The organism is Chryseobacterium nepalense, from assembly GCF_023195755.1.
Taxonomy (GTDB): Bacteria; Bacteroidota; Bacteroidia; order Flavobacteriales; family Weeksellaceae; genus Chryseobacterium; species Chryseobacterium nepalense.
Genome location: NZ_CP096203.1, coordinates 115,344 through 173,014, shown reverse-complemented (window position 1 = coordinate 173,014; position 57,671 = coordinate 115,344). Strand labels below are relative to the sequence as shown.

Below are 57,671 nucleotides of genomic sequence, written 5' to 3'. Positions count from 1 at the left end.
TCGGAAAATAAAGTTTATAATTCCGGTGTTATTCCTCCGGATAAACTGCCTGATGTTATCAATGATCATCATATAAAAACCATTATCGATTTACGTGACGGTGCAGAACAGACAGAACTTAATCCTGAAACTAAAAAGCAGGTCAATACTGAAGCGGCCGCAGCGGGAAAGATAGCAAATGTACATTATTTTAACCTTCCTACCGACCAGATTCCCCAAGACAGTACCGTGAAGAAGTTTTTAAAGATAATGGATGATCCCAAAAACTACCCTGTTCTGATTCATTGTCATCACGGGGTTGGACGTTCCCGTTTGTTTAGTTCAATTTACAGGATTGAATATGAACATTTCACCAATGAGCAGGCAAGAAAAAATGCCCGTTTCTTCTGGGAATTCAGCAATAATTTTTCAAAGAGTTCTGAAAAGGGTTTATTTCTAACGAATTATAAGAAAAGGAATCATTAATTAATGATTCCTTCTTCAAAAGATTTATTCATAATTAAATAGTTACAAATACTTCTCTCTAATAACATTTGCATTACTTTATTATTTATAATTCCTATTCAGTAATTAATGCTTTAGGATAGGTAATATATCCATTTTCCTCTCCGGTGTAATAAGTATCTCTGTCGCTTTGTGATAACGGTACATTATGCTTAAACCGTTCAACAAGATCCGGATTTGCAATAAAAGGTTCTCCAAAAGATACAAAATCCGCATTTCCTTCGCTTAGAATTTTATTTCCGCTTTCCTTGGAAAATCCCAGATTAGCCATGATTCTGCCTTTGTAATTGTTTCGAAAATGAGCGAAATAATCTTCCTGCAACTGATCTACGGGAGTACCTGATAAATCTTCAGCAGGCCCTACAATATGTACAAAAGCCAAATTATAAGAATCCAGTTTTTTCAAAATATATTTAAATAGCGGAATTGTTTCTTCGTCCGGCTGTACGATTCCCACATGACTTATCATTACCGGAGAAAATTTTATGGACACCCGGCTGCTGTCCCAGACTTCGATAATCGCATCCAGAATCTCAAAGATTATCCGGGCACGGTTTTCAAGACTTCCTCCATACTCGTCGGTACGCCTGTTGGTGGCAATACTAAGAAATTGCGGAATGAGCATACCGGCTATAGCATGCACCTCAACCCCATCAAAACCAGCTTCTTTTGCATTTTGAGCAGCTTTTTTATAATCCTGTATGGTACTGTGGATTTCTGCAGCTGTCATTTCGCGCGGCGTTACGGTATCTTTAAAACCTTCCGGCGTAAAAGACTGCGACTGTATATTCACTGGGGAAGGTCCCACAGGAAGCTCACCTTTCTGCAGATCAGGATGTGCTCCTGCACCAATATGTCCCAGTTGCGAAAAAATTACCCCCCCTTTATCATGCACAGCTTTCGTTACAGTTTTCCATCCTTCAACTTGTTCCTGGGTATAAATTCCCGGGACATTAATAAAGCCGATAGACTGTGGATTCACCCATGTTCCTTCTGATAAAATCAGTCCGGCAGAAGCCCGCTGCGCATAATATTCCGCCATTATCGGTGTAGGAATCAGCTCCGGATTAGTCGCCCTTCCGCGGGTAAGTGATGCCATTACTACTCTGTTTTTTAATTTCAGATCTCCTAATTGATATTCCTCTAAAAGAGGTGATAATGTATTTTCCATTTTTCTATTTAATGTTAATGACTGACAAATTTCGAGTAATGCGAACTAAAGAACAATAATGGATAAATTAAGACCCTGGTGATAAATTTATCCCTATGTACTTATTGGTTGATATGATGTATTTTTGTATAAATTTTTGTTATGTACGAAAGAAAGATTCCTCTTACCATTGACTGCGGGCTGCATCTTACCCGGGAAATACTCAACGGCAAATGGAAGCCTGCGATACTTAATGCAATTTCTATGAATATAAAACGTCCAAGTGAAATTGGAAGAACACTGCCTGACGCAACACGCCGGGTCCTGAGCGCACAGCTGAAAGAACTTGAAGAACACGGGATAATAGAAAAGAAAATCTATCCGCAGTTACCTCCTAAAGTAGAATATTCACTTAGCGAAATTGGCTGGTCTTTAATGCCCATCATTGATGCGATGAACATTTGGGGAGATCAGAACCGGGATTTTTTGGAGAAAGTTATTGCTAAAGATCCTAAAATTACGAAAATGTCAAAATCTCCCTGTGAACTCATTCGACGGGAAACCTCAGATGAAAAGTAATTTCAATATTATTATTTAGCCATGCTATTTATTGATATATTACATTCAAAATACATCCGACACATCTTATATTTGCTAATAATAAAAAGTTCATCATGCTGAAACAACTCGGAAATTTCTCTGATGCTGAAATGCATTTTTTGGATAACCAACTCTATACGAGGTATTTGGATAAGAATGAAATATTAGATGAATCCGGGAGTATTTCAACATCATTGTTTTACATTGTCAAAGGTTCTTTTTATCAGTATTACAGGAATGAGTATGTTGAAGAAGAAATTATTACGGATCTGCACGTTGAAGGCGAATGGGCAATAAATCTTCAGAGTCTGGTGATGCAGCAACCGGCAAAAGCAACTTTAAAGGCTTTTGAAAAGTCCGAAGTTCGTGAACTTAAGCTTCAGGATCTCCATGAGCTTATTGCAGTTTCGCAGAGGTTTTTGCAATTTAACAAACTTCTCAATGCGCCCAATTTAAAAATGGATTTTTATAATGAAAATATGAGTCCTGCTGAGAAATATAATCATCTATTGCAAACAAAGCCACAACTGATACAAACGTTCCCTCTATCCATGATCGCTTCTTTTCTGAAAATAAGACCTGAAACGCTGAGCAGAGTGCGGGCTAATATTACTTTTTGATTTCGATCAAGTGTGAGTTTAATATATTATCATCAATTTTGAAGAAAAAAATATGATGACAGCAGTAATTCCAAAATTGCCGATGCGCAATAAAGAAATAACCAGAACATTCTACGCCAAATTGGGATTTGAAGTCTCTGAAAATGATTTCCAGGGATACCTGATGTTGAAGAAAGATGGTTTGGAAATCCATTTTTTTGAATTTGCAGCGCTGATACCATCTGAAAATTATGGGCAGATCTACATCCGATGTACAGAAATCGATGCGACTTATGAATCCTTTCTTAAAAATAATATTGAAATCCATCCTGCTGGCCATCTGAAAAAAAAGCACTGGGGGCAAAAAGAGTTTTCGATACTGGATCCTGATAACAATCTGATCACCTTTGGACAGCCATTGCAGTAGTCAATCAGTACCTGCTGGCTCTCCAAATTATTTCATCATAACTATATTAAAATAGATTTTAAATACTACACTGGCAGGGTAAACCAAAAAGTTGAGCCTTGTCCAACCTCGCTTTCGACACCGATAGAACCACCGTGATTCTTGATGATATCGGCACAGATAAAAAGTCCCAGGCCAAGTCCTGAAAATTTTTGCCCCTGATAGTCCGTTCGGTAGTATCTTTCAAAGAGTCTGGATAACTTTTCTTTCGGGATTCCGGGACCGTTATCCCTAACACTGATTATCATCTCTTTAGCATCCAGCAGATCCGCCTTAATAAATATATCAGACTCCGGTGCATATTTAATGGCATTATTGATAAGGTTGACCATCACCTGTCCGATCTGCTGGTTGTCCGCAACAATCTTTTCGTGGAGCTCCCCTTCAAAAGTGATTTTTCTTTCTGTCTGCTGGGCAAAATTAGCGCAACATTCCTCGAACAATTCTGACAGTGTAAAAGGTTTCTTGTCGATCTTCAGATGTCCTTGTTCAAGCCTGCTGGTATCCAGTAGATCGTTCATCAGGATAGTGAGCTTGTTGAGGCTTACTACGGATTGATCTATAAGCCTTACTTTAGTTTCTTCGGTCAAATTCATTCCCCTTTTTTGAAGCATCTGTAATGATGCTTTCAGTGCAGTGACCGGTGTTCTGAGTTCGTGACTGGCGATGCTGATAAAATCATCTTTACTTTGTGCGATGAGCCTTCTTTCGGTCACATTCATAAAGGTTCCTATCCCTCCGGTAAGAACACCGTTCTGATCAAACATCGGTGCCGCATTAATGGAAATGTATATTCTATCACCATTCGGAGGCTGTACGGCAATCTCATGATCAGTGAGCGGTTTCTGTGTCTTCATCATGATGGACATGGGATGTTCTTCAGATGGCAGAGGTGTTCCGTCGATACGCAGATTCTGCCATTGCGGATCATCATAAGTACGAGTTTTGATCTCAGTTTCCTTTAAACCAAGAATCTGCTGAGCCATCGGATTGGCATAGACCATCTGCCCTGATGCATCTATGACACCAACACCTTCTGCCATCGTTTCCAATATCGACCTCAATCGTTGTTCACTCTCCCTTAGGCTATTTTCAAGTTCTGCTTTTTCTCTGATATTTTCTTCCAAACGGATTATAGCTTCAGCATGTGAGGTAACATCAATAGCCATATCAATTACCCCGGTAATAACTCCGTTTTCAACATAGGGTGTGTAACTGAAATTAAAAAACCTTTCTTCCAGCTGACCATCCTTTTTGATCATCACAGGGGACGCGTCATCTGAATGCCTTACGCCGTTTTTGTAAGTATCTTCTAACATATCCGCAGCTTTTTGTCCTCTAAGCTCGGGAAATTCGTTAAATAAAGGCTTCCCGATGATGGTTACATCTTTGCCCAAAAGCTCCAGCATAGCGACATTAACCATCGTTACCATGTAGTCTTCACCCTTTAAAAGCATCATGGCAACAGGCGACTGTGTGATAAGGTCACGAAAACTCATTTCACTGGTCGTGAGTTTTTCGTTGAGTAAGGAAATGGTATCATTTAAATGTTTTAGCTGATCATTCTGACTATTAAGCTCTTTATTTTGCAAAGTAAGCTCAGAGATATTGCTCTCATTTTCAGTCTTGCCGGACAACAGATCGGAATTGTCTTTTCTCAACTGATCACTTAAAAAATAAATTTCCTTATTGGCATGATCCAACTTCCTGTTCATTTCTATGTATTCTCTATTGACCGTCGTCAATTCTTCGTTACTTGACCTGAGGTCATGATTTAAGGATGAAAGGTCATGATTGGCAAGGTTGAGCTCAGCCTCCCGGTTTCGAAGGAGTTCCCAGGCCTGCTGTCTTTCCGTCACATTACTTGCCGTATGCAGAATACAATAGATCTTGCCGGCTTTATCAGCAACCGGCTTATATTTAAAATCATAATATAGCGTGATCTTTTTACCATTAACTTCAGTTGTTATCGGTATGTTGCGGACCTCACATGCTTTTCCCGAATGCCAGGTGTCCCGCAGGATATCTGAATAGGACGCTCCATTCAGCTCAGGAAGCACTTCCTCCAACTTTTTGCCGCGTATTGATTCATCTTTGTTCCATATTTTAAGCATCGCATCATTCGCAAACTGGATACGTAAATCCTCACCGGTATAGATTGCGGTGGGATCACTGGATTGCTTCAGTATATCGAAAATTGCATCAGTGCCTAATGCGGAGAAAAAGTGGATCATTTATATCTATATTATCAACGTTTAAAGGTATGAAAAATATAACTCAAAATATTCATATTTCCGCGAACCTAGTCTACATCTTCTTCTGATGGTTTTTAAGCAATCGGCTTTGCTTCTGTTTGATATTTAATGAAAGCTTATTTCAGGTACATAAGGAATCATGGCTAAAATGTTTATTGAAATTGTTTACATAAACTATCATTTTCACAATAACCAAAAGATTTTTAAATTAGTATTTACATCCTATTGCAATGTTATTTCAACATCAACTTTTGCCGCTTCAGTCATTTTATTATATCAATGATTTTAATATTTTCATTTCTTTGTACCAATGAATAAAAATGAGAGAAAAATATATATTTACAGTGCGTTTTTGATCACATTGATGGTAAATTCTGCAAAACTGATGGCACTGAACAGTGATGGGATTATCGCCCGTTACTGGCAGTTCAATATTGAGGAATATAGCTTCCAGTTTTTGTATAATATGTTATTCTGCCTTTTTTTATTATACCTTAATCTTTCCGACGGTAAATTTCTAAGTGTCTTTAGAGAAAACAAACAATACTGGAAATTCTACCTGTGTAATTCCCTGGTTATTGTTGCAGCAATTGTCCTGGGAAGCTTGATCCATTCTTTTATTTTTGGAATCTTCCATCTTCCCGGAGGAAGAATCAGAGGGTATTTTGCCAGGTTTTTGCTAAGCAGCATCATGATTGCCGTAGTAATCCGTCTCATTCTTCTGATGCGCGAAAGCAGAAAAAAAGACATGCTTAACGAGCAGCTTAATTCCGCTTACCTTCAGACTCAGCTTCAATTGCTTCAGGAACAACTTAATCCGCATTTTCTTTTCAATACCCTGAGCAGTCTTTCTGCCATAGTCATGGAAAATCCTGGTCTGGCCCAAAACTATATCCTTCATCTTTCCAAAATTTTCAGATATACATTGGTTCATTCAGGTAATAATCTGGTAACCCTTGAGAAGGAGCTTGAGCATTTAAAGTCTTATAGCCAACTCATAACAATGCGGCTGGAAAACACCTTCCAGATTCATATCAATATCAGCAAAGATTTAATCCAAATGCAAATCCTTCATTTATCACTGCAACCTTTGATCGAAAATGCGGTTAAACATAACAGAGCGACACTTTCAGATCCTTTAATCATAGAGATTTATGAAGGGAACAGATGGCTTATCATCCGAAACAACCTCCAGCCCACCATCAGCAAGACAGAGGGTGCCGGAATTGGTCTTACCAATTTAAATGAAAGATATAAGCTGCAAAATCAGCAAGAGATAGAGATCCATCAAACGACAGAATATTTCATCGTAAAGCTTCCTTTATTATGAGAAGAAATATACATATTATCATTATTGAGGATGAACCTGCTACCGCGAGACATCTGGAATACATCCTGAAAGAAATCAATCCGGAAATACAAATCACAAAATGTTTGCAGAGTATAGCAGAAGCAACGGAGTGGTTTACCTTAAATGATAATAATTATGACCTGATATTTTCAGACATAAGACTTTCTGATGGATTATCGTTTGAAATATTTAGAAAGGTTAACATAAAAAAGCCTGTCATCTTTGTTACTGCATATCATGATTATGCTATTGAGGCCTTCCGTAACAATGGCATTGATTACGTGTTAAAACCCTTCGATAAAGAAGAAATAACGCGTACGATATTTAAATATCACATCTTAATTGCTGCTGATTCTGAAAAAAGACAGAATGAAAAAGCATCTCTGCTTCAGAAGCTGCAAAATGCGACGAAGCACTATCGAAAATCTTTCCTTATACATTATTGCGGCAGGCTTATCCCTGTGGAAGCAGCTAAGATTAATTGGTTCCATACGGCCAATGAGATTGTATATGCACATTTGTCTGACGGCAGGCAATATATAATGGAATTTACACTGGAACAGCTGGAAAATGAACTTGAACCTACTCTTTTTTTCAGGGCTAACCGCCAGTTCATTATTAATAAAAAAGCCGTAGAAGCCGTGGAATACTTTTTTAACGGAAGGCTGTTAATTAAAATTCATCCTTCACCACAGGACCAGATCATCGTCAGCAAGGCAAAAGCCATGACTTTTAGAAAATGGCTGGACCAATAATTTGTTTTACCACCTGATTTAGTCGGTTCACCCATTTTTATTTTACCATACACTATTGCTATTACTACATTTGTTTTATTAAAAACTAAAATTTCCAGGATGATTCTAAAGACAAAAAAACAGAAGATTTTTCTTATAGCAGCTTTTATATGCCTTGCATGTACAGGCTTATCGGCACAGAAAAGTAAATTAAAGGACAGTACCCCTGAACAGCGTGCAAAAATGCAGACGGAGTGGATGACAACTAAATTAAACTTAAATGCTTCACAAACTCAGCAGATTTCCGCGCTAAACCTTCAGTACGCCCGGAAGAATGAGCCTATTATTCAAAGTAACAGCAGCAAACTCTCCAAATTTAGAAAACTGAAAGCCCTACAGAAAGAAAAATCTAACATGCTCAGCCAAATTTTAAGCGAGGAACAATATAAAAAATATGAGGATATTAAAGATCATATGATTCAAAATATTAAAAATAAAAGAAAATGAAAAAACTATTAAATCCATGGATAATAATTTTATTTATTACCACCTCAGCATGCTCTCAGAGCGCAACCGACACTTATGAAACAGCACCTCTCCAGTCAAAGGTTGGCAACAGCCTTCAAGGACCTATTCAAAAGCCTGTAACAGGATACGGTGCAGATGGAAGCTATGAAGTGGCAGAAATTGACTTTGATAATCCGGAGTATCCGGGAACACAGGTTTCAATTTTCCATCCTCAGGGGATTACTTCTCCCAGACCTACCATTTTCTTTTCGCATCCGTTCGGTGGCGAAGACAAAGAATATAATATAGAGTTGTACAAATTCATTGCAAAGAAAGGTTACGTGGTAGTATTTGTGCCTTACCGTACCATTGATGTAAGTGTAGACCATCGTTACCAGACCCTGTGGGAAGGATTCACGAAGGCTGCTGCAGATTATCCTAACATTATTGACACTCAGAAAGTAGGTTTTATGGGCCACTCTTTTGGAGGTGGAGCAAGTATCGATCTGGCCTACAAAGCATTTACAGAGAAAGGATGGGGACAAAATGGACGTTTTCTTTTCACTATGGCTCCATGGTATTCTTTTAACTGGAACAGTCCATTAAGTACCCAACAGCAATTACAAAGTTTTCCTTCCAATACCAAAATGATCACCCAGGTCTATGATGAGGATGATGTCAACGATCACAGGATGGCAATTGATATCTTTAAAAATATCAATATTCCTAATGCTGAAAAGGATTTTATTTATATTAAATCGTCTACTGTTAACGGATATAATTATGTAACAGACCACGCCATGCCAAGTTCAAGAGTAATTTTCGATGCATTGGACTATTATGGAGTGTACCGTCTTTTGGATGCTATGATGGATTATAGTTTCAATGGAAACAGCAGTGCAAAAAATACTGCTTTGGGGAATGGTTCTGCCGCGCAGGTCACCATGCCTTCTTATAACGGACAAACAATGAATCCTCTTGAAGTCACAGATAATCCCACGCCGAAATACCTGCAGTTTAAATACCAGTTTAAATGTGGGAACAGTACCAATCCGCGGGTTTCCTACTGTAATTAATTAAAAAGGCAATGATATACTAAGGCATTACTTGTTTTATAAACAGATAGTATGACCGGTATGTGCTTATCTAATGATGATATTACCTAACTCCGGTAACCTAAGTATATTATTGCCTAATCAAATAAGAACTCAAAATTTTCAGCAAACATCTTAATTGAAAGTATGTATAATGTTGAAATTCAATAAAAAATCAAATGTTCCGGTCTTAGTTCCTTGATTTACAACGGGAGCTGCTGATGACGATTCTTCCGGCATTTAAAATCTTCAATATCAAATTCAACGACTCATTTTGCCGATTTATCGAAAATAATCTCAAAATAAAAGTATTCCGATCGAACTTTACATCAGTAAAACAAACAACTTAAAATCATATTATTATGAAAACAAAAATCGGAATCACAGAAAAAAACACAGAAGCAGTAGCAGAACAATTGGCTAAATTATTAGCAGATGAAACTGTACTTTACATTAAAACCAGAAATGCTCACTGGAACGTTACCGGGGATAACTTTCATGCCAACCATATCTTTTTCGAAGAGCAATACAAACAATTGGATGGGCTGATTGACAGCGTTGCAGAGCGCATGCGAAAAATAGGACATTATGCGCCGGCAACAATGAAAATCTATCTCGAATTAACCCATCTTACAGAATATACCGACAGAACCAACGACGGTTTAGGCTATATGAAAGACCTATTAAGCGACCACGAAAGCATTATTGAATTTCTGAGAGGGAATATCACTCCTTTTGCCGAAGAATTCAAAGATTACGGTACAAGTGATTTCATCACAGGATTGATGGAAACGCACGAAGAAATGGCCTGGATGATCCGCTCGTATTTCAGATAAATTGGGAAAACACAAAGGAATAATTATATTTGTGTAACCATAAATAAATATCCTTATGAAAGCTCTCATCGTAGATGATAACGACATTGCAAGAACCACACTCTCACATTTGGCAAAACAAATTCCCAGTCTCACAATTGTCAGCGAATTTTCCAATGCCATTGAGGCTTACAACCACTTGCAGTCTAATCACGTCGATTTGATTTTTCTCGATATCGAAATGCCGGAAATGACAGGTATTGAACTTACCAAGAATCTTTCGGGAAGAGGTACCATTATCATTTTCACAACATCCAATAAGGAATATGCACTAGAAGCTTTTGAACTGAATATTGCAGATTACATTCTGAAACCAATAACACCGGCAAGGTTTTTACAGGCAGTAAGCAAAGCGCAGACAATTCTGGAAAGCAGAAAAGAAAATGTGGAAGTCACAAAAGATGAATTCCTTTTTGTAAGGGATTCCAATATTACAAGGCGACTGAAGCTCGATGACATTTTTTATGCCGAAGCGATGGGCGATTATGTAAAGTTCTACACCCGGGAAAAAATGTTTACCATCCACGGTAAAATGAAAACGGCGGAAGAACGCCTTCCGAAAGACAATTTCATAAGGGTTCATCGTTCATACATTGTTTCAGTCGGCAAGATAGATACACTTCAGGACGGCGGAATTATGATTAACGGAAAATTTATCCCGGTTGCAGATGCATACAGGAAAGCACTCAACACCAGAATGAATGTTTTTTAATTTTATTCGGGCAGCTTAACCCGTCTGTAGTTTATCCTGAGCTAAGTTCACGCAGCAATCTGTTGAACCGTTCAGCATCGCAATAACAAAAAGAGCTCCGCTCAAGCCAAGATGCAGATTCAGCACAAAAAGTAGCGTCAAAATAAAAACAGTATTTGTCATTCCGTAGGAATCCCGGCATCCACGGTTAGATTCCTACAGAATGATAAACTTAATATTAAATCTTGCTGAGTGAATAGTTTATGCTAAGCTTGACGAAGTACCTTTAGAACTAAATATTTTCAATAATAAGAAAAAAAACGTTGCGAGTACCGAGCGGAGTCGAAGTATGCATTAAAAACAAGGAAAAACATTTATGAAAAAAATATCTTCAGTAATGGACAACAGGAGATTCAGCTATTTTATCATCCTCACATTTATTGCAGGTTCTCTCCTGTTAATCGCGGTTCAAATCAATTCAGCGCAGAATACGAAGGAGCTTATCCTTAATAACAATAAACTTCTTAACGAATTGCGTTCCAGCAATCATTTGCGTGAAATAGACCGTGATATTTTAGGCGTTGAAAGCAGAATCCGGGCTTCCATTGCAACCAATGATACTACTCATCTTGAAGGAATCGACCAAAAGATCAGCCAGATAGAAAACTTTTTAGACTCCCTTTCCAAAGACAACACCGATGCAGAAGAGGAAAGGCTGATTCACAGACTGAGTGTTCTCGCTATGGAAAAGAAAACCACGAAAGACAAATTATTGCTTCGTTATCATACACTCGGAAACATGGATGATCAGACCTCCATTGCCAACCCGAGAGCGAGAAAAATATCAAATGAAATCACAACAATCACCGCAAAAATTTATGAAAGCCGTAAATTTCATATGGTAGACCTCAGCAAAAAGACCGAAACAATGGGTCAAAAGGCAAGGTTATATGATATTTCTTTATTGATTTTACTGATTTTGAGCGGATCCATCGTTGGCTTTCATATTCTTCGCCAGTTTAAACGTCAGAGATTGCTGATCCAGGAATTGGATATCGCAGAAAAAAAAGCTACTGTTGCTGCACAAACCAAAGAAAATTTTTTAGCCAATATGAGCCACGAAATCAGAACGCCCCTCAGCGGAATTTTGGGCTTTACCAATCTTTTACAGAAAAGACCTTTGGATCAGACTTCAAAAGAATTTGTATCATCCATTCAAAGCTCAGGAGAAAACCTGATGGCCATTATCAATGATATTCTGGATTTATCAAAAATCGAAGCCGGAATGATGCGCATTACCAAAGTAATATTCAGCATCAACGGACTGGTAAATTCGGTAGAAACTTTTTTTGTGGAACGGGCAAAAGAAAAAGGATTAACAATTTCCAGCAAAATAGATCCGTCGATTCCGGATACGCTGAATGGTGATGCAACGAGGCTAACCCAGATTTTGGTGAACCTCATCGGAAATGCCGTTAAATTTACACAGCAAGGCAGCATTAGTATTGAGATTTACAATAAAAATCAAACCGAAAACGAAGTTGTTGTCGGTTTTAAAGTCTCAGATACAGGAATCGGAATCGATAAAGAAAAACTCAGCGAGGTTTTTGAAAGATTCAACCAGGGTGAAGATTCTATAACAAGAAATTACGGAGGAACGGGACTTGGTTTATCCATTGTGAAAAGTTTAATTCAATTACAAAATGGAGATATTGAAGTTGCAAGCGAACAGGGAAAAGGCACGACTTTTCATTTTTTCATTCCTTATGCCATTGCGAAAGAACAGATTGCCATAATTCCTTCTCATGATACAACATATTTTAAAGACAGATCCAATACACCATTGAAAGTTTTGGTAGTAGATGATAACGCCATCAATCAAAGTCTGATGAAGCATCTTCTGTCACAATGGAACATTGAGTTTGACACCGCAAACAATGGTCTGGAAGCAGTAGGATATCTTAAAAATCACGACTGTGATCTGGTTTTAATGGACATTCAGATGCCACAAATGGACGGCTATACCGCAACACAAAAAATCCGCGAAGAATTGAATCTGAATCTTCCAGTCATTGCAATGACCGCACATGCAATGGCCGGAGAAAGAGAAAGATGCCTGAGCCGGAGAATGAACGGATATATTTCCAAACCGGTCAATGAAGATGAATTATTTAAATTAATTTCAGGTTTCGGATTGAAAGAAAATAAAAATAATGAATTAAAAATCCAAGAAACCATTCCTGTTTATCAATACATTGACATTAATTATATGAAGTCTGTCAGCAATGGTGACCAAGATTTTGAAAGAACGGTCACAAAGCAGTTTTTAGACAAAGTTCCCGGTCATTTGCAGGAAATGGAATCGGCTTATGAAAATACAGATTTTAAGATCGTAAAACTCAGAGCACATGATTTGAAATCCAGTGTTGCAATAATGGGATTACTTCCTTTATTAGAGGAAAAACTGAATACTTTAGAATTAACCAATAGAGAAAACCCAGCTTCAAAACAGACTTTAAAAGATGTAAAAGAGATTGTTTTAAAAGCAGTTTCCGAGGCAGAATTATTTTTACAAACTATTAATTAAAGAAAACTATCGTTATGGAAAATCAGGGGGCATCTGTAGTGATTTCGCATCACATTCTGGATGGGAAACAGCAACAGTACGAGCAATGGCTCAATGAGATCGTTCCTTTAACCAGACATGCAAAAGGTTTTATTGATTGGCAGATCATCAGACCGATCCAGGGTTTAACTTTTGTTTACACTGTGATTATCAGATTTGATACGATTGAAAATCTCAAAAACTGGATTGATTCCGATAACAGAAAAAAACTGATTGAAAAAGCCAACCCCCTATTTCATAAAAATGACCATTACAAAATAAAATCCGGGCTCGATTTTCTTTTTGAGAACGAAAACGAAACAAAGGTTCCCGTACGATGGAAACAGTTTTTGGTAACCTGGTCAGCCATTTATCCTTTATCATTAGTGGTTCCGCTCTTACTCCTGCCCTTTTTAAGATTATTAAAAATCCCTGCAAATCATTATTCAGACGGGCTTTTGATCTCTGCATCCATTGTTTTCCTGATGGTTTTCGTTGTAATGCCCAATTATATAAAGCTGATCAGAAAATGGCTTTTTAAATAATATCATTTAACATTAATATGACCAATCACTGTTTTTACAGTGATTTTTTCGTTTTTTTCCAAAACATCATCCTTTTTATCTTTTTTAATTTTTCGATCTTATCTAACGACAGTTTCTGCCTGTTCATCGAACACCAGCTGATTTCCCGCTAAGTTGGCAGTAGCTTTACATCAACAATTAATACAATAATTAAAGCCCAAACATTATGGAAATTCTACAAACATCAGAAAATGCATTATCTCACTCAAGTGTAACTGCTGTTATTAATGCACCATTCGAAAAAGTTAACATTGCAGACTGGTTATTAAACTTACCCGATGCCGAATATCAAAGATGCTCAACCCAACATATCGGAGCGGCTATTTCCACCACTTTCGATGGCGAGCCGGTTTCGCTGAATGTGGAAACAATCGGAGACGCTTTGATGGTTCAGCATTATGTAGCCACCGTCTATCGACCAGATTACTGCAGAATGCTGTCAGTATCTGATTCCATTACCAAAAACGGAAGAACGAAGGTACAGGTTTTATGGGAGCTGAAAGCCTCAAAAATCGATGATAACACGACTTTGTACACCAACGAAATTCACGCAACGGCAACGCCGGAAATGTTCGAATATATGAAAGAACACGGCATTGAATTAGCAAGTGCAGCCGCTTCCAGACAAGCTGCTTCCGATGCGCACAATCACGAAGAAACACCCAACTTTGCAAAAAGTATCGAAAACAAAGCATTGACAGGCAAATACAATCAGCCTTTTTAGAATTAGCATACCTTGTTTGTAACCAAATAACTTTTAATTCATCTACAAATTGTGTATTGAATATTTTGATATTTGCTTCGTCAATTCGAGTATTTTTTTGTAACAAAGTGAAGAAAAATGTATCGAGAATGAAATTTATCTTCAAATCATAAACTTCTCAATACAACGGATATTCATCTACAACACTATTTTCTACACCAATATAAAGCCCAACGACTGATTTTGCCTGCTCATCGAATAAGATCTAAAAAATACCCGGTTCGGAAGTAGCTTTACCATAGAAATTAAGAACTGTAAATAATAATCATAAAAGTAATAGGATGCATACTGAAAATTTAAGCTTTAAATATGAGTTAGAAAAAAAGAACTCCATACCCATGATGACGGAATCTTCCGCTATTGTGGACGGGATTTCTATATGGCGCTGCGGTAGCTCCTGTCTTAATTAATATATTGGTAAACTGGCATTTGCTTTTACCTGCCATTTTATTGCTAACTTGTTGTAGATTTTCAATTCAATAACCCAAAAAACTAAATATTATGTTACAAAAAGGAACTGTTGCCCCAGATTTTACATTATTTGCTACACCAGACCAGAAAATAACATTATCTGAATTTAAAGGAAAAAATGTTATTCTCGCCTTTTATCCCGCAGACTGGAGCCCGGTTTGCAGTGATCAGATGGCATTGTACAACGAAATGCTGAAATTCTTCAAAAAATACGACGCAGAAATATTCGGAATCTCTGTGGACAGCAAATGGTGTCATCTGGCTTTTTCAGAATCACGGAACCTGCATTTTCCTTTGCTTGCCGACTTTGAAGCAAAAGGAGAAACCGCAAAAAAGTATGGCGTTTATGATGAGGAGGAAGGAGAATGCAAAAGGGCTTTATTTGTTATCAATAAAGAGGGCATCATCGAATGGAGTTATCTGTCACCAACGGCTATTAATCCTGGTGCAGACGGAATATTGGAAGCTTTAGAAACACTTAATACAAAATAATTATGTCACTAAAACCATCAGTAAATAAAACTGACCATGCGCAAGGTAACGACAATGCCGACCTTACCATTGTAGAATACGGCGATTATCAATGTCCGTATTGTGGAGCCGCTTATCCTGTTCTTAAAGAATTAATGAAAGAATTCAAAGGTCAGGTAAACTTTGTTTTCAGGAATTTTCCGTTGTCGGAAATGCATCCATATGCAAGACCCGCCGCAATTGCAGCAGAAGCCGCCGATCTTCAGGGGAAATTCTGGGAAATGCATGATGTCATTTATGAAAATCAGCAATCTCTGAATGAAAGTTTTCTATTTCAGCTTGCAGAAAAAATAGGTTTAAACCTTTCTCAATTCAAAGAAGATATTCAGAAACCCGAACTGGAAAAGAAAGTAGATTCAGATTTCGAGAGCGGTATTATCAGCGGCGTAAACGGCACGCCTTCATTTTTCATTAATGGAAATAAATTCAATGGCGGTGCGGAAGATTTACTCGAACTGGTAAGGGAAAATGTGAATTAATCCCGAATTGCAGTCCGATCTGAGTATGTCTGTAATGGCAAAAAAGAGAAAACCATTCCACAAGCTCAGGATAATCTACACAAGGAAAAGCTGCCATAGAAATTAACAAACAGCTTTAGATAAATGTCAATAAGCTGCCCCCTAATAAAAATTGTATCAAAATGTACGAAGTTAAACTAGATTAATTTCTACCTGTTTTATCCTCCATACATTTGCTAAACAAATAAGACAAAACAATTAACAACATAAAAAAATTAATATTATGAGTACACTTACATTAAAAGACGGAACAGAAATTTTTTACAAAGACCAGGGTGAAGGACCGGTATTGATGTTTCACCACGGATGGCCATTATCTTCAGACGACTGGGATGCCCAGGTTATTTTCTTTCTGAAAAAAGGGTACCGGGTAATCGCTCACGACAGGAGAGGTCACGGACGTTCCAGCCAAAATATTTATAACCACACCATTGAGCAATATGCTTCTGATGCTGCAGAATTGGTTGAATTTTTAGATTTGAAGGATGTGGTACACATCGGACACTCAACAGGCGGTGGTGAAGTAATCCGTTATGTGAATAAATATGCCAACGGAAGAGCTAAAAAAGCAGTGTTGATCAGTGCAATTCCTCCTGTGATGGTGCAGAGTGAAAGCAATCCGGACGGTGTGCCGATGTCGGTTTTTGATGATATCAGAAATCAGACCATGAACAACAGAAATCAGTTTTATTATGACCTTACTTTTCCTTTTTACGGGTATAACAGAGAAGGCGCTGATGTAAAAGACGGTGTTCAGAGAAACTGGTGGAGACAGGGACTGATGGGCGGAATCGTAGCTCATTATGATGGAATTAAAGCGTTTTCAGAGACCGATTTAAGTGAAGATCTTAAAGCGGTGGATATTCCGGTTTTGGTGATGCATGGTGAGGATGACCAGATCGTTCCTATTGCCAATGCTGCATTAAAATCCATTAAATTATTAAAGAACGGAAAACTGATTACTTATCCCGGTTTCCCTCACGGAATGCCAACTACCGAGCATGAAACCATTAACAAAGATCTTTTAGCATTTATTGAAGAGTAATAAACGATTATATATAAAGGTGAATCATGTTGATTCACCTTTTTTAATTTATATAAGACAATGATGATGAACCGACCGTCAGATTACGAAGACATAAAACAAATGGTTGATAAATACAATTGCTGACGGTCTAATTAAATGATTGCCTGAACTCCAAAGGAGTCTGATTGGTTTTACTCTTGAATAATCTGGTGAAGGACTGCGGATACTCAAATCCCATATGGTAGGCAATTTCAGATACCGACAGATCCGTAGTGGATAATATTTTCTTTGCGGTTTCAATGAATCTGTTATGGATATGCTGCTGTGTATTGAATCCGGTTAAAGAACGTAACATGTCACTCAGGTAATTTGCGGATACGTTTAGCTGATCAGCAAGATCCTGCACCGTTGGCATTCCGTTCTGCAGCTCTTCATCAGTATTAAAATAAACGTCAAGAACTTTTTCAAACTTATCAATGAGGCGGTCATTAACTGCCTTATACGTAATAAACTGACGTTTGTAATACCTACTGCTGTAATTCAGAAGAAGTTCGATCTGAGAGACAACCACATCCTGACTCACATCGTCTGTTCTGTTATTAAGCTCCTCCTCAATAATCTTAAATACTGAAAATAAGGTCTCTTTTTCTTTTTCTGATACATGCAGCGCTTCATCCGTTGCATAGGAAAAGAATCCGTATTGTCTGATTTTTTTTGCTAATGGATAGGAAAGCAGAAAATCAGGATGAAGCAGGATCAGGAAGCCTTTGCTCTTATTATTCTTAGGTTTTTCAAAGAGCTGTCCCGGAGCTGTAAATACCAGACCACCTTCACCAAAATCATAATGATGCTGGCCATATTTGGCACTTCCGATCGTATCCTTATAGGCGATCTTGTAAAAATCCAATATCAGATTTTCCGATAGCTCCTCAACAGGTAGGGTCATATCTTCCAGACGGATGAAACTGACCAGTGGATGCTCAGGTTTAGGAACTCCGAACATCTTATGGAATTCAGTTAACGAGTGAAATTTATGAAAATGATTTGGGTTGCTTTTCATTTGTTTGATTGGTTCTGTAAAAATAGTGAATTAATTACCATGGTGTTTCCCCGGTTTCGGGATTATATTCTTCGCTGATGAATTTTCCGGTAGGCCCGTCCTGCCCGATCATGGCATATTTTGCAATTCTTTTTCCGCCTTCTTTCACAGTTCCTGTACCGCGGTGATTATTAAAATCCGTAGCGACAAATCCCGGACAGACTGCATTGACTTTAAATGGGGTATCACGGAGCTCATAGGCAAGGTTGATGGTATACATATTCATGGCGGCTTTTGAAGCGGTATACACCGCTGCTTTATGACTGTAGTAGATCCAGTCGGGATCAGAATGTAACGTGAGGGAACAGCCGCTTGAAGAAACATTGACGATTCTCGGCTCCTCTGATTTTCTAAGAAGATCCATAAATGTCTGGGTCATTCTTATAACACCGTACAGATTGGTATCCAGTACTTTTTGAAAAGACTCAACCGGCGCTTCCAAAGCTGCCTGCGGCATTCCTCCGTTTATTCCGGCGTTGTTGATCAGCACATCCAATACATCGGTTTTGCTTCTGACTGCTGATTTTGCTTTTTCCACTGAGCCGGCGTCGGTTACATCCAATTGAATGGCTTCCGTATGCGCGAAACCTGCTTTTTTCAGTTGTTCCACTGCAGATTCTCCGTTATCAATATCACGGCTTCCTATAAAAACAAAATATCCGTTTTCTAAAAGTTGTTTAGCGGTCTCAAAGCCTATTCCTTTGTTGGCTCCTGTTATTAATGCTGTTTTCATTTTAATTTATATTTATATTTTATATTTCTGAGCAAATTCTTTTGTAAAATCTTCAAACTTCACTTTTCCGAAGGTGGGTTTATTGGCATAAAAATCCTCATACAGGCTACCGTCTGCCTGTGCTCTTTGCATGGCAACCATTCCTTTGGCAATCCATTCATTAATGCCCGCAGACATCATTTGATGCAATAATTCTTCACTCGAAACTACTTTCCATTCCAAATCCGGATTCCCAATCGATTGTCCTAATGCCGCGGTAATTTCATCAGGAGAAACCTCATCACTGGCGATATAATGTACTGTTCTGCCGCTGAACGGTTTTTCCATCTCGTCTGCAATGGTCGCAGCAATATCATAAGGTGAAACCCAGGGTTCTTTGCGCGATCCTCCATAGCTTTGAATAATTTTACCCTGAGATTGTATTGCCGGAAGCCAGCGGTAGATATTGCTGAAAAATCCCACGGGACGCATAAATTTTATGGAAACATCTTCAGGAAGAGTCTGTAAAATCTGCTCAACATGATAGTGAACCAAAAGACTTCCGGTGCCTTGATCTGAATGTGCCCCGATACTGCTTAAATGAATGATTTTCCTGATTCCTGACTGTTGAACGGCTTTTACATAGTTCCGAGCTGTTTTTTTAAATTCAGCCAGAAAATCGATTTCCTGATCAAAAAGACTTCCCATACCTTCCCATGCTTCCATTAAGTAGACCGCATCAGCATTTTTAAAAGTTTCTGTTAAAAATTCCACATCCTGTATGCTTCCTATGGCTGCTACAGCACCTAAATTTTCTATTTCAGGTATTCTTTCCTTTCTGCGGCTGATCACCGTAACCTGATGTCCTGCCCCAACCAATAATTGGGTAAGCGGATTTCCTATGTTCCCTAGAGAACCTGTTAATACTATTTTCATTGTCCTATTTTATAAGTACAAAATTGCAATGATAAATACGATTAGAATTAACAAAATCCTGGTAACACTTAACCAAATACAACTCTTCAGTCTAAAGCAGCCGTAATATGAAATAATATTTCTGTGGCTGTACCACAGTATGGTATATAAATGTATCAACAAGTTTCATCGATTATCTTCTGTTTTGTAAAAAAATCTATATTTATTTATCATTTGAAAGTGAAATACAATAGTGATAATATCCCGATTCAAAAGAAAATATGCTTAACGCACAGAATTACAATCAGTTAAAAATAACAATAATGGTTTGGTCATGTCAAATAATGTTATTAGATTTGATTTTAATGACATTTGTCAGTATAATTATATTGAATGGCATCATTTTATTAGAGTTCCATTAAATTTATTCTATCATGAAAAAACAATTTGTTATCGCTGCGTTGTCTTGGGGAGCAATCGTTTTAGGAAGCAACCAAGTTCTGGCACAAAATTCTGATCAGGTTAATACCTCCGTCAACATTAATTTAGCCGATGTTATTTCAATGGACGTAGGAAGTGTTGCTTCAGGAGGCACTGTGGATTTTAATTATGTGAATACAACAGATTATAATTCTTCAAAAAATGTGACGGTGCCCAATAGCTTAGTCATTATTTCTTCCAAGAATTTCGATGTAAAAGTAAAATCTGAGGGCGCAAACTTTGTAAGTGGCGCAAATGTAATTCCGGTAGACGTATTACAGGTAAAAGCAATAGCGGGCGGAAGTTTAACGGGAACCCTGAATGAGGTTACCTTATCCACAAACGATCAGGTTCTGGTAAGTAACGCAAGTTTAGGGGCAAAACAATCTTTAAATATTGCCTATTCTATTTCGGCAGAAAAAGCATCAAAGGTACTTCTGGGAAAGCCTAAAGGAACTTACATGCAAAAAATAATTTATACTGCCACTGCATTGTAATTAAAACAAACAATAATTTATATAAGCCCTCAACATTTTGTGTTGAGGGCTTTTCTTTTTAAACAATGAACTAAAATACGTGTGGCGATTTCACTACACGAACTTCCATGTTCCACTACAGAGAAACTTTTTTTGCCGATGTACATTTGTAGTGTTCAAAAGAGAACAATTAAACAAGAATAAAAAATAAAATAATATCATTATGAAAAAGCAAATTGCAATCGCAGCATTAACCATCGGAGCATTCGTATTAGGAACAAACACTATTCAGGCTCAAAACACTACTGCAACTACAACGGTAAACATTACCCTGAACGATGTGATCTCTATTGATGCGGGAAGTACTGCAATCGGGAATACGGTTGACTTTAACTACGCTACTGCAGCAGATTATAATTCTGATCAGACGATTACTAAAGCCAACTCTTTAAAAGTAACTTCAACTAAGAATTTTAATGTAAAAGTAAAAGCAGGAGGTGCTAATTTCATGAATGGAACCAACGTAATCCCTGTAAATGTTCTGACTATTAAAGCTGCTGCAGCTTCCGGAACCATGGGTGGTACAAAAAACGCTGTTGTTTTATCTGTAGCTGATCAAACTTTAGTGGCAAATGCTCCACTTGGAAGCGCCTTGACACTGAATCTGGACTACACTATTCCTGCCGCGAAATCATCTTCTTCTGATATTTTAGGTAAACCGGCCGGAACTTATACGCAAACAGTAACGTATACTGCGACTGCTTTATAAATTGCTAATTCTAAAGAAACTTTTTTTCATATTAATATTTTGTGATTTGGTGTTTCAGAGGCTTCCTACGGGAGGCCTTTGATTTTATATATATTAACCGACAAAGAGCAATGTACTTCAGGAAGAATTATCATTTATAATGATGATTGATATTTTAAAGGTTAGCCAGGCAGAAATACTAATAGGGCAATAAGGTGTACCCAAAAAATACTTGGACTATTAGTACATACTTACATGAGTTACAAGATAATTTTTATAATTTAACAGGGAATAATTCGAATTATAGAATCATAAATACTCTTTTGCAAAGAGTAATTTTTCAATATAAATCTGTCTCAAAAACGATGATAACAAATTACCAACCTATAGATATTTTTTGTGAAACCTGAAGAAAATTAAACGCAAACAGTAACGTATACCGCAACAGCTTTATAATAAAAATAAAAGAAAATTTTATATAAGCCCTCAACATTTTGTGTTGAGGGCTTTTCTTTTTAAATAATAAACTAAAATACGTGTGGCGATTTCACTACACGAACTTCCATGTTCCACTACAGAGAAACTTTTTTTGCCGATGTACATTTGTAATGTTCAAAAGAGAACAATTAAATAAGAATAAAAAATAAAATAATATCATTATGAAAAAGCAAATTGCAATCGCAGCATTAACCATCGGAGCATTCGTATTAGGAACAAACACTATTCAGGCTCAAAACACTACCGCAACCACAACGGTAAACATTACCCTGAACGATGTGATCTCCATTGATGCGGGAAGTACTGCAATTAGTGGCGCAGTGGCCTTTAATTATGCTACTGCAGCGGATTATAACTCAGAAAAAACGGTAGCTCAAGCTAATGCTTTAAAAGTTACTTCAACTAAGAATTTTAATGTAAAAGTAAAAGCAGGAGGTGCTAATTTTATAAATGGAACCAACTTGATCCCCGTAGATGTTCTAACCATCAAAGCTTCTGCAGCTTCCGGAACCATGGGCGGTACAAAAAGCACTGTTGTTTTATCTGCAGCTGATCAAACTTTAGTGGCAAATGCTCCGCTTGGAAGCGCATTGACACTGAATCTGGATTACACTATTCCAGCTGCTAAATCATCTTCTTCTGATATTTTAGGTAAACCGGCAGGAACTTATACGCAAACAGTAACGTATACCGCGACAGCTTTATAATAAAAAACAAAAGGGAATTTTATATAAGCCTTCAACACTTTTAGTGTTGGGGCTTTTTCTTTTTAAAGCAATGAAATAAATACTTGTGGCGATTTCACTACACGAACTTCTATGTTCCACTACAGAGAAACTTTTTTTGCCGCTGTACATTTGTAGTGTTCAAAAGAGAACAATTAAATAAGAATAAAAAATAAAAATAATATCATTATGAAAAAGCAAATCGCAATCGCAGCATTAACTATCGGAGCATTCGTATTAGGAACAAACACTATTCAGGCTCAAAACACTACCGCAACCACAACGGTAAACATTACCCTGAACGATGTGATCTCTATTGATGCGGGAAGTACTGCAATCGGTAATACGGTTGACTTTAACTACGCTACTGCAGCAGATTATAATTCTGATCAGACGATTACTAAAGCCAACTCTTTAAAAGTTACTTCAACTAAGAATTTCAATGTAAAAGTAAAAGCAGGAGGTGCTAATTTCATGAATGGAACCAACGTAATCCCTGTAAATGTTCTGACTATTAAAGCTGCTGCAGCTTCCGGAACCATGGGCGGTACAAAAAACGCTGTTGTTTTATCTGCAGCTGATCAAACTTTAGTGGCAAATGCTCCACTTGGAAGCGCATTAACACTGAATCTGGACTATACTATTCCAGCTGCTAAATCATCTTCTTCTGATATTTTAGGTAAACCGGCCGGAACTTATACGCAAACAGTAACGTATACTGCGACTGCTTTATAAAATTTTTCAGTTTCTAAAGGTTCCTAAGATAAGTTTTCAGTAGTTTTGGGAATCTTTTATTTTTAAACAATTTACACCATGCACAAGTTTATTTACCTTTTCATTTTTATCTTCACAGGGTCTTCTTTACTTCTGGCACAAAGTATTTCTATGTCCCCTACCCGATTATTTTTCACCGGTAATCCAGGAGAAAAAGTGGCACAGACAGTCACGCTTCAAAACAGCTCGGATAAGGATTATGTTTTTAATCTCAACTATAAAGATTGGATTAGAGAAGAAGATGGAAATAAGGTTTATCTTGATGCAGGCAGTTCAAAAACTTCCAATGCCTCTTGGGTATCCACTTTAGAAAATACTGTCACAGTTCCTGCAAGAAGTACAAAAGAGATCGTCGTAACCATGCAGATTCCGGCAAACGCATCAAAGTCTGCCGTTACAAACAGTATGTTATTTTTCACCCAACTTCCTCAACAGGCAGATCAGGCACGTGCTCAAAACGGGATTGGTGTTATCACATTGTTTGAGGTGGGACTTCACATATTTTATACTCCAATGGGAAACAATATAAAAAGTTTGGATATAACCAATATTTCAGAGGTAAGCAAAGAGAATGCAACAAACAGGAAAGTAGCAGTAAGTATTCATAATGATGGAAATACCATTAATGATGCTACTGTAGAGTTTGAACTGACCAATACAGACAATGGTAAGGAAATAAAATTACCTGCAATCTCCATCTCCATGCTTCCCGATACCAATCAGACCGTTCAATTTTCTTTACCAGAAAACATTTCAGGGAATTTCCTTGGCGTGGCTATTATCAAAATGGCAGGATCCAATGATTTACGCGTAGGCGAAAAAAACTTTAAATTTTAAAAATAAGTCTTGAACTCCCAAAATGGAATATCGATGTCAATCATAAAAAGAACAATCTTAGTTTTTGTATTTGTTCTTCTGCACTTTTCGCTGGCCTTTGCACAGGAAAAGAAGGATATTCAAATCCATTTTGAAAACGACAGCATGGCTGTTGAAAAAGGCTCTACTTTTACTAATTTTTTGGTCATTGATAATAAAAGTTCTGAAGAGATTACCATTCAGAATATCATACCTGATGAAAAATATCCGGGATTGCTTTTTTATCCAAAAAATGACTTTACTTTAGGAGCGGGTCAGTCTAAGAATTTTCCTGTGAAACTGATCGCCAATGTGGATTTTATGAAGCTGAGATCCAATAAAATCCAATTCCAGGTTTCGTATACCAGCCCAACAGTTACCAAAACTGAAAGCGCCTCGTTCTTCGTTAAAAAAGACGAGAATAAAAACATTGCAATTTATACGGCAGCATACGAAAACTTCATTAATCCTGCTGCGCCCGACTCTTCAATTCTGCTGACTGTAGAAAACCAAGGCTACAGTAAACAAACCGTTAAGATTGATTTGCAATCCATTCCTGATGGTTTGGAAATGATGCCTAAACAGCAAACCTTATCACTGGAAGGTTTAGAAAAACAAACAATTGAGATCAAAATTGCGGTCAGAAAACAGAATACGCTTTTTCCAGAATTTAGTATTAATGCAATCGTTACAAACCTGCTTACTAATGAAATCGTGGGAAGCAACACGCTCCACTTAGTCATCTTATCAAACAACAGACAAATTGCCCGGGGAAATGAAGCAGTGAACGGAAGTAATTTTGCAGAAATTAGCTATAACGAAAACAGTTCTGGTTTTAATTTTCTTCAACTGAGAGGAAACACAGCGTTTCGGGTGACCGAAAATCTGAAATCGCGGTTCAATATCGGCGCAGATTACTATGTTGAAGACAGCCGTTATAACCTGTATGATACCTGGCTGGAACTGGAGAGAAAAAATACGGCATTACGGGTGGGGAATGTTAATAGTACAGATTACGACTACCCGGTTTTCGGGAGAGGCGGGAAACTTTCTACTAAATTTGGTAAAAATAACCAGATTGAAATTCTTGCGCTGGAAAATAATTATAACCTGTATGGTACTTATTTTCAGCAAACAGAAGGATCTACCATGGCAGGTGCCAAATATAACTTTGGGAATACTAAAACCTTTAATGGAAAAGTATCTTATATATTCGACCATGATCCGCGCTTTAATATCGATACCCAGGTGGCAAACGCGGTAACATCATTTATAATTAATGATAAACACACCATCCGCACGGAAGCTGGACTGAGCCACGAAAAAGGCCTTTTAAATAAAGATGAAAAAGCAGGAGCTTCAGTAGGAGCCAATTACGAGGGAAAAATAGGAAAATGGGACCTACAGTCTGTTAATTCCTTTGCCACCAAAAGTTATGCAGGAATCAAACGGGGATCTTTTTTCTCAAATCAGCGTATTGGCCACCAATTTTCTGCTTCTCAGCGCGCTTTTATACAATATCAGAATTCACAGGTAGACCCCGAGTTCCTTAGTTTCCAGAGTGCACCTATCCAACTTGGGAATACCGCCAACTTGCGTTATTATTTTAATAGTACGGAATCCCTAGGATCAGGATATCAGTTTTCTGTAAAACATTGGAATTTTCTACTGTCTCCAAAGGTGGAGAGACAAAAAACAGCCAATTTTTATACATCACGGGAACTTTTTTCTTACCGGCTGGAGGCCAATATCAGCACTACAGTGGGTGCCCACGGATTAAACTGGACGGCGGAATATTCTTATTCAAAAGAAAACAATAGAGCCGATTGGTTCAACAGTCTGAAAACAACTTTGTCTTACAGATATAAATCCTTCTCCCTCAGCGGAACAGCCCAATGGAATGCAACCAATGTTTTTGATTTAAATTCTTATGACGGTGCAGACCGTAATTTCGCCAACTACAATGTATATGCCTCGTATAATTTCCAGATGCTTAATAATAATCTGATTGGATCTTTTTCAGCCGGAACTTCTTATTCGGAACTTTATAAAAATCTAAACAACAATATAACCGGTAATCTGGAATATAAGATTTCTCCTTCCTGGTCTACCACAGGTTATTTTAATTTTTCCGGTTATAAATCTACGGCTTCTTATGCAAGCAGCGGCAGTTATTACCAGTTCAGAGTAGGAATTAAAAAATATTTTGCTGCAGCTACGGCTCTTGGAAACCATAAAGTGACGTTCCAGTTATTTGAAGATAAAAATTCCAATGGACTTCTGGAGGCAGGTGAACAGATCCTAGCCAATGAAATAGTGAAACTGGACAATTTTGTTGCAATGACCGATAAGAACGGAAAAGTAGTTTTCCAGAATGTGCCTGAAGGTATGTATACCCTGAAGGTGAACGAAAGTGCAGGTGCCCGGTTGATGATGGATCCTATGATTATGGTAAATAGCAATATCAACCGCAAAGTAGGCTTGGTGAAAAACATCAGGGTAAGTGGGAAATTAACAGAAATCAAACAAGCTTATGATAATTTGGAAACCGATGTAACCGGAATTGTGGTGTATGCAAAAAGTGAAAATGGTATGATTTATACCGCCGTAGTTAATCAAAAAAATGAGTTTGAGTTTTTCCTTAAAGACGGGAAATATGACCTCTACATTGAAAATGACAAATACAGCTATACACAACCCACCCAAACCATTCAGGTGACAAAAGAAGGTTATTCAAAAACTGTGGTTTTTGAATATAAGAAGAAAGACACCACCATTAAGGTGAAAAAGTTTTAAATTTAAAGGTATGAAAAAGATGAGGACTTTTTTAATAGGAATTTTTACAGTGTTATGCGGATTAACAGTAGCCAAAGCACAGGATGTGTACCTGTCGATTCCGGAAAATAATATTTTTAACAGAAGTGAATTCACTTCCTTACCTACAAGGGTAATGGTAAACGCCAACAGAACAAACTGGGATTATGTCTTTTTTGGACTTGCACCAATAGCTCCTACTTTTACTTCCGTGTCCGGACCTTCTTTTACTCACTCATCTTCTTCATTTACTTTACCCAGCTCTACGCTTCTGTGGCAGTTGGAAAGCATGGGCGGACAGCTGCCATCTACCGGATTTTCGGGTTCCTTGCCCGGTTTTCAGTCGTTCAGTACAAGCGCCATAAGATGGTTTGAACCGCCCGGATCCATTATTTTTGGAGGAGGGTTCAACAAGGGAAACATCAATTTTACGTTTAAAATCCCTGGCGCACAGTTTGCTGCCAATGCCTACCGGGCTGGGAATTACTCCATGGATATCCTTCAGAATTACAATGATTTCACCCCTCGTAATTTTAAAACGATTTTAGTCATTCCTGCATCCGTCAGGTGGCTGACAACATCTTTAACAAAATATATAGAAATATCTTCTTTGAATGATTACCGGATTACGGGCACGCGGGTGTTCAGTTTGGATAATGCGGAAATCGCGCATACGGTTGATTTTAATTTATGGGCGAAAACTGCTGCCACAAATATTCAGTTCACATCTTCTAAAGGAGTTCCGGGAACAAGAAGTATAGCAAGCATTAAATTGGGCAGTAATGGATCTGCACTCACAACCAAAGCCTTATCTGCCAATTTTCAGAATTTTTCCGCTGCTAATTTCAGTGTTGTAGCAGGAAACAGAAACAGCTTCACGCCAGAGCTTTATGTATCTGCTGAAGATTTTAGGAACTTTTTTTTTGAAGCCGGAACTTATACTTTTGAGTTGAACTTCAATGCTGCAAGTACCGATAATTCGATTAACAGTTTGCAAAATACCGCTGTTCAGTTAAAGGTGCTTCCCCGCTCAGAGATCACCATCCCCACTTCCGGGCGTAATGTAAACTTCAATTTTAATACAGCTGCCCATTACACGAATGGTCAGTCACAGACGATTCCAAGCCAGATTATATTGTCCAATAATGAAAGTTTTGAACTGTATGTAAAATCGGATGAAAATTATTTTAAGAAAGGCGGTCTGCAGACCGACATCAATTCCAACATATTACAAATTGGGATAGATGGCAGTTCTGTAAATGCGGCCTTATCGAAAACTCCCCAAAAAATACTTTTTAACGGAACACCGGTTTTGGACCGGGAACTGAACGTAACATACACCATACTCCCTTCAGGTGCTCAAAGTTTGGTAGGAAAGGAAAATACCACCTACTCCATCAATGTTTATTATAGCTTTACGGCAATTTAACAATACTCCTAAAAATCAGAGAAAGAGTTCGTTACTAATATCGTGATTCAAGCATAAAATAATATTTGAGTAAAGAAAAACAACAGCTGATAATTATGATGCGCTTTTTGAAATATCCGACGATTTGTTAGCCGTTCTGTCTTTAGAAGTAAATTTGTAAAAATAAATCCGACTTTTTGAGTGAATTAAGTTTGAAAATTGTAAAAATTTTATATCCTTAATGCGCAGAAACATGGTATTATTTCATCTGAAAGTAATAGAACTGTTTCCCTTTTTTTATCTAAATTTACGGCATGAAGGATTCAAAATTAAATGTTCGTATTGTTGTAGCAGATGATCATGGTATTGTCCGGATGGGTCTGGTACAAACGGTCAAACGACTCAAGCCCGATGCCCTGATTTCAGAAGTAGAGGATTATAAATCGCTGTATAAGATAATTCTTAAAGAAGAATTTGATTTGGCTATTATGGACGTTAATATGCCTAATGGTACTGTCCAGGAAGCAATACATTACATAAAAATTCATAAACCTGAATTAAAAATTTTAATATTTTCTTCTCAAGATGAAGAGCTGTATGCAATGCGTTACCTAAAGATGGGCGCCGGTGGCTACCTGAGTAAGCAAAGCTCCCCTGAAGTAGTTAAGGATGCTGTGACGGCAATGCTTGATAAGGGCAGATATTTCAGTGATAATGTAAAAGAAGCAATGTTTTTAGAATCACTAACCGGCGCCACAAAAGACTCTCCTTTTGAAGCGTTATCAGACCGCGAACTGCAAATTGCCAATAAGCTTGCTGAAGGTCTTCCTCTCAAAGAAATTTCTAATCAGCTGAATATCCATTCTTCAACGGTCAGCACTTACAAAAACAGGCTGTTTGAGAAGCTGAAAATCCGATCCGTACCCGAACTGGTAGAAATTCTTAGGCTTTATAATAAGTAAACATTAGATTATTCCACGGTTTGTCATTTTCCAGAAAGATTTATTATGATAAACTGACCTATCAACCGAAAGAAAGAGCACCTTTTTACAGATGCCGTTCATAATCACTACGCATCGCTATTTCCTGAAGATAATTAATGCCATCCGATAAAATAAGGACCTTTTTAAGGCCCAAGATTCTTCATTCCGTAATCTCCATATAACCAAATTCAAAAAGGTGATCCGGTATACTGAAATGATTTTGATCTGATTGTTTCACATTAAATTCTAATTTTTTCCCCCGCAAAAGCATCGTTCCACAGACACTCTGAAAACTCAGGAATATTGATTCCCCGATTTTGACTGCTCATAAAGATAGTCTTTAACTGTTCCTATTGGATAATGAGTAGTTACTAAGAGGAAATCCCGGACCATATAATATTTATCCTCAGCCATTAAAGCAATTATTTTAATTGTGATACCTCTGACAAGATTTTTGTCAGATTCGAACATATTGTTAAGTGCTATGAGCAATTAATCAATTTGTATAGTAGTTGATAACTTCATGATAGTGAATAAATACTTACTGGATTGTAAATCAGTATAAATACTACTTTATAAATGAGGTAATACTACTGAAAAATAAAATATCCTGTTCCCGTAATTTTAATCCATAATAATATTTAATCCAAATCATTTTAATCATGAGCACTAATAACCCAACCGTTCAAATTACAAACAATTCAACCATTCCGGTTGATATTTATGATGTTTTCAATCCGGGTACAACCGGACAAACAGTTCCTTATACCTATACGAAATTAGGCACTATTCCCGCAGGAAGCACCAGTACGATCCAGACTATCCGTGCAGCATCACAATTACAGGCAATGTATACGGGAACCATTGATCAGCTGAGCAGTCTTTATTTCTACCAGTTTCCGGTTAAAGTAATGGCAGCCGTTCAGTTTTCATTCGATAATCCGCCGCCTTTGGTTTTTACCATTACGGATGACGATCAGAATGCCATGATCCAATCTTTCCTTTTTCACCGCTATGCGATGGCCAACCCGAATTCGGCGCTGACAAAGAATTTATATGCCGCTTTGAAGGGCGGAAGTACAGCTTCGGTAAACAGCTTTTTTGCTGCCACACAAAACTTTAAAGCATGTACTTTAAGTTCATGGAATGCAGTAATGAGCTGGTTACAGATGTTTACCTCAGGCTGGCAGGGACCTTTCTATATGTATGAACAGGCTCCGAATCCGGCACCGACCGGATATATCCCGGTTTTGGTGGGAACAATCAACATTCTTTCAACAGCCTCTGAAAATTCGGCTACTTTGAAATTGTGCACCCAGGATGCCAGTGGAAATCCTGTGTATGCAGAAAATTCACAACCTACTTCCCTCATTATGAACGGAGACGGTACCATAGGCGACAGTAATCCCGGAAATGATGTTTCAGTAAACCTGACGCCCGTCTGGATGAATGTCATTCAGACCTCCATGCAAAACGGTCAGCCCGTTTCCACTTACCTGGCGGGCCCTACATTAACGGGAACCATCGCCAATAAAACGGTTGTTTCTTCGCAGACAGCCCGGCAGATTCCGGGCAAACCGGCAGATAAAAACAAACAAAGTTCATTTGATTCAACTTTCGGAAAAATCTGTCAGGGTGTCGGGCTTTTGGTAGGACTGTTGATGCTGGGAGAATTTGCTAAAAAAATGTTTGATAGTGCTAAGGAAAAATTAGCATCGGCAAAAGAAAAAGCAACCTCAGAAAATGAATATGAAAATGAAGAAAATGAAATTGAAAATACTCCGGATGAGAACATTGTTAATGAAGTCAGCCAACAAGAAGAAACATTTAATTCTGATGCCTCTTCCGTAGCAGATTCTTATTCTGATATTTCAGAATCTATGCAGAAAGACGTCATGACACAAACCATGGAAGATACAATGTCCGATATCAATAATGAAATAACTGAGCAGGTAGAAAACGGATTTACCCCTACAGAGGAATATGAATCTGCAGTTTCAGATTTACAAAACTCTTTTAAAGATGCCAGCGCCCAGATTGAGGAAGGAAATTTTTCCGATGCCAGCAAGGAACTCTCATCAGCCGCCAGCAATATGGAAGAGACGATTTCTCAAAGTGAAAGCAGCATGCAGGAGTGGGAAACACAATCTTTACAGGATTCGGCTGATGCGGTAAATGATGCTGCAGAAGCTTCAGATGCACTTGACACGGCACAGGAAGATTATGAAAATGATATGAATGATGAAGAAAATGATTCTGGGTATGATGCAGATGAAGATTCGGAATGGCCTGAAGCAGAAGAAATGGCGGAACTATAAAAATCAGGAATCTGTAAGAATATATGACTATATATAACTTCAGACAGTTCCTAATGCAATAATATTAATTTAAAAAATAAAAAAATGATTATATCATGGAATACAGATCCTTCCAAGGGTACCTTTGCACCCGGAAGTACAAAATATTCTTCTTATTACCAATATGATACGGTATCACATAAATTTGTAAGAATTCGTTTGGAATTGGGAAGAGGAGGAAGTGATGGAGGTGATACGGGTAGTTTTTACAGAGAAAACAGATATGTGGGTTTTACTACAGATAATGACCTATCCACTGATATTAAGAGATGGAGCGTCGATGATGGACAGCTTCGTTATGAGCTTGAAAAAGACGAATATTTACATTTGCCAACTGAACCAAAAACAGGAGCAACTACATATGATACCTCTTTTGGTAATGTAAAAAATATTCATCGTGGCAACCCTGTCACCAGTGATCCTCATTTTCCGGAAGGAATTCAAAACAAACATCTGGGAGTGCTTGCTAATGAAGCCATTTTGGGAGAAAAAGGAATTGTCCTGACCTCGTCTGCAGCTTCCGGCGCTGAATTGTCTGCCGTACTCAAAGGTCAGGTTGCAAAAGTAGTGGGAAAAACCTTCAATGAGATTACCAATGAGGATCTTTTGAAAACTTTACAAAGACAAGTCGCTCAGATTAAACAAAATGAAATACTTCCGTCAAAAGAAAATATAAACTCAAGCTTAGAAGAAGCCGACGGACTTATTGATTCGATCAAAGAACAGATTACAGATGAAGGAATGGTGCCCACGGAAGAGTTCAGCAAAAGTTATTCAAATTTTATCGAAAAATATATGAATGCAAATGCTGCTGTAGAAAGCGGTATCGCAGTAAAATCCGCGATGGAAGAATTTCAGGCTGCCAAAAATCAGCTAATGAACGAATCAAAAACCATTGAGGCAGCGTATTACAATAATCTGGAGACTCAGTTAAATAATACCAATACAGCTGTTGATGCTGCAGTTGCAGATGCCACGACATGGGAAAATATTGATCTGGAGTATGAAAATCTGGAAAAAGCAAATTCAATAGAAGAATATGAAGCGGAGATCGGTGTTGAAGAAACAGAAGTATTATAATCCTAAAATATAAATCAATGAGCACTACATATCCATCTGTGACGATCAAAAATGATCTGTCGGCAAGTATTCAGATTTTTGATGCTTTTCAAAATAACGAAGATGATAAAAGTCTAGCCAACTTTTTCGGAACACTTACACCGCTGGTTACCGTACCGGCAGGTGGCAGCCAGGAGTTTACGCCGATTCACGGACCCATCTCAACATTTATTGTTTTTGATGATCAGAATAATCCCCTTACCCGTTTTTTTACATTAGGCACTCAGCCGGCTTCCTTCGAAGTACAGCAAAGCGATGTGGATACGATGAACAGCACGGAGGCATTTATTAAACTAATGCAGGATCAGCCGGATAATCCGGAAGTCGTGCAGTTTCAGGCACTCATAAAAAACGGGAAGGCAACTGCAGCACAGGTAAACCAGTTTTTCCAGTCAACCACGGATTATAAAACAGTTACCTTTGTCACTTATATGTTGGCTGTGGTGGCATTGGCCCGAACCCCGCAGACTCAAAAATCACCACCTCAGGATCAGGTGTACAGCCTCAGTACATTAGTCAATTATTTTGGTTTCAGCTGGCCTTCGTCCATTCCGGATGTTACCATCTCTCACTTTAACTGCAACGAAACAGATACTGCAATATTTATCGGAGGCGAATTAAACATTACGGATGTTACCTTCGATTCCGGTGTATTGGGAATCATTCAGTCTTTTATCGGAAATCCGACTATTGATTTCGGAGTTGAATTTGTTTATAACGACGGATTGGCAACCGGTATGACTTGTTTGAAATTCAGTATGGATGAAGTGAAAATTCCGATTGGAGGAGGAAATACTTTTGATATTGACAACCCTACCATGTTGCTGTCGCTAAATCCGCTTTTCAAGTTTGTAGTTTTTGAAATTAAGGCAACCATTCCGTTTAATCTGTTTGGAAGTCCGGAAATTGATGCAGATATTGCCATGACTATTGATAATATTGAGGCCGAAATCGGGGTAAATCTGAGAGGCAATACCACAAGTTTGCTTACTCCGCCGGGAATTAAAGGATTACATTTCGATTCATTCGGCGTAGGACTCGGTGTAATTTTTGAACCCCCAGGCTTTGCCATCGGACTGGAAGGTACATTCCATATCGGAGACCAGGGGCAGGTACCCTTAACGGATGATAATTTTGCAGTCGTTTGCGAAATGGAAGAAGAAATCCCAAATCCTTTGTATATCGCATTTTATGTACCTAAACTGGATTTTAATGAAATTATAACATTATTCACCAATACATCATACAATATCGATCTTCCGGTTTCCTTCACAGATCTTTCATTCAGATGGGCTGAAAACCCTATGGAACCTGTTGTCCTGCCCGATGGCTCACTTGCGCCGATGGGATATGGATTCAATGCAGTGATGGATCTGTTCGGTTTACAGTTTTACGGATATCTTCAGATTGACCTTAACACAGGGGTTCATGGTACGATCACTATGGCACCGCTGAATTTCGGAAATATCCTGAGCATTACAGGAGACGGAAAGGGAGCATCAATTAAAGTAGATCAAAACGGCAATCCGATTCCGATTAATGCAGTACCTAAAACAAAACTGGACCAGCAGACTATTAAAAATGCAACAGATAAAACAGTTGTATCTGCGGGCGGACCGGAAATGAGTGTCAGCACATCTTCTTCTCCGTATTTTACACTGGACGCAGCAGCAAGCCTTTTCGGATTGGTGAATGATAAAATAGATGCTGTCATCGCTAATGACGGAATAAGTTTTGAGATGGATTACGGCGCGATACTTGAAACTAAAATGGCCTGCAAACTGGCTGATTATCATAATTTTTCAGGAGCCTTTTCTTACGGATTGGATTTTGATGTTTCATTACCGTCCATTGCAGGTTTCTCTTTAGGATCCATTCATTTGGATGCGGGCTGCGCAGTAAGTGTAGTTCTGAATACCTCGGCTTCTGAAATCTCATTTCAGGTATCAGGAGGATTTAATTTTGAAGGTTTAAATCTGAATTTCGGACCGTTTGAGGCAGACCTTAATATTTCAAGTATTTCGGGATTATTAAGCGCTATTGAAACCTATATTGTTCAAAATGCGTCATCAATCTTCCAGGATATCATCAATGATGCCGAAAAATGGGCCGGATATGTTAAAAATGCTATAGTAAATGGCGTTTCAGATGTTGCCCAGGGATTGAAACAGGCTTACAATAAAACAGCGGCAGAAACAGCGAATATCATGAATTCTGTAGGATACAGTGCCTCTACTATTGCAAGTGACATAGGCAATGCATTCTCCTATTCTGCGACAGAGGTCGCTCAGGCGATGGAAGAAGGATATGGTGCTACCAGCCAGGTAGTAGCGGAGGCATTCCAGGAAATTGGCATTGGAGCACAGGACACGGCACAGGCGCTGAATACGGTTTTTGGACTGGCCCCAGATGCGGTGCATGATATTATGCTGGGAGTGGGATATGCAGATGATGCCATAAAATCTGCGTTTGAATCCATTGGAGGAGCTTTTGGTTCTGCAGCATCCAGCATCTGGCATGCCGCTTCACATTGGGATCACTGGTCATAAGATAAACATTCAGAGACTGTCTCTACCAGGCAGTCTCTTTTATTCCGTTGAATTATGAAAAACACGTATAAACTGCTCAGAACCTTACATCGCAAAGACATAAAACAACTGATGGAATGGTCAGTACAATTCAGCAGAGATGAGTTTATCTCACGTTATAAACCAACAATATACCTTTATCCGGACCGCCAAAAAGAAACTTTTCGAGAATTGAGTAATTTACTAAGATTTGTTGGTACATCAGAAAATTTAGTAAAAATTCAGGAAGAAAGTATTCTTAAATCAATGTACCAAGGAATTCGAATCCCTGAGTCAGATGATGATTATAAGTGCTTATATATCCATGAAGAAGGTTATTCTTATATTCACTCCTATCGCTGGAAAGACAAAGAAAATTTTGACAGATGTTATTATCGATTTGGATTAAATGATACTACAAAACAAAATATGAACTTTATACATCCTGAATTGACAGAGTTCTGTGATGTATTGAAAAATGGAAAGGCATACAATCGCTTATTCGGAAACTGGATACAGGAAAATCAAGGGAATATCCGTGAGATTTATCTCTCGTTTCCATCAAAACCGAAATTAAAATGGATGTTGGATAGTTTACAATCAATACTTAAAGATGAAGTCTATAAACAATTACTTCAATTTAAAGATCTACCTATTAAAAATATTGGCTTTGACTCAGTAATGGAAAAAAATCCTAAAGTAACATTGTACTTTTCTATACTTTTATCGGATTATTTTCCTACAAACCACACTCAATTAGTCCAACTGACTCATGACTATAATCTAAACTTGAGATAAGATCATTTTGTCTTCTATATTTTCCAAAAGCTAAAGTTACAAACAAAATCCTCGAAATATCAAGAAATGAATAAAGTGAATATATAAGAATTTTATCTGAAATCTTTAAAATAAATAAACAATTCGAACTGTTCTCAGTAGTATAAAAAAACCAAAGCAAATAGCTTTTGCTTTGGTAAGATTTGGTAGCTCACTTTTAAACCTATTGGCGTTTTGCTGATTGGCAAGTGATATGATTATAGATAATTAAGTCATGTTTTAAATTTTTATTTCTGGTTTTTGAAAATTAAGTTTCTTTGATAACGGAATACGAAAAGAATGATCAAGCAGAATATAACTGTAAAGGCCACTTTGAATTGTGAGTCCGAGACCTTCCAGGTGATAACTAATAAATAAATTAATTCCGCTTGAAATAAAAAACCTCCAAGAATAGCAAGAATCTTAGAAAGTCGTTGATCCAATAATATCGTTATTATGATAAATAAATTCAATGCAATCAATAAAAAATATTTGACCGTTTCGAAATCATTGAAATCAACTTTATGACCACTTGCCCCGTATAATGCAATTAAAAAAATATTTAACACAATTAGTACTACAATAAATAAGATTTTCATTATTCTTCGTTTTCTTTGGATTTATTATTTCTGTGCTGGATATAATTCTGAATCTTCATTACCACCTGTTCCCTCATTGATGAAGTCATCCCATCAAAACTGATTTTAACATTTCCATCATATCCAGTAACGATTTTATCAAATGCGTTCGTTAAAAGATTATGAACATTAATGGCGCTTGTAGATATCCACTCAGCTTGTTCCTTATCACCTGTTCTATCATTCCAAACATGATCTAATCCGACGTCACTTCTTCCTTCATGAGCATAAGCGTCCTGCAAAGCATGAATTCCCTGTCCAAAATCTTGTATACCTTTTGAATTAGCTTTCAATTCATCTAATTTTCCGCCTTTTTTAGCAGAATCAAAAATTTTCTGCCAGCCGAATTGTAGTCCCCTTCTAGTAGCATCTTTTGGAGAATACCCCTGCTTTGCTTCCCAGTCGGATCTCATAGAATGCCAAACATTATAATTGTATCCGTCTCCATCATAATCCGTTATCTGGCTATTCGCAGTTCCTGAGTAATCAATACCTTTTCGATATCTCACCCAGTCTGTTGGATGTGCCAGATTGTTCAAAAGAATATGATTACCGGGATTATCAGCATATACAGACGCATAATGTGCCAGCAAATCTGCCTGCTTTTTCCCAAAGCCAGCTTTAGACAATGAATTGAATGTCATATTATAATGCCTAGTCACAGTCCATTCACCCTTCACATCTATATGTACTACAGGATTATTTAAAGTATACTGGTACGGCGAATCATTATAATATGCTTCACTTTTCCTGTCTACTACCCCCCATCTTCCAATATCCGGCATATAAAATCTTGCACCATAATCATACATTCCTGTTTCCTGAAGCTCTTTTCCATTGTACTTATAATTTTGGTACCCTCCTAAAAGACCTTTAGGCCCTCCAATATGATTTAGGCCAAATGGATAATAGTCGTTTCGGTCTGTAATTTCCAATGTGTCATCTGTATTTTTAGTATAACTAATCCTGATATTTCCCAGATGATCAGTGTATTGATAAATATACCTATTTTCTTCGAAACTGTAAAAGCCTTCTGCTGTCGGCACAAAACTTAAGATCCAAGTAGAAGAAGGTAGTGGCGGCTTTGTACCGCCTGGTAGTACTAGATCTCTCTGCTGATAAGCCTGCTCTTCATAAGCTACGCTGGTACGGCACCAGGTACATTGTGTAGTTTCTGAAGAGCTATAGTGAAAGCCATCCAGATACTCTGTTTTATTTGTCGTTGTCAAATATCCCCTAGGTCCAACATTGATATAAGTTTTGCGCAATTTAGTTCCATCAGCACGATACAAGTAATTTAAACTGATATTAGATATAGCTCCTAAGTTGTTTTGACTTATTGCATAATTAGAAGGTAAATTCAAATAGTTATATGATATCGTCTGAATACCCTTGTCCTGCATATCAATCATATTACCGTTAACATCGTAATTAATCAGATTATTTCCTCCTTCATATCCTGTATCATTCATTGAATTTTCTATAATCTTGTCTAGCCGGTTTCCTGTGTATTGATAATCAAGATTATCTACCAATGTAGAAGTTGTACCTGTAGCTGGTACAGCTTTCCTTTGAAGATTGGAGATATTACCATTGAGATCATAAGTCATGTATTCATCAAAATTACCATTTTGAGGATTAGAAGCATCAGGTTCTGAATAAAAGCCACTCGTCAATCTATTTAAACCATCATATGTATAATCATATCTTTTTAAAATGTTATCATATGAATTTTTCCAGCTAACTTCAGCGATATTACCATTAAATTTACCTGTAGTTAAGCTGTTATAGACAGGATTGTTATATTTTATTTCATATCCAAATAATTTTCCGTTAAGATTCGCAGGATCATTGATTTTGGTCATCCAACCACGAATGTTGTACTGATAATCTATCTGCTGTAAAGGTAAGGCAGCATTAACTCCACCTACTTTCTTGCTTTCAAGCTGCGACAATTGATTATATGTATTCTGAACTAAGATCTCTTCAGGATTATTATCAACTTTATGTTTGTGTAGTAATAATCTGTTTTGAGTATCATATATAAAAGTTTCGGTAATACTATGTTCCGTATCAGAATTCAGTCTTTTGTGTCTGGTATTGATTAGTTGCGGAGTACCTGAAAAGTCGAGGATCGATTCGGTCTTTGTATATCCTCCGAGATGATTTATAGAATAGGCGGATACGATCCTGCCCCTTTTATCATACCATGTATAATTTTTAGTCCAGTTATCATCTTCTATATTTTTAATATAGGAAGCTACAGGCATACTATTCGTAGTGACCTTTGCCGAAGGGTTATCCGTAATCAGTAGATTCATAACTGTATTGCTGGGTGACGGGCTTCCGGACGGATACGTGTCATAATAATTAATGGAATGAGCTGTACTAAAATAAGGAAAGTATGCGTTGGTGTATTCTATAGCCTGCCCGTTCTTGGTAAATGAGGTGGAGCTTCTTTCCTCAATGATTATAAGTCCCCCTACCATATCCTGCATAGGGACGCGGTCAGTTGTTCCGGAAACAACACCAGTAAGTATCACTCTTCCAAACTTATCATATTTAGTAAATAACCAATTGCTTGCATTCCTCATAACTGCATCTTGTGTAAAGATAAGCCGGTCTGCTTTATCATAAACCATATACTCCAACCCCTTTCCGGGAAGTCTCTTCTCGACCAATCTGTTTTTCCGGTCGTACTTATATTGATAGCATAAACTGTTTAAGCTAGCTTCAGGAAGCTGAGATCCTGAAACAAGATTCTTAAATAAACCTGATGCTTTGGGGGACAACACGTAAGCCATTTGTCCATAATTATTATACACATAATAGGTATCTGCACTTTCTGTAGCAGATAACATTTTTCTTACCAATACGGTACGCCCTTCTGTGTTCTTAAATTCGATCGTCTGGTTACCATCTTCGTCCGTTACTGAGTTTTTATAAAGTTGTCCTGCTACATAATCTGCAGATTTGGTAATTGTTGACTGGAATGTATTGTAATCAAAAATTGCAACATATTTCTTTACCTCTCCGGCTGCATTGGCTTCATAATTATAGTTAACCGGTTTTTGCTGCCAACTGCTTCCCTCATTCACTTTTGATAAAGGCCTATCCAATGGGGATGGTTCAATATTTAAGTGTGAGTAAGGATTATTGTCAGAATAATAAGTAATTGCAGTTGATTTTACAGCAGATTGAATATTTCCATTCAGTGTTGGCATCGGAGCGGGAAGCCATGTGTCTACCTGCCTGCCATAGGCATCATATTCTATATGTGTAACGAGATCTTTTCCTGAAGGCGTAGATTTTACACGTACAAGCTGTTTCGGTTTTCCAAGTCCGTCAATATATTGTACTGTATGAATTTTGTTTCCTGTACTTAAGGAATCAAGATAGTTTTTTGTTTCTATGTAGTTTTCTGATGAAGATTGAGCAGATAAAATACAGCCAAACAACATATGTATGGGTAGTATTAATTTTTTCATGAGATAGTTTTTACGGTTTAAAATTGTAGTTATACTCCTTAAGCAAATTACCCGAAAAAGAATTTTCCCGAACCTCCTTAAGCCTTCCTGCTGTATCGTATTTGTATACTTCACGTATACCGGATGGCGAAGTAATACTTCTTATTCCAATTAAAGGATCATGGCTATAAGTAGTGACCTGGTAACCTGATAAACTCACATCTTTCCGGAAAAGATCCAATGCGTTCATAAAGGTTGTTTCATCACTCATAGGTACAGCTTGGGCGTCTATAATGGATGCATTGACAAGTGTGGTAATGATGGATGCTGGAATATCAGATAGCTTTGCCCCTACAATTCTTGCAATTGGCAATGTTTTATTATATCCCCAAATGATTGTTGTGGAGACCCCGTCCTTTGTCGTATACTGCTGCAGGTTGCCTTTATCATCGTATAAATCATATACAACTTCTTCTGTACCAAAGCTTGTATCCGGAAGACCGATTAGAGATTGACTAGAAACAATCTTGTCCTCCGTATACGATAACTGCTTTTTAGGAAGCGTAAGAATCGTATTGTTAGAATTAAATTCATAAAGTGTTTGTATCCTGCTTAAAAAATTATTATTTCGGTATTTTGTTGTTACCAGAGGGATACTAGACATATTTTTTGCTAAAAGATTCATCATAAAAGCATAGGGTGGTACAAAAGATGCTGGCTGATTCGGCGCTCCATGGAATATATCCTTCAGATACTGATAGCTGGTTTTCAGCTCTGTAGCATCACTGTTTTTGATCACTTCTCTTGAGAGATTCAGATTTTTTGAACTTTCATAAAAATATTCTGTCTCCGTCTTTACCTCAGATCCGTTAAAGTAATCCCTAACCGTTTTCTTCTTCAGGTAAGATGAGTTCATATACTTTCTGTATCCTTGGACCCATTTCCCTGACATATGGTTAACACTCACATAATTATTATCATCCGCGGAATTATTTGGGTTGAATGCCATATTATCCGTATATTCAAAATCTACCATTTTTACGGGATTTATCATATCCGCTTGTGAAAAATATTTCTGATTCAATAATTTGCCTCTTAAGATACTTTTATCAATACTATACAAATTATTGAAATTTTTATATAGATTAACCGGTTTGATGTTAGCATATGTCTGGACATATTCTCGGATATTATCTGCATCAGGCATAATCTGGTCAGGATGTGTTTCGTAGGTTGAAAAATTATGTTCTGTATACCCTTTATTCGTATCAATTTCGAAAACTTTACTATAGCCTACATTATAACTGTCTAAACTAGATTGTATAATATTTGAGCTGGTTTTTATATATGTTTTATGCCACTCTGGCCCGAAATCACCTTGCTGAGTAAACTCCCAATAATAAAGATATCGTGGCCAATGCATTAGTATGCCAGAGCTGGAAGTATCTTCCAGGGCAGTAGTATATTTGTACTCTTTCTGACTGGCAAGAACTCCTTCGGAATAATTTTTAATTTCTTTGATTCTTGCTCCTCCTGCAAAACCGCTATTGTTAGTCAATACTGGTAAGAAATTACTTGCAGAATTGCGTTCTAATCTTTTTCTGTATGAGTGCGGTTCATATTCAAATGTAGAATATCCTTTTGTAGGATAATTTACCCTGTTGAGTAGTCCCTGATTAAAAAAGTAAGGACTTGGATCTCTATACGAATTCACTAACGTATAATCTCCTGTATCATAATTATAATCCTGAACAGGCGCCAGGTATACATTGGAGTCAAGTCCGTTCCAATATCCCCAGTGATCAATACCCTTTGTGTAATACGGAGGTAAGGGATAGGATGTATTATATGAAAAGGTATATTCCTGATTGCTGAAATTATCTTTAACGGACCTAAGGAATGGACGTTTATATTCTCCTCCCAAATGATCATAAGACAATTGCGTTTTTTTAATTAATTTGTTATAGCTGTATGTCTCAACATTATCAATAACCCACTCATTTAAATACTTAGGTGCAGAATATCGGTGTTTAATGGGATATCCTGTATTGAGATAATTTATTTTAATTTCATAATTATCATATCGTATAGAGGTTAAAACAGATTTTTTAAGAAGTGAAAAACTTTCTGTTTCTCCACCATAAGTTATCACTCCTCCACCGCAAGCCTGAGCAGGCCCTCCTGCAGCTAAGCAAAACCACCAATCGTCACCTCTTGCTCCCTGTTGAGAATATGCTTCAATAGATAATGTTGGATTAGTAGCAGTACCTGATAAAATATTAGGGTTATGACAGAAGTCATATTGCTGTTGTAAAGATCCCTGAAAATAGTTAAAGTCTACCGTTTTACCATCGTTAAAAATGATTTTAGAAAGACTAAATCCACTGATGGTAGGAAATCCGGAAAAGCCCTCCTGAAATAAAACATTGCTGTTGTAATATGCCAGCTCATATTTGGATAAATCACCCCCAAAAATATACTGGTTTCCGTTGCCATCAATGATTTTTATGATAGAGACTATATCATTTCCACAAAAACTATGTCCTCCATATAATGCCATTTGTGACAAATCAACTTTTATATTGGGATCACTTGATTCCACGAGTACATTTCCATCATTTCCCACTACAAATTTTCCAGAAAGACCCATTGCATAAAAACTAAAGATATCTGGCGTTCCTTCATAGGCATTTGACGGGTCCGAGGTTGGTCCCATTGTCCATGCAATCGTATTATTGTTTGTATCAATTTTTCCTGTGCCGCCGTATAGATTATACGCACTGGTATTTGTAGAAGGATTGGTTCGTACTCCTTTTAAAAAACCGTGTACATCTCTCGGATATCCAAAAATACCTGGCGCATTAGGATTTCCCACATACTCATCGGGAGCACCTTTCAATGTTCTCGTGATTCTTCCGCCGGCAACTAATGTCCAATTAACTCCTGCTACTTCTGATTTTTTATGAGGAATAAAACCCGAAGAGTCATAAGATAGAGTAATCGGTATACTGACACCATTTTCTTCAATGGAAGTTACAGGTACTTTGAGATCTACTGCACCGGTATATAAATTAACAGGAACATTACCATACTTTTCAAAAGCGTAACTTTCAGGAGATTTGACCGCTGATCGCTGCATAGTTTGATTCTGAGCTGCCACATGAATTGTCATCAATAGAGTAACAATCTGTGAAATATTAACAATCTTTCTATTCATTTTACTTCTTAATTAATTTAGCACTTGCTGTTTTGTTATCATTTGTTTTCACCGTTATCAGATACGCTCCCTGAACCAGATTCTGTGTATTAATCTTCGTGACTTTATTTTTTGTTTTCAGGCTCTGCAATTGTCTTCCGCCCATATCATACACAACAATTTCTGCCTCGGACTTTCCATCACCCAGCTTCCAGCTTCCATCTTCCATTCCAATCTCCACATACGCGTAATCTGATACTGGATTTGGGTAGATCTTAATATCCTGCTTTTCGATGAGCTGGTCAATCTGCTTGTCACCCAGCTTTACGATCTTCCAGTTTTCTTTGCCAAGCTCTTCGGCGCTCGTCCCGGCCAGTATAATCGAACCGTCTCTGTTCAGCTTAATATCAGAAAGTCTTTCCTCTCTTTTTCTGGATTCTCCCTTCACATGCTTTCGCCACTGTTCATTACCATTTTGATCCAGATACAGCATCCAGAACGTTTCATCATCACTTTCTATTCTTCCTTCAGCCTGGGTATAACCTCCCAATAAAACGCCTTTAGACTTCCCGCTTCCATCTTCCTGCTTCCCGGCTATTACACTCATTCCCATCAGCACATCCCGGTTTTTAAAATTGTAGGACTTCTGCCAGATCTCTTCTCCTCTTTCGTTTAAAGAAATCAGCCACAAATCCGTTCCTTCTTCGATGCCTACCGTTTTATTTCCCGATCTTTCCGATCTTGATTCGCCTCCGATTAAATAACCTGTAGAGGTTAAAGCTAATGTTCTCAAATGGTCATCTCCTTTTCCTCCGAAATTCTTTTCCCATTCTACTTTGCCGTCTTTATTGAGCTTGATAATCCAGTAATCACCCTCCCCGAAGTTTTCTGTCTTTTTAGATCCTCCGGCATTACTTCTGGAATACACTCCGAGTAAAGCCCCGCCGTCTTTTGTAGGAATCATTTTCTCTACTTCATCCAATCCTTTTCCGCCTAAAATAAGCTGCGATAATTCTTTTCCGTTTTTATCTAATTTAACAACCAAAACATCTTTGGATCCGTAACCCAAAGTTCTCGTTCCCTGAGGCTCTCGAAGGGAACCTGTCATTATATTTCCCGCCACAAAGAATCCCAAATCGGTTGTCTGGATTACCGCTCTGGCTTCTTCATCCGAAGCGCTGCCAATCGTTTTCTGCCACAATTCATCCCCGAATTCATTGATCCGGATTAACCAGATATCAGATCCGCCTTTGGAATCTTCTTTTTTGTCTAAACCTTTCCCGCTGAATGAAGTTCCTGCTAAAACGAATCCACCGTCCTGAGTGTTCACGGTAGCCGAAAGGAAATCATGGTTTTGTCCCGAGAAATATTTTTCCCAGACTTCTTTGCCCTGCTGGTTGAGTTTAACCAAATGAAAATCGTAACCGTTGTTTTGCTGATGGGTGTTGGCTGATGGCAAATGGCTTTTGCCTCCAGCTTTGGACATGTTATTTCCTGTCTGGATCGAGCTTCCTGTTATTAAATACTGCTGGTCGATAGTGGTGGTAACCTGGGAAAGAAAATCCTGGGTGGAGGATTTAATGTCTTTCTGCCAGATCACTTCCTGGGCAGAAACGCCCAGAACGGAGCACAAGAACAGTGCTCCTGAGTAGATTTTATTCATTCTCAAAGTTTATTTCGAATTTTTGATTATTAATTTTTGAATCCTTGCAAAAATATTCTTTTTATTTTTCTTTTAAAAGGTATAATTTTTCAATTTTATGTGAATAATATCATATTTGTTTCTTTATTTTATACCAATTTCATTGATAATACAAAGATGTAGAGGAATCGCGACAAAACTTGTCGTATTATATTCTATATAAGAAAATAACTATTGATTGTCAACACGCTCTTAAGTATAATTGTTACTATTTTTTGAAAACCTCTAATCTTTACTACAAAACGTAATAATTTCATTTATCGATTTATGTACTTTCCTTCTTCGGATTGCCTTATTTCTCTGTATTGTGATAGACTAATAAAAATGTTGAATTTTGATGGTGGAATTATAGTAAATACACTATAATCAATAAGATTAAAATTACGATATTATAACTTAATAAGCCATAGTAAAAATAGCTACTCTTTCGAGTAGCTATTTACTATGGCTTATTTTTTAATATTTTAAAGAAATTATAATTTCCTGAACTATTTTGTCGATAAATGTGATAATCTTCAGAGTTTTTCGCCTTGTGAATGGAGTCGCCTATTTTAAGATCATCTTTATTTTCGCTGCCTACATATATTATACACAAAGAATTAAACTCTTTTTCTCCTGCAAACTTAACTTGCAAATAACCTTCGCCTCGTCCTATAAACCGCAAAGATTCAACTTTCCCATTTAACTCACTAGAATATGCTTTTTTTGCCTGATTGTGTTTAGCAATAAAAAAAGCTATAATTATAACGAATAATAGGATAAAAAAAAGTAAGATATTACGCTTAGATAATTCCATAAATATTATAGTTTATTTATTTTACTTTCATGGCTCCCGAATAATCTGCAATACGTACTTTGCCATCGAAACCAACTCCAATTCTTGTATTTGAAACGTTTACACCAGCACCACCTGAAACTACTGTAGGGCTTCCCCCTACAGAAACTCCTCCAAATGTAGTAAACCATCTATCCCCATTAAATGGAGCTTTAGGATCGAAACTGACAGCTACACCTCCGTTAATACCTACACCTTCTAAAACAGAAGCTTTCACATATGCTTCAGTACCAACTACAGAAGCCAAATTCATATCGGAAACTTTTCCAGTAAATCGACTAGTAAAAAAATTGTAATCTACCTCTCCGCTAGCTCCAAGCAAAATTCCTGTACTAAAAGTGCCTGGATCGAAGTAAATCCCTGCATCTTTACCTCTTGTAATTACTTCAAATCCCATACTAGCTCCAACTTCAAGACCTCCTCCTGCAGATGTACTCGTTGTAACCCCAAATCTGTCAGGAACTAAAAATCTTGCTAGAGGACTATTCCACCAATTTCTTTTAGTAATAGTAACACCGTCAATATTATTTAATCTTCCATTTTCAACAGGTTTTCCCCCTCCAGCTTCTGAGTCATCATATATATATCCGTCTGCTGCATAGTTCATTGTACCCATTGTATTGCTCGCAAAAGCATATGTAGCACCTTCTATATTATTATCTTTAAAAAATTGATCTGCATTATCCTTATTTAAGTCTTTATTGTAAAGATATTGTCCATTACCAGTATAATACCAATCTTTTCCATTAGGATCCATTCTTATAATAGGGTTGTTTCCTACATAATTATATGATGAGTGATTGGTATAAGATTCTTGATTTGGATCTTGAACTCCCCATCTTCCAATATCCGGCATATAAAATCTTGCACCATAATCATACATTCCGGTTTCCTGTATTTCTTTACTATTATACTTATAGTTCTGATATCCTCCCAATGAGCTTTTCAGCCCTCCAATGTGATTTGACCCGAAAGCATAATAATTATTTGTATCGGTTATTTTCAACTCACCACTGCCATCTTTCTCATAACTAATCCTTACATTCCCCAAATGATCTCTGTACTGGTAAATATAACGGTTTTCTGTAAAGCTGTAAAAACCTTCGGCGGTCGGTACAAAACTTAAGATCCAAGTAGAAGAAGGTAGTGGCGGCTTTGTACCACCGCCTGGTAGTATTATATCTCTCTGCTGATAAGCCTGCTCTTCATAAGCTACGCTGGTACGGCACCAGGTACATTGTGTAGTTTCTGAAGAGCTATAGTGAAAGCCATCCAGATACTCTGTTTTATTTGTCGTTGTCAAATATCCCCTAGGTCCAACATTGATATAAGTTTTGCGCAATTTAGTTCCATCAGCACGATACAAGTAATTTAAACTGATATTAGATATAGCTCCTAAGTTATTTTCACTGATCTCGTAAGTAGAAGGTAAATTCAAATAGTTATATGATATCGTCTGAATACCCTTGTCCTTCATATTAATCATATTACCATTAACATCATGATTAATCATGTTATTTCCTCCTTCATATCCTGTATCATTCATTGAATTTTCTATAATCTTGTCTAGCCGGTTTCCTGTGTATTGATAATCAAGATTATCTACCAATGTACCGGTAAGTCCCGAGACCGGAATTGCAGTACGTTTAAGATTTGAAATATTTCCGTTCAGGTCATACGTTAAATACTCATCAAAGTTACCGCTGACTCCCGTGCTGGGCTCCTTATAAAATGCGTTTGTAAGCCTGTTGAGCTTATCGTAGGTATAATCATATCTTTTTAAAAGATTTTCAGATCCATTATTCCAGTCAATCTCTGCAATATTCCCATTAAACCTGCCTGGAGCAATATTCGCGTTTTCCGGATTGTTGTATTTTATTTCATATCCAAATAATTTTCCGTTAAGGTTTGCAGGATCGTTGATCTTCGTCATCCAACCCCTGATATTATAGCTATAGCTGATATTCTGAAGCGGCACGGAAGGCGATATTCCCCCTACTTTCTTCCCGGAAAGCTGTGAAAGTTCATTATAGCTGTTCTGCGCTAAGTATTCTACAGGATTGCTATCCACCTGATGCGTGTGGGTCATCAATCTGTTTTGGTGATCGTAAGTAAAATTTTCGGTGATTACCCTGTCGGTATCCGTATCCAGTCTTTTATGAGTGGTTATGGTCTGTTGGATAACTCCTGCAAAATCCAGTTTAGATTCCACTTTTGTTCGCCCACCTAAATGATTGATGGAGTAACTTCCTATAGCTCTTCCTTTTTTATCGTAGTAAGTGTAGTTCTTTGTCCAGTTGTTATCCTCAATATTTTTTACCAGACTCATCACCGGAAGACTTTTAGTACTTAATCCCTCTGCTGTGGGAGTATCAGTCAATGCTGTTTCTCCTAAAATCGTCGTTGGAAAAGTAGGATTGAAACTGTAACTTGGATAAGAGTCATAGTAATTGACTGATAACAAAACATAATTATATTGGGGATACGCTGAATTGGTTGTGTAAAACACATCCATCCCTGTATTATTGAAGCTTGATGTTGTTCTTACCTCATTATTTGAGCCCAACCCTTCCACGGCAACTACCTGCTGTGCTCTCCCGGGAGGGCTGTCTAAAATACCCGTATAGATAGCCCTTGAAAACTGATCGTATTTCGTGAAGAGCCATTTGCCCTGAGCTTCCAGTATAGCATCACGGGTAAGAACTAACCGGTCCTGTTTATCATACACCATATACTCCCAGCCTTTACCAGGAAGCTTCTTTTCTACCAAACGGTTTCTGCCGTCATATTTGTACTGATAGCAAAGATCCGAAAGAATCGTATTGGGATCACTCGCCAACGATGCATTTGGAGGAATGACAAAAGCCAGCTGATTATATTCATTGTACACATAATAGGTGTCTGCCTTTTCTGTATCACTAAGCATCTTTCTTACTAAAAGCACCTGCCCCTGAGCATTTTTAAACTCAATGGTCTGGTTGCTGTCTTCATCTGACACTGTGTTTTTGTACAGCTGGCTATCACCATAAACAGTACTTTGACTTATAGTGCTTTTTGTGGCACCGTTTTCCCAAGTAGTTACCGTGACATATTTTTTTACAGCATCCGCTGTAGTGTTGGCATCATATCCAAATTGTACTGGCTTAATATCCCACGCATTTCCCACTTGTTTTTGCTGTATGATCCTGTCCAGCGGAGAGTTTTCTAATGTTTTCTCTGAAAAAGCCTTCTCATTCGGGTACACTCCTGTAGGATCTCCTATCGGAAAGTTACCTGAAGTTTGTGTATATATTCCACCATTATTGGTAGATTGTTGAGGAACAGGAAGATAATCTTTTACCTGCCTCCCAAAACCGTCATATAAAACAGGTGTTACCACATCCTTACCCTGTGGAGAAGCTTTTACATTTACAATCTGTTTGGGTCTGCCTAAGCCATCAAAATACTGGACGCTTTGAATTTGTTTGGCAGTACTACTGGATGTTGTGACTGGTTCCAAATATATTCTGCTCTGAATATAGTTTTCTGTAGAACTTACCTGTCCATGGGACAAACCTGACAACAATAAAGCACTTATTAGAATCAATATTTTTTTCATCGGTATTAGTTTTTGTAATTGTAGTTGAATTCTTTTAACAGTTTACCACTCTGGTTACCTTCTCTGATCTCCTTTAGCCTGTTGGCAGAATCATAAAGATAGATTTCTCTTACTCCTGATGGAGGAGTAATACTTCTGACACCAATTAAAGGATCATAAGTATATGTCGTAATCTGATAGCCTGCCATATTGATGTCTTTTCTAAAGGTATCTAACACGGTCAGAAAAGCTGACTCATCATTATTCGGAGCTGCAGAAGCATCAGTATCAGATGCAGAGACGATTGCTGCTATAAAACTACTTACCTGAGCGTAGGTAGCACCAACAATTTTAGCAATGGGTTGTGTATTATTGTATCCCCAGATAATAGCGGTCGGAACTCCATCCTTAGAACTGTACTGTTGTAAGTTTCCCTTTATATCGTACTGATCATAACTAAAGTTGACCATATATGAGGGTGGGTAAATATTATTATTGATATCATTAACATTATAGTCTAACAATGAGTAAGGAAGAGGAAGCCCTGAAGTTTTTTGAGCAGCTTCAGCATTTGACTCAGGATATTTAACCTCACTAAGGGAAAGCGTTTTTGTTATATTATCAGCTGTTCTTTCTACTCTTGTCACCAATGGAATTCCGAACATTTTCTTAGATTCCAGATAAGCGTTCCCCACAACATCTGCATATTCATATTCCGTTTTTATTTTTTCATTAGGAGCTTGATTAGTGTGCAGCCATATTGAGCCTTTTGAATTATAAGTAAATGTCTCTACACTTTCCAATACTTTGTTATTAAAATATTGTTTGTGAATGATTGTATCTATCTTATGAGATTCAGACATCATAGGCGTAATATAATAATGATACTTAGAAATTCCATCATACTCTCCTGATGAAGCCAGTACCGGATCTCTTCCTGTACCTCCCAGAAGAAATTTCTTTTCCGGTCTTACACTGTAAAACTGATTAAATGGAATTAAATTTCTATAGATATAGGTATCTGCCTGAAGAAGATTATTATTGGAATCTTTAGTTAATTTTTCTCTGATGAGACCATTCGTTTGATTTTTAATAACGGGAAAGAAATTAGCAGTTGCATTTTCATGATTGTTATAGTAGTATTCCGTGCTTCCTTGCGACTGAAGAGGATTATCAACACTAAATTTCTTCTCAGTTACTTTTCCATACCCCACAGCATCAAATTCATTTGAAGTGACTTGGTCACTTATATACCAGAAATTATTATAACTCGCATTACCTGAACAATAAGTTGATGAAGTACAGTCAAAACAATAATAATCTTTCTCCATTAAAGGGCTTATTTTGTTATGCAATATTCCTTCATCATATTCATAATTTTTCCACTCCGCAAGAGTGCCTTGCAATGAATAATTTTTAATTGATTTTATACGGGGACCGTGGCCAAAACATGTAAAACCACTTCCGACAGCAGGAGAATCAATATAAGTCACAGTCGAAAATACACCTGCGGAATGATACATATCTGCCGGGACGTACATATTGGGATTAAGATTAAGTTTTACCATATACCTGGTAGTTGGATCAGGATCAACAGAATCAATTGTATAAATCTCTTCCCATTCGTATGAATATGTCTGATTGAATGTAGACGCGTTGGTAAGACTGGCAAGATCCCACTGTTTTAGAACCTGTGTATTCGTTGTTCCGTTAGCATTTGTTTTTAGTTTCATGAATTGAATAGAGGCTCCTGCATTAACTAACTGGTAAAAATCATATCGTTTTGATTGCGGACCATACGGACCTCCGTCAAAGCCACCTGAAAACCTATTTAAAAAACGTATTGTCTTTGGTCCTGCGGTTACTTTAATTGTTAAAGTATCTTTGTGTGGTGAGCTATATCCTCCTATTCCCGTATTGTTCAGAAGATTTGTTCTTGTAAGATCTATCACCTGATCATGACTTGGAATAAACTGATTTTTAAAAGAATTAATTTCGTAATCAAATTCAGTATACCCTTTTGTCGGATACTTTATTTTTTTCAGCATATAGGCGTCGACAAAAGTTTTATTAGAATACCTATTATTAAATTCATAATCAATAGGTAATCCGGTACTTGATTGGATAAAAAATCTTAAATCCGGCAATAATACATTACTACTATGACCATTATAGAACCCCCAGAAATCCTTTGCAAAAGACACTTTGGGAGGAAGAGTATTCGTAAGATTATATTCAAAATCATAATTCTCACCAATATTTATTTTATTTTCTGAACTATCGTAAGTTGATATTGACACTTTGTCAAGTTTTAATCTTTTTCCCAAAGCGTCCTTTAAAGTTGGATTCAAAAGGTTATATGGAAAAACAACACTTGGAAAATCGTCAATGTATGGAAAATAGGAATAATTAAAATCAACTGTTTTTAACTTTTTATTCGTTCTTGCATTCGTTATATCAATTGACTGCAATCTTTTTACATTATTACTAGATAAAATATTGATATCATCTCTTCCTTCAAGGTTGAACTGAGCTATTACATCATCTGTCCTGATCTTCTTCAACATTTTCACATCGCTGGCATTCATTATGGCAAAAGGATTTTGATATAGTTTATTAATCTTTCCGTCGCAGAATGTATAGCCTAAATTGTATCCGTACTTATCAACATTTTTACTTTGACTAAATGTATAAAATGAATAATTAGCGTCCTCGTAATCAAAAAATATCTTTTGTTTAGTTGGCAGTTCTATCTGTGTAATTTTATAGCTTCGGCTGGAAAAATCTGAAGTCAGAGGATTGCCATAATAACTTGTAAATATTTCACGCTCTCCAAAGGTATATTTAATTCCTTTATCATCCGTTGCTACAATACTTCCCTCAGCAACATCAAACTGAATATCTTCGCTTTTGTCGATAAGAACAACTTGGCGGGTCTGAAGGTTTATAAAAAAACTGCCGGTATGTCCGAAAAAATTAAATCTAAAAGTATCTACCTCACCATACTTTCTATAAACAAGATCATTTACAACCACATCAGCATCCGAATTAATGGGTGGAGATGGTGGAAAGCATAGTGGTATCCCAGAAGTAGGCATACACCAGTCGTAATCTGCATATCCTCTCTGTTTAACTACTTTAAAACGACCTGTACCTCCGGGATAAGTGGCCAATCTGTTATAAAAAGCGGCATACTCATTCGGGCTTACATAACTTACATCCAATTGGTCTGCTTTACCTCTGACATTTTGATAAATCACGCCTTCAGGCATTAAATTCCAGCCCAAGCCTACCCAAGTCGCCTGATCATCAAGCTTGATTCCAGATGCCTGATAGTCTAAAGAGATAGGTATAGAAAAACCATTTACATTTAATGAATATAATGGCACTGTCGTACCTGCTACACCTGTATAAAGACTTACAGGTATATCCCCAAATCGCTTAAACATAGCAACTTCAGGTGACGTAGGAGTATTAATTTTATTCTCCGCAAGCGTTTGTGCAAAATAAAAATTCGAAAATAATACAATAAGTATCAAATAGGTTGTTCTCATTATTTCTTTATAATTTTCGCGTTTGCTGTTTTATTATCATTAGTTTTTATTGTTATCAGATATGCTCCTTGCACTAAAGCCTGGGTATTGATCTTCGTCACTTTATTCTTGGTTTTTAAGCTGTCTTCCTCCCATATCATACATCACAATATCAGCTTCTTTAAAGTCAAATCCAATTTCCACATATGCATAGTCTGATACAGGATTCGGATAAATCTTAATATCCTGCTTTTCAATCAGCTGATCAATCTGTTTGTCTCCCAGCTTCACAATCTTCCAGTTTTCTTTTCCCAGTTCTTCAGCACTCGTTCCGGCCAGTACAATCGAACCGTCCCTGTTCAGCTTTATATCCGAAAGTCTTTCTTCTTTTTTCTTTGATTCTCCCTTCACATGTTTTCTCCACTGCTCATTTCCGTTTTGGTCCAGGTACAGCATCCAGAACGTCTCGTCATCATTCTCTATTCTTCCCTCTGCCTGAGTATAACCTCCTAATAAAATTCCTTTTGAAGATTTTTCATCCGAGGAATGTAAAACACTCATTCCCATCAACACATCCCGGTTATTGAAATTGTAGGACTTCTGCCAGATCTCTTCCCCTCTTTCGTTTAAAGAGATCAGCCATAAGTCGGTTCCTTCTTCAATGTCTACGGTTTTATTCCCTGACCGTTCCGATCTTGATTCTCCTCCGATTAAATAACCTGTAGAGGTTAAAGCTAATGTTCTCAAATGGTCATCTCCCTTTCCTCCGAAATTCTTTTCCCATTCTACTTTGCCGTCTTTATTGAGCTTGATAATCCAGTAATCACCCTCCCCGAAGTTTTCTGTCTTTTTAGATCCTCCGGCATTACTTCTGGAATACACTCCGAGTAAAGCACCTCCGTCTTTCGTAGGAATCATTTTCTCTACTTCATCCAATCCTTTTCCGCCTAAAATAAGCTGTGATAATTCTTTTCCGTTTTTATCTAATTTAACGACCAAAACATCTTTGGACCCGTAACCTTTTGCTGAGTTCTGGATATTTCCCGCCACAAAGAATCCCATATCCGTGGTCTGGATTACCGCTCTGGCTTCCTCATCCGAATTACTTCCAATCGTTTTCTGCCACAATTCATCCCCGAATTCGTTGATTCTGATCAGCCAAAAATCAGATCCGCCTTTGGAATCTTCCTTCTTGTCTAAGCCTTTCCCGCTGAATGAAGTTCCTGCTAAAACGAATCCACCGTCCTGAGTGTTCACGGTAGCCGAAAGGAAATCATGATTCTGTCCCGAGAAATACTTTTCCCAGACTTCTTCGCCCTGCTGGTTGAGTTTAACCAAATGAAAATCGTAGCCGCTGTTGGGCTGATGGCTGTTGTCTCCGGTTCCTGACATGTTATTTCCTGTCTGGATAGAACTGCCGGTTATCAAATATTGTTGGTCGATGGTGGTGGTAACCTGGGAAAGAAAATCCTGGGTGGAGGATTTGATGTCTTTCTGCCAGATCACTTCCTGGGCAGAAACGCCCAGAACGGAGCACAAGAACAGTGCTCCTGAGTAGATTTTATTCATGTGTTGTATATTTTGAGTTATTGATTATTAATTTAAATCGCTGCAAAAATATTATTTTTATTTCTCCTTTAAAAGAATTATACTGTCAATTTTATGTGAATTATATTATATTGTATCATTACGAGACAAAGCTAAAATAAAAACACGTCAAAAGTTGACGTATTTATTTTTGTTTCAGAAATTTTTATACTTATTCCATATTTATTATATACGTAACTATACCTTTTGGCAGCAATGCCTGCCGTTTGTTCTGATTTTATTCTTTTTGATGTAGAATAACAGGTTGAATGTTTTGTTCATTGTGTGATAACTTTAATGGTTTAATAATTTACTTTTTGTTACCACTTTTTGCAAGATGTTCAATCGTTAGACTGCCTATTGATCGGGCTTTCCAAAGATTACAGTGACCTACTTTGATATTTTTACGATAGGTCACTGAATAGGTCACTTTAAATATGGCCTTTTTTGGTTTTTTTTAATACCAGCGCTAAAGCAAAAAACGCTGTAAACATTGATGTTTACAGCGTTTTAGCTTATTTTGGTTTCTAACCTGGCGGAGAGTGAGGGATTCGAACCCCCGGACCTGTTACAGTCAACAGTTTTCAAGACTGCCGCAATCGACCACTCTGCCAACTCTCCAGAAACTCCGATTATATCGTCGTTTTCAGTGGTGCAAATATAGAATGTTTTTGTATACTGCCAAAATATTTCAGAAAGAAATTTTAACAAAACTTAATAATCTTCTATAAATCAGATAAATTATTTTTCTAATTTAAATAGTTGGCATTAAACAATAGGCTTTAGGCCACAAATAAAAAACGCATTCAAAAAATGCGTTTAAATGTATTAAAAAATTGAATAATTAATGTAATTCCGCAAGGTATTTTTCTGCATCCATAGCCGCCATACATCCACTTCCTGCTGCTGTAATCGCCTGCCTGTAAATATGATCCTGAACATCACCTGCTGCAAAAACTCCCGGAAGATTGGTTCTTGCCGATCCTTTTTCGGTTAGAATATATCCGTTTTCATCCAGATCAACCTGCCCTACAAAAATATCTGTATTAGGTTTATGACCAATTGCGATAAAAATTCCATCAACGTCAATGGTAGAAGTTTCCTGAGTCTGGTTATTGATAACTACTGCCCTTTCCACCAGGTTATTTTCACCTTCAATGGCAATCAGTTCATGATGAAATTTCACTTCAATATTAGGTGTGTTGTGTACTCTGTGAATCATGGCTTTGGATGCTCTGAAAACATCTTTTCTCACAAGCATGGTTACTTTTTTACAAAGTTTGGCAAGATAGGTAGCTTCTTCAGCAGCCGTATCTCCTGCTCCCACCACCACTACATCTTTTCCTTTATAGAAAAAACCATCGCAGGTTGCACATGCGGAAACACCTCCTCCTGCATATTTTTTCTCATCTTCCAGCCCAAGATATTTTGCTGTTGCCCCGGTTGAAATAATTACTGTTCTGGCAAAAATTTCTTTATTGCCTGCATATAATTTATGAACTCCGCCAACTTCTTTGGAAAATTCAACCTTTGTGATCATTTCATAATGCACTTTTGTGTCGAATCTTTCTGCCTGCTTTTGCAAATCCATCATCATTTCAGGACCTGTAATTCCCGCCGGATACCCCGGAAAGTTATCAACCTCCGTAGTTGTGGTTAATTGTCCGCCCGGCTCCAAACCTGTGTACAATTCAGGTTTCAAATCTGCTCTTGCGGCATAAATTGCCGCGGTAAAGCCTGAAGGTCCGGATCCAACGATCACACAATCTAAAATGTTTTGCTCCATAATTTGCTTTTCAAAAGATTTTAAAATTTACGTCCGCTAAGTTCGTAATTTTTAATATTTATTTAAAGTTATTTTAATGATACTTGTCAATATCTAATATGTTGAATTTCGATATTAATTATTCGATATTGGTTGTCAGTTGATGGTAAAATCAGGTCAATCAACCAACAACAACTAACAATCGACCAATCACAATTTCATCTTAATTTTATCTACGTTAATGATTTTGTAAACCAACTCTTTAATGAGTTCTGCCTCACTCATATTGACGGCTCCCAAACCTTTTCCTTTCATATCGAATTCCCTTAAAATAGAGATGACCCGCGTCGCATGTTTTAAAGGATATAATCTTGCAGATTCTGCATAATCTTTAATAAAATAAGGATTCACGCCCATCTGTGAGGCAATCGCCTGTGGGGATTGACCTGCCATGGTATTGTAAATAATGACATTTGAAAAGTAATTGTACAAGCTTGCCAACATCATTACAAAAGGATTGTTTTTAGGATTTTTTCCCATAAAATGGACAATTTTAAAAGCTGCATTGGCATTTTTAGATCCTAAAGCCTTCTGCAGTTCAAAAACGTTGTATTCCTTACTGATCCCGATATGATCTTCCACTATTTTTCCGTCAAGCGCTTCACCAGGCTTAAGGATAATTTTTAATTTGTTCAGCTCA

General features: G+C 37.4%; 42 protein-coding genes and 1 tRNA gene (2 of these 43 cut by a window edge). 28 read left to right on the top strand and 15 right to left on the bottom strand.

Annotated elements, in window-relative coordinates; translation table 11 throughout:
- A protein-coding gene (locus M0D58_RS00710; protein ID WP_248392724.1) for a dual specificity protein phosphatase family protein crosses the window boundary here: on the top strand, positions 1 to 465 show its 3' portion. Its footprint begins 96 nt before the window's first position; 465 of the gene's 561 nt are visible here — the last part of the coding sequence; its start codon lies beyond the left edge, outside the window; its stop codon occupies positions 463 to 465.
- Positions 466 to 559: 94 nt separating this feature from the next.
- Here the strand turns inward: M0D58_RS00710 and M0D58_RS00705 are convergent, their stop codons facing one another.
- On the bottom strand, positions 560 to 1,675 hold the full coding sequence (locus M0D58_RS00705; protein WP_248392722.1) for an alkene reductase: 1,116 nt from the start codon (positions 1,673 to 1,675) through the stop codon (positions 560 to 562).
- A 141-nt stretch (positions 1,676 to 1,816) separates the two neighbouring features.
- Here M0D58_RS00705 and M0D58_RS00700 point away from each other — a divergent pair, with 141 nt between their 5' ends.
- The 3 genes from M0D58_RS00700 to M0D58_RS00690 all read left to right on the top strand — a co-directional run bounded on the left by M0D58_RS00700 (position 1,817) and on the right by M0D58_RS00690 (position 3,280).
- Positions 1,817 to 2,233, top strand: a complete 417-nt coding sequence (locus tag M0D58_RS00700) for a winged helix-turn-helix transcriptional regulator (RefSeq protein ID WP_248392720.1) — start codon at positions 1,817 to 1,819, stop codon at positions 2,231 to 2,233.
- 95 nt (positions 2,234 to 2,328) lie between these two features.
- Positions 2,329 to 2,874 (top strand): Crp/Fnr family transcriptional regulator, encoded by a 546-nt coding sequence (locus M0D58_RS00695; RefSeq protein WP_248392718.1) that lies wholly within the window; start codon positions 2,329 to 2,331, stop codon positions 2,872 to 2,874.
- A 52-nt stretch (positions 2,875 to 2,926) separates the two neighbouring features.
- A complete protein-coding gene (locus tag M0D58_RS00690) occupies positions 2,927 to 3,280 on the top strand; it encodes a bleomycin resistance protein (protein WP_248392716.1) in 354 nt (117 codons plus the stop codon).
- Positions 3,281 to 3,345: 65 nt separating this feature from the next.
- On the opposite strand, the gene M0D58_RS00685 is transcribed toward M0D58_RS00690, so the two are convergent.
- Positions 3,346 to 5,553, bottom strand: a complete 2,208-nt coding sequence (locus M0D58_RS00685; RefSeq protein ID WP_248392714.1) for an ATP-binding protein — start codon at positions 5,551 to 5,553, stop codon at positions 3,346 to 3,348.
- A 331-nt stretch (positions 5,554 to 5,884) separates the two neighbouring features.
- Between M0D58_RS00685 and M0D58_RS00680 the strand changes: the two genes are divergently transcribed.
- From M0D58_RS00680 to M0D58_RS00625, 12 genes are all read left to right on the top strand, one after another.
- Positions 5,885 to 6,904 carry a sensor histidine kinase gene (locus M0D58_RS00680; RefSeq protein WP_248392712.1) on the top strand — a complete coding sequence of 340 codons (1,020 nt, stop codon included), beginning with the start codon at positions 5,885 to 5,887 and terminating at the stop codon, positions 6,902 to 6,904.
- On the top strand, positions 6,901 to 7,680 hold the full coding sequence (locus tag M0D58_RS00675) for a LytR/AlgR family response regulator transcription factor (protein WP_248392711.1): 780 nt from the start codon (positions 6,901 to 6,903) through the stop codon (positions 7,678 to 7,680). The genes M0D58_RS00680 and M0D58_RS00675 overlap by 4 nt, the downstream gene beginning before the upstream one ends.
- Positions 7,681 to 7,779: 99 nt before the next feature.
- Entirely contained in the window at positions 7,780 to 8,166 is a 387-nt protein-coding gene (locus tag M0D58_RS00670) for a hypothetical protein (protein ID WP_248392709.1), read from the top strand.
- Positions 8,163 to 9,242: an alpha/beta hydrolase family protein gene (locus M0D58_RS00665; RefSeq protein ID WP_248392707.1), complete on the top strand. Its 1,080-nt coding sequence runs from the start codon at positions 8,163 to 8,165 to the stop codon at positions 9,240 to 9,242. Before M0D58_RS00670 ends, M0D58_RS00665 begins: the two co-directional genes overlap by 4 nt.
- A 380-nt stretch (positions 9,243 to 9,622) precedes the next feature.
- Entirely contained in the window at positions 9,623 to 10,096 is a 474-nt protein-coding gene (locus M0D58_RS00660; RefSeq protein WP_248392705.1) for a Dps family protein, read from the top strand.
- A 55-nt stretch (positions 10,097 to 10,151) separates the two neighbouring features.
- Positions 10,152 to 10,847, top strand: a complete 696-nt coding sequence (locus M0D58_RS00655) for a LytR/AlgR family response regulator transcription factor (RefSeq protein WP_248392703.1) — start codon at positions 10,152 to 10,154, stop codon at positions 10,845 to 10,847.
- 355 nt (positions 10,848 to 11,202) lie between these two features.
- A complete protein-coding gene (locus tag M0D58_RS00650) occupies positions 11,203 to 13,413 on the top strand; it encodes a hybrid sensor histidine kinase/response regulator (RefSeq protein WP_248392701.1) in 2,211 nt (736 codons plus the stop codon).
- 14 nt (positions 13,414 to 13,427) lie between these two features.
- On the top strand, positions 13,428 to 13,976 hold the full coding sequence (locus M0D58_RS00645) for a putative antibiotic biosynthesis monooxygenase (RefSeq protein WP_248392699.1): 549 nt from the start codon (positions 13,428 to 13,430) through the stop codon (positions 13,974 to 13,976).
- 205 nt (positions 13,977 to 14,181) lie between these two features.
- Positions 14,182 to 14,739: a hypothetical protein gene (locus tag M0D58_RS00640; protein WP_248392697.1), complete on the top strand. Its 558-nt coding sequence runs from the start codon at positions 14,182 to 14,184 to the stop codon at positions 14,737 to 14,739.
- A 540-nt stretch (positions 14,740 to 15,279) separates the two neighbouring features.
- Positions 15,280 to 15,741 carry a redoxin domain-containing protein gene (locus M0D58_RS00635; RefSeq protein ID WP_248392695.1) on the top strand — a complete coding sequence of 154 codons (462 nt, stop codon included), beginning with the start codon at positions 15,280 to 15,282 and terminating at the stop codon, positions 15,739 to 15,741.
- Between the two features lie 2 nt (positions 15,742 to 15,743).
- Positions 15,744 to 16,259 (top strand): DsbA family protein, encoded by a 516-nt coding sequence (locus M0D58_RS00630; protein ID WP_248392693.1) that lies wholly within the window; start codon positions 15,744 to 15,746, stop codon positions 16,257 to 16,259.
- Between the two features lie 262 nt (positions 16,260 to 16,521).
- The gene (locus M0D58_RS00625) at positions 16,522 to 17,343 is read left to right on the top strand and encodes an alpha/beta fold hydrolase (protein ID WP_248392691.1); all 822 of its coding nucleotides are present in this window, start codon (positions 16,522 to 16,524) and stop codon (positions 17,341 to 17,343) included.
- A 130-nt stretch (positions 17,344 to 17,473) separates the two neighbouring features.
- On the opposite strand, the gene M0D58_RS00620 is transcribed toward M0D58_RS00625, so the two are convergent.
- From M0D58_RS00620 to M0D58_RS00610, 3 genes are read right to left on the bottom strand one after another with little or no spacing between them, the layout of a single operon-like run.
- Positions 17,474 to 18,385, bottom strand: coding sequence for a helix-turn-helix domain-containing protein (locus M0D58_RS00620; protein ID WP_248392687.1), 912 nt, complete (start codon positions 18,383 to 18,385; stop codon positions 17,474 to 17,476).
- Between the two features lie 34 nt (positions 18,386 to 18,419).
- Complete coding sequence (locus M0D58_RS00615) at positions 18,420 to 19,157, bottom strand: SDR family oxidoreductase (RefSeq protein WP_248392685.1); 738 nt, start codon at positions 19,155 to 19,157, stop codon at positions 18,420 to 18,422.
- A gap of 12 nt (positions 19,158 to 19,169) precedes the next feature.
- On the bottom strand, positions 19,170 to 20,072 hold the full coding sequence (locus M0D58_RS00610) for an NAD(P)H-binding protein (protein WP_248392684.1): 903 nt from the start codon (positions 20,070 to 20,072) through the stop codon (positions 19,170 to 19,172).
- Positions 20,073 to 20,485: 413 nt separating this feature from the next.
- Here M0D58_RS00610 and M0D58_RS00605 point away from each other — a divergent pair, with 413 nt between their 5' ends.
- The 12 genes from M0D58_RS00605 (at position 20,486) to M0D58_RS00550 (ending at position 36,653) form a co-directional block, all read left to right on the top strand.
- On the top strand, positions 20,486 to 21,028 hold the full coding sequence (locus tag M0D58_RS00605) for a peptidoglycan-binding protein LysM (protein ID WP_248392683.1): 543 nt from the start codon (positions 20,486 to 20,488) through the stop codon (positions 21,026 to 21,028).
- 202 nt (positions 21,029 to 21,230) lie between these two features.
- Complete coding sequence (locus M0D58_RS00600) at positions 21,231 to 21,776, top strand: peptidoglycan-binding protein LysM (protein WP_248392682.1); 546 nt, start codon at positions 21,231 to 21,233, stop codon at positions 21,774 to 21,776.
- A gap of 638 nt (positions 21,777 to 22,414) precedes the next feature.
- Entirely contained in the window at positions 22,415 to 22,960 is a 546-nt protein-coding gene (locus tag M0D58_RS00595) for a peptidoglycan-binding protein LysM (protein ID WP_248392676.1), read from the top strand.
- 207 nt (positions 22,961 to 23,167) lie between these two features.
- Positions 23,168 to 23,713, top strand: coding sequence for a peptidoglycan-binding protein LysM (locus M0D58_RS00590; RefSeq protein WP_248392674.1), 546 nt, complete (start codon positions 23,168 to 23,170; stop codon positions 23,711 to 23,713).
- Positions 23,714 to 23,791: 78 nt separating this feature from the next.
- On the top strand, positions 23,792 to 24,589 hold the full coding sequence (locus M0D58_RS00585; RefSeq protein ID WP_248392664.1) for a fimbrial biogenesis chaperone: 798 nt from the start codon (positions 23,792 to 23,794) through the stop codon (positions 24,587 to 24,589).
- Between the two features lie 33 nt (positions 24,590 to 24,622).
- Positions 24,623 to 27,403: a hypothetical protein gene (locus tag M0D58_RS00580; protein WP_248392662.1), complete on the top strand. Its 2,781-nt coding sequence runs from the start codon at positions 24,623 to 24,625 to the stop codon at positions 27,401 to 27,403.
- A 10-nt stretch (positions 27,404 to 27,413) separates the two neighbouring features.
- Entirely contained in the window at positions 27,414 to 28,850 is a 1,437-nt protein-coding gene (locus tag M0D58_RS00575) for a hypothetical protein (protein ID WP_248392660.1), read from the top strand.
- A gap of 293 nt (positions 28,851 to 29,143) precedes the next feature.
- Positions 29,144 to 29,791, top strand: coding sequence for a response regulator (locus M0D58_RS00570; RefSeq protein WP_248392658.1), 648 nt, complete (start codon positions 29,144 to 29,146; stop codon positions 29,789 to 29,791).
- Between the two features lie 683 nt (positions 29,792 to 30,474).
- Entirely contained in the window at positions 30,475 to 32,130 is a 1,656-nt protein-coding gene (locus tag M0D58_RS00565) for a hypothetical protein (RefSeq protein WP_248392656.1), read from the top strand.
- 84 nt (positions 32,131 to 32,214) lie between these two features.
- Positions 32,215 to 33,249, top strand: a complete 1,035-nt coding sequence (locus tag M0D58_RS00560; protein ID WP_248392653.1) for a hypothetical protein — start codon at positions 32,215 to 32,217, stop codon at positions 33,247 to 33,249.
- Between the two features lie 17 nt (positions 33,250 to 33,266).
- Positions 33,267 to 35,837 carry a phage tail tape measure protein gene (locus M0D58_RS00555; RefSeq protein WP_248392651.1) on the top strand — a complete coding sequence of 857 codons (2,571 nt, stop codon included), beginning with the start codon at positions 33,267 to 33,269 and terminating at the stop codon, positions 35,835 to 35,837.
- A 54-nt stretch (positions 35,838 to 35,891) separates the two neighbouring features.
- Positions 35,892 to 36,653 (top strand): hypothetical protein, encoded by a 762-nt coding sequence (locus M0D58_RS00550; protein WP_248392648.1) that lies wholly within the window; start codon positions 35,892 to 35,894, stop codon positions 36,651 to 36,653.
- Between the two features lie 616 nt (positions 36,654 to 37,269).
- On the opposite strand, the gene M0D58_RS00545 is transcribed toward M0D58_RS00550, so the two are convergent.
- The 10 genes from M0D58_RS00545 to holA all read right to left on the bottom strand — a co-directional run.
- Entirely contained in the window at positions 37,270 to 40,797 is a 3,528-nt protein-coding gene (locus M0D58_RS00545) for a DUF6443 domain-containing protein (RefSeq protein ID WP_248392646.1), read from the bottom strand.
- Positions 40,798 to 40,807: 10 nt separating this feature from the next.
- Positions 40,808 to 43,993, bottom strand: a complete 3,186-nt coding sequence (locus M0D58_RS00540) for a hypothetical protein (RefSeq protein ID WP_248392644.1) — start codon at positions 43,991 to 43,993, stop codon at positions 40,808 to 40,810.
- A gap of 1 nt (position 43,994) precedes the next feature.
- Positions 43,995 to 45,635, bottom strand: a complete 1,641-nt coding sequence (locus M0D58_RS00535) for a T9SS type A sorting domain-containing protein (protein WP_248392642.1) — start codon at positions 45,633 to 45,635, stop codon at positions 43,995 to 43,997.
- Positions 45,636 to 46,116: 481 nt separating this feature from the next.
- Positions 46,117 to 46,470, bottom strand: coding sequence for a hypothetical protein (locus M0D58_RS00530; RefSeq protein WP_248392640.1), 354 nt, complete (start codon positions 46,468 to 46,470; stop codon positions 46,117 to 46,119).
- Between the two features lie 16 nt (positions 46,471 to 46,486).
- Positions 46,487 to 50,107, bottom strand: a complete 3,621-nt coding sequence (locus M0D58_RS00525; protein ID WP_248392637.1) for a DUF6443 domain-containing protein — start codon at positions 50,105 to 50,107, stop codon at positions 46,487 to 46,489.
- Positions 50,108 to 50,112: 5 nt separating this feature from the next.
- Positions 50,113 to 53,640, bottom strand: a complete 3,528-nt coding sequence (locus M0D58_RS00520; RefSeq protein WP_248392635.1) for a hypothetical protein — start codon at positions 53,638 to 53,640, stop codon at positions 50,113 to 50,115.
- Positions 53,641 to 53,742: 102 nt separating this feature from the next.
- Complete coding sequence (locus tag M0D58_RS00515; protein WP_248392633.1) at positions 53,743 to 55,188, bottom strand: T9SS type A sorting domain-containing protein; 1,446 nt, start codon at positions 55,186 to 55,188, stop codon at positions 53,743 to 53,745.
- A 551-nt stretch (positions 55,189 to 55,739) separates the two neighbouring features.
- Positions 55,740 to 55,827 (bottom strand) — tRNA-Ser (locus M0D58_RS00510).
- Between the two features lie 223 nt (positions 55,828 to 56,050).
- Positions 56,051 to 56,992 carry a thioredoxin-disulfide reductase gene (gene trxB / locus M0D58_RS00505; RefSeq protein WP_248392631.1) on the bottom strand — a complete coding sequence of 314 codons (942 nt, stop codon included), beginning with the start codon at positions 56,990 to 56,992 and terminating at the stop codon, positions 56,051 to 56,053.
- Between the two features lie 189 nt (positions 56,993 to 57,181).
- Positions 57,182 to 57,671, bottom strand: the end of a protein-coding gene (gene holA / locus M0D58_RS00500; protein ID WP_248392622.1) for a DNA polymerase III subunit delta. The gene runs 548 nt beyond the window's last position; only the last 490 of its 1,038 coding nucleotides appear in the window; its start codon lies beyond the right edge, outside the window — the gene reads right to left on this strand; its stop codon occupies positions 57,182 to 57,184.

Coding starts and splice junctions, on each gene's coding strand:
- M0D58_RS00705 (WP_248392722.1), bottom strand. CDS start 1,675: ATGGAAAATACATTATCACCTCTTTTAGAGGAATATCAATTAGGAGAT.
- M0D58_RS00700 (WP_248392720.1), top strand. CDS start 1,817: ATGTACGAAAGAAAGATTCCTCTTACCATTGACTGCGGGCTGCATCTT.
- M0D58_RS00695 (WP_248392718.1), top strand. CDS start 2,329: ATGCTGAAACAACTCGGAAATTTCTCTGATGCTGAAATGCATTTTTTG.
- M0D58_RS00690 (WP_248392716.1), top strand. CDS start 2,927: ATGATGACAGCAGTAATTCCAAAATTGCCGATGCGCAATAAAGAAATA.
- M0D58_RS00685 (WP_248392714.1), bottom strand. CDS start 5,553: ATGATCCACTTTTTCTCCGCATTAGGCACTGATGCAATTTTCGATATA.
- M0D58_RS00680 (WP_248392712.1), top strand. CDS start 5,885: ATGAATAAAAATGAGAGAAAAATATATATTTACAGTGCGTTTTTGATC.
- M0D58_RS00675 (WP_248392711.1), top strand. CDS start 6,901: ATGAGAAGAAATATACATATTATCATTATTGAGGATGAACCTGCTACC.
- M0D58_RS00670 (WP_248392709.1), top strand. CDS start 7,780: ATGATTCTAAAGACAAAAAAACAGAAGATTTTTCTTATAGCAGCTTTT.
- M0D58_RS00665 (WP_248392707.1), top strand. CDS start 8,163: ATGAAAAAACTATTAAATCCATGGATAATAATTTTATTTATTACCACC.
- M0D58_RS00660 (WP_248392705.1), top strand. CDS start 9,623: ATGAAAACAAAAATCGGAATCACAGAAAAAAACACAGAAGCAGTAGCA.
- M0D58_RS00655 (WP_248392703.1), top strand. CDS start 10,152: ATGAAAGCTCTCATCGTAGATGATAACGACATTGCAAGAACCACACTC.
- M0D58_RS00650 (WP_248392701.1), top strand. CDS start 11,203: ATGAAAAAAATATCTTCAGTAATGGACAACAGGAGATTCAGCTATTTT.
- M0D58_RS00645 (WP_248392699.1), top strand. CDS start 13,428: ATGGAAAATCAGGGGGCATCTGTAGTGATTTCGCATCACATTCTGGAT.
- M0D58_RS00640 (WP_248392697.1), top strand. CDS start 14,182: ATGGAAATTCTACAAACATCAGAAAATGCATTATCTCACTCAAGTGTA.
- M0D58_RS00635 (WP_248392695.1), top strand. CDS start 15,280: ATGTTACAAAAAGGAACTGTTGCCCCAGATTTTACATTATTTGCTACA.
- M0D58_RS00630 (WP_248392693.1), top strand. CDS start 15,744: ATGTCACTAAAACCATCAGTAAATAAAACTGACCATGCGCAAGGTAAC.
- M0D58_RS00625 (WP_248392691.1), top strand. CDS start 16,522: ATGAGTACACTTACATTAAAAGACGGAACAGAAATTTTTTACAAAGAC.
- M0D58_RS00620 (WP_248392687.1), bottom strand. CDS start 18,385: ATGAAAAGCAACCCAAATCATTTTCATAAATTTCACTCGTTAACTGAA.
- M0D58_RS00615 (WP_248392685.1), bottom strand. CDS start 19,157: ATGAAAACAGCATTAATAACAGGAGCCAACAAAGGAATAGGCTTTGAG.
- M0D58_RS00610 (WP_248392684.1), bottom strand. CDS start 20,072: ATGAAAATAGTATTAACAGGTTCTCTAGGGAACATAGGAAATCCGCTT.
- M0D58_RS00605 (WP_248392683.1), top strand. CDS start 20,486: ATGAAAAAACAATTTGTTATCGCTGCGTTGTCTTGGGGAGCAATCGTT.
- M0D58_RS00600 (WP_248392682.1), top strand. CDS start 21,231: ATGAAAAAGCAAATTGCAATCGCAGCATTAACCATCGGAGCATTCGTA.
- M0D58_RS00595 (WP_248392676.1), top strand. CDS start 22,415: ATGAAAAAGCAAATTGCAATCGCAGCATTAACCATCGGAGCATTCGTA.
- M0D58_RS00590 (WP_248392674.1), top strand. CDS start 23,168: ATGAAAAAGCAAATCGCAATCGCAGCATTAACTATCGGAGCATTCGTA.
- M0D58_RS00585 (WP_248392664.1), top strand. CDS start 23,792: ATGCACAAGTTTATTTACCTTTTCATTTTTATCTTCACAGGGTCTTCT.
- M0D58_RS00580 (WP_248392662.1), top strand. CDS start 24,623: ATGTCAATCATAAAAAGAACAATCTTAGTTTTTGTATTTGTTCTTCTG.
- M0D58_RS00575 (WP_248392660.1), top strand. CDS start 27,414: ATGAAAAAGATGAGGACTTTTTTAATAGGAATTTTTACAGTGTTATGC.
- M0D58_RS00570 (WP_248392658.1), top strand. CDS start 29,144: ATGAAGGATTCAAAATTAAATGTTCGTATTGTTGTAGCAGATGATCAT.
- M0D58_RS00565 (WP_248392656.1), top strand. CDS start 30,475: ATGAGCACTAATAACCCAACCGTTCAAATTACAAACAATTCAACCATT.
- M0D58_RS00560 (WP_248392653.1), top strand. CDS start 32,215: ATGATTATATCATGGAATACAGATCCTTCCAAGGGTACCTTTGCACCC.
- M0D58_RS00555 (WP_248392651.1), top strand. CDS start 33,267: ATGAGCACTACATATCCATCTGTGACGATCAAAAATGATCTGTCGGCA.
- M0D58_RS00550 (WP_248392648.1), top strand. CDS start 35,892: ATGAAAAACACGTATAAACTGCTCAGAACCTTACATCGCAAAGACATA.
- M0D58_RS00545 (WP_248392646.1), bottom strand. CDS start 40,797: ATGAAAAAATTAATACTACCCATACATATGTTGTTTGGCTGTATTTTA.
- M0D58_RS00540 (WP_248392644.1), bottom strand. CDS start 43,993: ATGAATAGAAAGATTGTTAATATTTCACAGATTGTTACTCTATTGATG.
- M0D58_RS00535 (WP_248392642.1), bottom strand. CDS start 45,635: ATGAATAAAATCTACTCAGGAGCACTGTTCTTGTGCTCCGTTCTGGGC.
- M0D58_RS00530 (WP_248392640.1), bottom strand. CDS start 46,470: ATGGAATTATCTAAGCGTAATATCTTACTTTTTTTTATCCTATTATTC.
- M0D58_RS00525 (WP_248392637.1), bottom strand. CDS start 50,107: ATGAAAAAAATATTGATTCTAATAAGTGCTTTATTGTTGTCAGGTTTG.
- M0D58_RS00520 (WP_248392635.1), bottom strand. CDS start 53,640: ATGAGAACAACCTATTTGATACTTATTGTATTATTTTCGAATTTTTAT.
- M0D58_RS00515 (WP_248392633.1), bottom strand. CDS start 55,188: ATGAATAAAATCTACTCAGGAGCACTGTTCTTGTGCTCCGTTCTGGGC.
- trxB (WP_248392631.1), bottom strand. CDS start 56,992: ATGGAGCAAAACATTTTAGATTGTGTGATCGTTGGATCCGGACCTTCA.